Raw genomic sequence first — 57,671 nt, 5'->3', positions numbered from 1 at the left:
GTAATATTCCCTTCAATTCTCCTGCGCTACTAAACACAAAAACGAATTTGACCAGCTATGGTCTTGCAGACACACTGTCTTTTGCTGAGGATAAATATCAGCTGACTTTAGGACTGCGCCATCAACAGGTAGAAAGTAAACAAGCAGGTATGCTGGCATCAGCAAAGGATTACAACGAAAGTGCGACTACACCATCAATAGCGCTACTGGGTAAAGTAAACGATCAAGTTTCTTTGTATGCTAACTATATAGAAGGTTTGAGCCAAGGTTCTACTGCACCGATAGATGCAGAAAATGCTGGTGAAATGTTTGCCCCTTATAAAACCCAACAAAAAGAAGTTGGTGTAAAACTTGATCTTGGTGAGTTCTCACATACCCTAAGTGTTTATGAAATTGAGAAACCTAATAGCTATTTAGACCCTGTTAGCAATATCTTTTCTTATGCTGGCGAACAGCGTAACCGAGGTGTTGAATGGGGGTTTTTTGGCTCACCCATTGAAGATATACGCCTTATGGGCGGGGTTTCATATATTGATGCGAAGCTAACCAAGACGCTTGGTGGAGTTAATGAGGGTAATAGAGCTACAGGTGTCCCACAATGGCAGTCTAAGCTTGGTGTTGAATGGGATCTACCTTTTATTCAAGACTTGACATTGACAGCTAATGCAAACTCGATATCTAAGCAATATCTTGACGCAGGCAACTCACTGTCATTACCAGGTCGCACTGTATATGATTTAGGTGCACGTTATGCCACCTCTATTGATAAAAAGCCGCTGACATTAAGAACGAGTGTTGCTAACGTAACTAATAAAGCTTATTGGGCAAAGCCGCATTATACCAGTCTTGGCTTGGGTGAGCCGCGTACATTTATGCTGTCAGCCACAATGGATTTTTGATTTGAGTTAAGGCGTGTTTGTAATATCATTATAGATTAGTGAATTATAGTGCTAAAGATTTGCCGCACCCAAATAGGAAATTTATTAGCATATAATTCACTCTTCTGTGAGTTCAAGGCTCAAAAAGTAGATGAGACGTAGACTTAGCGATATCAATAATTACTCGTTATTCTACTGGCAAGTTGTTACCTAAAGCATAAATAGAATGGTGCCTATTGGAGTGCTTTTTATGGCACTTAAATTGCTAGCCACGTTAACCTTAGCATTGCTTGTGTTGGTAAATGAAGGAGTGAGCCACAGCTCCATAATCATGCTTAGCAGAACGAAAGTGACACCTACTGTACGCCCAGTATTTATCTCTCTTGCCGGCAAATTCATAAGACCGTATTGGACTAATATTAATGAAATGAGCAGTAGCATACTACCACGGCGAGCCACTTCTGGTAATTGTTGTTCTAAATCCATAGTACATCGACGTCGCCAGCAGCTTCCACCGCTCGTCCCAAGATCACAATCACCTTAGCTTGAGCATCCAGCTCATGACTACTACGCTAATCGTTGTCGAAATTAAGCAAACTAACAAAGCCACTGAAATAAAAATAGCAATGAGTTTGCCTTTTGAGAGGACGGCAATATAGTCAGTTCAATCTCATTTGGCGTTCTGGTACGTTTGGCATCTTCTATCGTACCAAGGCCATCATATGCTCTAAGAAGCCTTGTTCAGGCGCTTGGGTGATATGAATAATATATCAGTGTTGAGCCATATAGAAAGCTATTAATTGAATTATGGATACCGCTTAGATATCAAATCTTGAGTGACGCTGGAGTAGTATTTTTTCGGAAGCAATAGGGTTTTTAATATTGTAAATAATTATAGAAACAAAAATAATTATCATTTACAATATTGTTCACAAAGTTAGTACACACAGCATTATTAGCTAAATATAACTTTTACCACTCTTTGATCCTCCAATTAAGTGAAGTGAATATGAAACGCCACCATCAAGTTGCTCTATCCTTTCTTACCTTTTGTATCAGCCAGCAACTATATGCACAAAACAATGTCAGTGCTATGGACATCGCTTCAAATACGATGCTTTCAGAAGACTTAGCTGTCAACGCCGCCTCAAGTGAGTTACCAAACGCGACTTTAGATACCATTACGGTCACTGCTACAGCAAGGACAGGAACGGCTTTGGCACAAAAAATTAGTGAGATGCCCGCCGTCACACAGGTAATTACCGAAAATGAGCTACAAATGCAGGCGACAGGTAATCGTACTACTGGAGATATATTGGCTCAGCTGATTCCAAGTTTGGGGGCAAGTAGTGGCTCAACCAGTAACTATGGCACGACCATGCATGGCCGTCCCGTGCAGTTTTTGCTGAATGGTGTGCCATTGAGTGGCTCACGCAGCCTTTCACGCGAGCTAAACAGTATCGATCCTGCGCAGCTTGAGCGGGTAGAGGTGCTGTCTGGTGCGACCAGTATTTATGGGGCTGGCGCGGCTGGTGGTCTGATTAACCTCGTCACAAAATCTATGGTGGGTTATGGTCCTATTAGACAAACCAGAATCGGCGTCAGTAGCAGCCGTAATTTTGACTCAGATTCATTGGGCTATCATGTGGGGCAGACATTAGGCTATGGCGGTGAGCGAGTTTATGGTCGCCTAGATGTGGATTATGAAACGAAAGGCGGCAAGTTCGATAGTCATGATAATCGCATCAGCCCAGACGTCAATCAAACTGACCAACAAGATACCGAGTCGCTAAGTATTAATGGTAGCTTGGGTATAGAGCTCACTGACAGCCAACGTCTTGATTTGGCAGTGACTTACTATAATGATGAGCAGGATACTGACTATGGTCCAGATTATGGTAAAAATCTACAAGTATTATTAAAACCGAAAAAACTACCACCATCTTTAAAAGCGATTGACGGTGCTGACGTAGAAAACGAGCCTTATACGACTAAGACATCAGTCAACCTTAACTATAATAATGATGATATTGCAGGCTCAAATCTGAGCGTGACTGGGTACTATCGAGACGAAAAAGGCCGTTTTTATCCTTCTGGTAAAGTTTTCCCTGCACAAGCGGGCGAAGTCTGGGTGGCTAATGGCCTTACCGATGAGAGTACGCTAAAAGAATTACTGGGCGGGGCAGTCGTCGTCACTCAATCAGAAGCTAACATTGAGGTGATGGGTCTACGCGCCGCCATGCAAACGGATAGTAAAATTGCGGGTAAAAAGACGCTGTTTAGCTATGGTATGGATGTTGAGCGCGAAAAAAGCGAGCAAACTTATGAAGGTCAAGACTTAGATAAATTTAAGGCCAGTAACGGTCTAAGTGCTCAGCCAAGTGGTCTTAGCTATAATGGTGGACCAGATACCACCATTGATAAATGGGGCGCTTTTGTCAATGCCGATATAGACTTGACGGATAAGTGGCATACCAGTGCAGGCGTGCGCTATCAAAAATTGAAAGCAGAAACGGCTACTTTCACGCCCATTTATGAGCAATTGCTCGAAGAGTATTTTAATGATCCTCTCATCAACGGTGTCAGTAATGCTTACGGCATTGACTATCAGGCTGGTCAAGTGGAAAAGGGCAATACAGACCACGATAAAACCCTATTTAATATCGGTACCAGCTATCAATTAACCCCAAATGACCAAGTATTTGCCAATTTTTCACAAGGCTTTACGACTGCTGACATTCAGCGTGCGCTACGTGATGTACGGGCAGGCTTTGTCGTCAACTCAGACAATGTACAACCTATCGCAATCGACAATTACGAGTTGGGCTGGCAGGGCAAGCATGGCGATACAGCAGCACGATTGAGCGGTTTTTATAATAAATCAGATAAAACCGTGCGCTTTACCAATGACTATACGGTAGAAGTCGTCGATACTGATGAGCGCGTCTACGGAATAGAAGGTTCGCTCAGCCATGATATTGATGATCAATGGCAATTGGGTGGCAGTGTCGCCTATACTCGTGGTCAGTATGATAAAGATGGTGATTGGTTGGAGCTTGATGCCGTACGCTTGACACCCCTTAAAGGCACTGCATTTGCACAATACAACTTTGATGAAGGCAGCAATGTACGTCTACAAGCATTAGCAATTGGCGGTGATGATAAAGCCTTTAAGGATCAACAAAAAGATCCTGATTCTAGAGCATTACCAGTCACAGGTTATATGACACTTGATGTATTAGGACAAGTCAAAATGCCGGTAGGTCGAGTAAACTATGGGGTTTACAACTTACTCAATAAGGATTATCTAACGGTCTATCATCAAACAACCTATGGTGACTTGAATCGTCTACCTGCCTCGGGAACAACTTACGGATTGAGCTACACTGTGGATTACTAAAAATAATATCAGAAAACCTTTTACGCTAATTATTGGATAGCGTAAAAGGTTTTTACATTTTTCAAAATCAATGCCATTTCTTATAATAGTAAGCCTATAGCATTATCATATAGACTGTATTTAAACAGGCATTCAGTGACTAAGTTCATGAACTTCGAATATGATTAAAAATCTAATTTATCTATATCCTGATTCATAATAACTATCATTTATGTTAATCAACATTCTCCTAGCCGTTATTCGGTCTCAACTTTGTCTTTAAGTCTTTAAAAGACCTTTCAGTTAGTACACTGTCTATGAGTAAGGGTGTAGCAAAATACTGCTTCACTTTTTACCTCCTTGTTTAGTCTGTCTTGATTCTTCATAAACTTTTTATTTACTTCGTGAAGTCATTGTATTTCTCGCTTTTATTCTATTAATGTCTGAGACTGTGCTGATATGATATAGTCAGCGAAATACTAAACTGTTAGATATGATGCTCCCTTCGTTGTACTACTTGCATGATCTGCGGTTGCCGGTTTTTAATATGACTATTAAAAAAGATTTAATATATGGCTGCGAAAACCTTAAAAAACTATTTGGAAAAAATAGACGCTGGTGAAGCTATTAATCTTAGAGCTTTTCAGAAATTAATAGCGTCTATTTCATCCTTTGATGGATTTGCCGAGTCTGACCTACAATCGGTTAAAAAGGGTGCACATACTTACATCCTAAGTTATATCAACCCTGAAAAGTTGGCTTTTTTACACCATTATGCTGAGAGTCAAGGCGAAGATAGAGTCTCAGGAGCAATGCAAAATAATAGCCATGCATTTAAAGTAAATGGCTCACTACTCCTTATCCAAAAATACCAAAACCATCCTGACGTTCTGATATTCAAAGACGACGGTAGGATTCCTAAATATCAAACCAATAAGTCTGCGTTAATATTAGAAAACAGAGAGCTGTTTATTCATAGCGATAAAACATTTAAGTTTTTGAGCGAGCACTGCCAAATTACTGAAGATATGCGTAAAGACATTGACGTCATCTTTGGTGCAGGGACAGAGATTACTAATGGCTTACACCTTCCATTTTTAAGTCTTTATAACACCTTGTATTTATGTCTAGATCTTGACTTGGGCGGCATTAAAACGGCAACCTCATTGATTAATAACTTGCCATCAAGCATGGCGATTCACTTTGTCATTCCAAATGATGTCGAATCTCGCCTTAAGCAAGTTATTGATAAATGTTCACCTGAATATATGCAAAAGATATACAACCTTGATGAGAATATGTCTCAAGTACTGCTCCCCTGCATACGCATTATCAAAAAACACAATACTATCTTAGAACAAGAGGCATATTTGTATGGCTACTGATTTTAATACTCATCACCTGTCTGTTAATGAGCTTACGGCTCACAATATAAATGCCCCTACTATGGATCATAATGATAACAAATCGTTAGATAGTCCATTAATCGACAATGACTTAAATGACTTAGAAAGGGGTGTTGATGACTATTTGAATGATGACTTTAGACTCAACTATTCTCTTAATAAGATTGTTTTGGTTAACTCTGCGAGTCATGCTTACTCAGAGATACCCATCGATGAGCCTTTAGTACTGCTTGGTAAAAATAACCGCGGCAAAACCTCTAGTCTTGCCGCGACCAAACTTATTTTATATCCTGAAGTCAATTTTAATAACTGTGAAAGCAAATTCAACTTTACGAACAAAGCAAATGACCCCTACAGCAAGGAAGAGTCTTACAAACATTATTTCCCAATCAGTGAATCTTTTATCGCCGTAGAAGTAAAGAATCACGCTGGTTTATTTACGATGCTGCTATACCGTGTTGGAGATTATAAATACCATCGTTTGTTCTTCCCTGTGCCTTATGAAGAGATAAAGCCGTTCATATGGAATGAGCAGACCAATTACTTTGCTGATGAGTTAGGTATTAAAAGCCTGATAGAGGTACAGAAAAAACTGGGTGGATTACACCTCACCACCAAGCAAGAATTACAAAATGTGATGTACGGTAATAGAGGATCTAAGACCAGTCATTTTTGTGTGGTACCGATTAAAGACCAAAAAGAGGCGTCTATTCGCTCTTTTGTCAAAATTTATGAATTAGCGTTTGATGCTGGTAAGGATGAGAAAAAGAAACTGCCCAATGCTATTGCGACTATTATCGAGATGCAGCGGGGACGAGACAAAGAGAAGCTGAACGAAAATGTACATGACCTTAAGATAGAGCGCGCGCAGCTATTTGAAGAAAGTTTAAAGATTAAAAGCTTAACGGAGAATAAAGACGACTATGAATTTATTCAAAAGCAGTTTGATGCTCTACATCTGGATGCAAAACATGCGGTCTTAGAGTACACGGCATTTTTACGAGAATTTAAATTAAAGCAGCAGCAGTATGCTCAAGATAAAATCGCTATTGGTGCTAGAAAGGAAGACATTGAGAGAGAACGCAATCATGCCATAGAAGAAGTAAAGCAAGTTGCAAATGAGATTACTAGATTGGGTACACTGCACAAAGCATTAAAAGAGGAAGTAGCACAGCTGCAGCAACAGAAAATCAAAGCTGAGAAAATATTAGGTCAATTTTCTCACAAAAGCCCACAAGATATTATTGCTGAAATGACTATCCAACGTCATAGGTATGACGAAACTTTTAAAGCCATGCAAGCTAAAGAAAATACAGTTATTTTAATTCAGCAAAAGAATAAGCAGAAACAGGACTTAGAGGAAAAAATAAAATCCGCTCAAAACGGACTTGATAATCATGACTTGTTACTTGCCAATCAGTTACCCTCCCATAGCGCTCATATATCCAGTTTTTTAATGTCAGATTGAGTAGTCATTGCTTATTCTCCTGTTATTGGATTATAAGCAGTTACACAGTTGAGCTATGATGAAGAAACCGTAGAGATAAATTTGTTAAACTAAACGCAGCAACAAAGATTTATTATGGCTAAGGGAGTTATAGCCTACGATCGGTTTTCTACTTTAAAAAATCCGCTACGCAAATAAATAGAAAAATAAGGACTGCTTATCAATTGTTAGTATATATTCTCTCATCTATCTAGCTCAAAACTCACATCCACAATCAGCAGTAAATGCATCACATACTTCATCAGTGATGATGATGCACGGGTCGCTCCGTTATTAGCGGTGTTGATTATATCTTCTTCTTTAGGGCTAATTACCGATAATGAATAACCACTATAATAGTCGTTATCAGTAACGTTTTTTGATAACTGACGATAGTCAGCTTTAAACTCTTTCATTGTTTCTAGCTGTTTTGCTTCATTCATTATTTTCTGATACTTTAACTCCTCTTTTTTAGGTTTGATTGCGCGCTTCATTTGGTAAGCACTGATATTTATTCGCCAATATCTGGCAGGTAGTATTTTTATAGCGATATCTAAATAGTCGTAAAACATCTGTTTTTCATTAAATTTAAAACGAAGGTCGCTATGAGATGAGTTAGCTTTTTTGTAGAATATTGAAAGCATGCGTTGGACATGTTCTTTCGTTGACTGATCAAGATATAGCTTTTCTAATTTAATAAAGCTTTCCTGCACGAGTTGCTGCTCTTTAACAATGGTTGGCAGCGTTGGTGCTATTAATATATGTCCTGACTTTGGCTGTTTGTACTTAGATGTCAATTTGTAATCAGGCTTACCATTTTCATCAGCTGCTATAAGCAGCGCTCGATTGTATAGCTCAACTGCATCTTCATAAACAAAATGATGTTGGGCGGCTTCAGAAACGACTTTACCTGCTTCAATCTCACTCAAGAACTCTTCAATCTGCCAACGTGCATACTTACCAAAAATAGGAGAAACACTAACACTCTCCTCTTCTGTATTTGATGAAGAAAAATATTGCTTACTATTATCAATTTTTTTGATATTTAATAGACCTCTTGCAAAAGTCATAAACCAAGCTCGAAATTAACAACACTGGCGAATAGCTTCATTCTAAGATCATAACGCTGACGACGGTTGCGATACTTATGAGCCACGATTTTGAACAACTTGATTAAGCCTATTTTGTGCTCAACCATAATACGAAACTTAGCCAGATAGTGATTGGCTTGTTTGCAGAGCGCTAACAGCTGACCACCACGTGGCTTTTTAAAGGGGGTGAAGCTTTGTTCATGTAACTTTGCAATGCCCTGATAGCCACTATCGGCTAATAGTTTAGTGTCACAAGGAAGCCAGTCAGGACAAGTATCTTTATACAGCTTAAAATCGTGCACTGACCCTTTGGACGTTTGAATATCTAATATTAAGCCTGTTTTCCAGTGGACGATCACTTGCGCTTTTAAGGTGTGTTGTTTCTTCTTGCCGCTGTAGTACTCTCTTTGGTTTTTTTTGGACGCTCAATTGGGGTTTCAGTGGCATCGACGATGACGACTGTCCAATTAATATCGTCATCGACTCTACTAGGCAGCTTTTTAGGCAGTTCAAACTTGCCTGAATCAATAAGAACATCTTCTACTTTACGAATGATACGACTGGCAGACGACTCATGAATGCCAAAGTCCATACTGATGTGGTACAGCGTTCGATACTCACGCCAATAAGTAAGTGCTAGTAGTATTTGTTCTTCAAGACTAAGCACGCTTGGTCTACCTGATTTAGTCTTTTGTGCTTCACATTGCTGCATAGCATCCAGCATTTCATGGAAGGTCGCTTTATGAATGCCTGTATAGCGTTTAAAGCCTGCATCATTTTTTTTAAGTAGTTTATCTATGTTTGGCATGGTTCCTAGCCAGTTGTGGATGTGTTTCTTATATTAAATCTCTTTGCTACTTTTGCAAGAGGTCTATTAGGCAGTATTAATGAGGATTTTTTAAATATTACCGCTAATAGCCCATTGACGGAGGAAGCGCTACGTCAAATTAGTGATTTTACGGCGCTGTTTACGGTTGATGATGCTAATCATTTGTCCTTTTTATCGTTCACTTTACCTAATACATTTTATCACCCTTATGATGCTGATAAACAGCGCTCCCAGTTTGAAAAAACTATTACACAAGATAAGAAAGAAGCGTCTACATTGAGCCAAGAGATTGGAGAGTTAAACAGCGCACTGTCTCAGTTTGATACAGACATAGGTAAAAAGATTGCTGAGGGGAAAAAACAAGCCCTTAAGGAGCAGATAGTAGAGCTTGATGCCAAGATTACGCTACTTGAAGGGTTATCTTTGATCAAAAGTCAGATAGAGGATAAAACACAGCAAATAAGCCAAAAAGAAAAGGCGCTGGCAGAGGCTCAAGACCTGCGAGCCATTAAAGATCAATCTAAAGCATCAACAGACAGTAAGTACAATCAAATCGTAGAGCAGTTCGATGACATTATTAGCTTCGGTAAAGAGGCTGAAAGCATTACAAGTCTGCTGGCAGGTGTGAGAAAATCGCAGGGATTGCCTTATCTAGCGGAAGACGACCCTGAGATAACATCATATTTAGAAAATAATGATATTGAGATTAATTTAAATGAGGCATCTACAATCGCCAATAGCATAGGCGGGCTAAGTGAGCGTATTAATAGGCTTGTCAGCAAAGTGTCAGATTTTACAGAAGTTGTTTTGGTAGAGGGCATTAATCCGCACCAGCGTATTGAAGGTATCAATAGTCTGGGAGAGGTAATTCAGCAATACAAAAACTCCTTTGATACGCTTGAATTTCAAAAAAGCAATTATCATGACAAAATAAAAACCCATAATAGTGTGATTGATAACTTATTAAAAGAAATTACAGATTCGGCTGGATTACTACGTACGACGATTAGCTCCCTCAATAAAAAATTGAATGAGCATAAGATATCTAACTTACATCAAGTCTCTCTTAAGCTTAACTTAGCACCTGATTTTGCCAATTTGGAACGTACCTATGCTAAACACAATGCCAATCAAACCAGTCTTTTAGATGAGCGCTTTTATGAATCACTTATTAACTATGTTGAAAAGACTAGCCATTCAAACAGTCAACGTTTAAAAATGCGTAATTTGATTGATAGTATTGACTACGAGTATACGCAGGCGACGGGTGAAATCGAACAAAAGTCACAATCAGGCGGTACGACCAGTACCATTACCGCCTTAATTGCCACATTGCTGTTTAGTGAAGCTTTCCAAAAAGGCAGTAGCTTACGCATGCCTATTATTGTGGATGAAGTGGGCACCATTGACAAAGATAATATCAAGACCATTGTTGAACAGGTAAGCAATGCTGGATTCACTATTATATGCGCCAATCCGGGCTTGCATGCAGACACCCTACGCTATATCCCTAATTACATTCGAGTTGATAAAAGCTTGCTCGATGGCAAGCCCAAATCTCGTGATTGTATCTTCCATATTATGCCGAGCCAAATCAACCGTCAGGGGAGGGTTGTGCATGGTCATTAATCGAGAAGCGATATTAGCAGGTATATTAAAGCATAAATCCCATTTTTTTAGATTCGTTGATGTGATTAATGCCAACGAGACAGCGTTACAGTTTCCTATGACAGCGTATCTGAAATTTTACGAACAAGTTATTTATCAAGATGATGACTATGCCTTAAAAGATATCTTAAGTGTCGAGGCATTATTGCAGGCGAATGTATTCGTTAATATTGATGGTTTAACCAATATGGTAACGCTATCAAAAGACATTTATAACATCTTAGTATGGCTGGATATTTCTCGCAAAAAACAATTAGATTCTCAACCTTTTGAATCGCATCGACAAGACGTCGTTCGACTGGCAAATGAGTTGACGACTTTGCCCATTGAGGGTATTAACTTTAAAGAGACTTATGCTTTTTTCTATGAAAAACTTAGCGACATTCAAGTAGATATCTCTGAAAATATGCGAGTCCTAGATTACCGTGTCGATGAAATTGCAGATATGTATAAAAGCCGTGAAATGGGCTCATTAGAGACGGGTTTAGATGAGTTATTTCATAGAGCGCAGCATGTATATCATCGTAACATCACGCCTTGCCTTGAGTTTATTAACCCAAGCCTTGAATTAAAAGGGACTAAAAATCTATCAGAAACCTTAAAAGATCTTGAGCATTATTTTGAAGAAATAGGGGAAGTAGACAAGGCGAGAACACTACAGTTTCGCGTTGGCGCTATCTTCTGTTATTACAAAGACATCAGAGCCATTGCCAGTCGTTTAAACGCTTATTTGGTGAATTTAGCACAAGAAAGAGAGTTCTTTTTGAGTATGGAGCGCGCTTTTGGGGTGTTGGTTGAATCGCTAGTGCCTTTAAGGCATGGACGCCATCAGAATAAATACTTAAATGCGGACAGCGAGGTATTCAAGCTTGCCACAACCTTTGATGGTTTAGAAGATCATAAAAAAAAGTACGAGAAACGTTTTAACTATTCACCAAGTAGGGGACTGGATCATTTTAATAATTATTATGAGATGATGCTCAGACGTCCGTTGAAGCAAAAGCTGGATAATCCCTTACGTGCGTTACCACTAGAGATTGACATTGAAGAGGAACGCTGCGAACAAATATTGAGTATAACGTTATATGAGATAGCAGTGGATAATATGATTGAGAATGTACAACGCTATGTGTGGCAGAAGCTACAGGAGTTATTGCCTAATGCAGGCATAATAGATTTTTTGTATGCGCTCGAATACTTTTTAAGTGCACTGGATGACGCATGTGTGTCTCAGCGCCGCAACGATCGTGATAGGATTGATGATGGTGTTTATTATCTTGATTATATCATTTGGGATTATGCAGAAGCCTCACTTTAAACATCCTAACGTTACTTCAAATAGACAGGTAGCACGCTATTATGGCAAATTACACATTAAGCAAAGAGATATATAGCCATTTAATGAATGGAAAGATGCTCAATAAACATCTCCTTGATAATGCAGGTGATGACACCGTTAATCCATTATTTATTGAGATAATAGACAATAAAGATGAATACGTTAAACAGTATAAAATGAGCGGTTATCATCTGGTTATTGCACCAATAAATGATCCTGAGTATATTTGCATCGTTGCTACAGGCACGCTAGATGGCACAAAAACTGAACTAGCAATGAAAGCGATGACTATGTTGCTTGTTATTGGTCAATATATTAATCACCATAAATTTAAACTCAGTAAATTAACCAATGCAAAAAGTGGTGGCTTGACTGAAGATGATTTTTTGAAAATGGCAGACATGCCTCATGTTAAAGAGATATTGGAGAAGTCCAAACTCATCACAAAAGGTGAGCGGACGTTACAAGACGTGGTTATGAAACTATTGGTTCATCGAGATATTATGATTGAAGTACCTAGCAAAAAAGCTTATATATTAACCAACCCAGGCCATTCTTTTTATCAGGAGATTCAGCGTAAGTTTGACACTGAGTCTGAGCTAGCAAATGAAGAAGATAATACGACAATAGATACGCAAGCAAGTTAATATTCAGAACAGCAATGTGTTATGACTTGATTACCTAACTTGCCAATGTAGCTAATATGATAATTATATTTGGCTCATCAATCAGTTTTTATTGCCCATAAAAAACTCTTCACTATCTCTTTAATTTTAAGACCGCTTTATTAGTTTTTTTATATACATCAAAAACAGGCTTATTACTTAGTAGTAGTAAGCCTGTTTTTGATGTAATGAGTCTCGTAAATGTGCAACGAGCAGTTTTAACTTTTGATCCGGTTGTCTGGCCTTAGGATAAACCGCATATAGCCCCAGCTTCTTGCTGGTAAAACATTGTAAAATCTGCGTGAGTGTATTTTTCTGTATCTCCTCATAGATCAACACTTGTGGTAAAAAAGCGATACCTAAATCGCTAAGCGCGGCTTGTTTAATTGCACTCAGATGATTGCTATGAAACCGACCAGGGACAGATATTAATTGCTCTTTGCCGTCTATATATAGCGGCCATGTACTGTTAGCCGTATTATCAAACTTATAAACCAAGCACTCATGATTTTGTAACTGTTCAGGAGTTTGAGGCGCACCATGTTGCTCTAAATAGGCTGGAGTCGCGCATATAATCCACTGGCTATCTATAAGGCGCCTTGCAATGAGTGAAGAATCTTCAAGCACAGCGGTCCTTAGTGCCAAATCAAATCCTTCCTCTATCAAGTCAACCAATCGATTGGTAATTTGTAACTCTACTGATACTTCAGGGTGTTGTTTACAGAATTCGGCAATAGATTCGCTAAATATGAAATTCGCAGAGACCACAGGCATGGTTATACGTATATGACCTTTCATATCTTCGCCGTAACCCGTGACAGCATTTTCAGCTTCTTGAAAGGCGGATTTAGCAATTTTAGCTTTGTTATAAAGCGCCCTGCCTGCATCGGTTAAGCTCAACTTTCTAGTGGTTCTATAAAGCAGTTGTATATTTAAGTTCTCTTCTAATCTCGCAATGCGCTTGCTCACTACCGAGTTCGTCAATGATAATTTTTCAGCGACTCTAGAGAATGACCCTTCTTCGACAACTTGAACGAATAAAATCATGTCGTCAGCTTTGGTCACACTTGTTCTCCAATTTTAGTAATGTGTTTCTAATTATAGCAAAAAAGGAAAATAACATTGTCCATTGATGCAATATATCAATGAATTAACAAGGCGTAGACTATTTCAGGGCATTTTTAACATTGGGACATAAACTGTCGCAAGTCGTGCTCGGCTTTGTCTACAAGACAGCTTTAGTAAATAAGCAGTCCCTATTTGTGAATATTTAATACAACTTAGTCATCATAGATTCGTCAAAATAAAGGCTTCGATGACTTAGTTCAAGGAAGATCACACAATCAAAAGGATGTAATTTTGAATCAAACAATATATGGGCTTTTGGCATTACTGCCAATCGTTCTCTGTGGTATTTTTCTGATAGGTTTGCAATGGTCAGCTAAAAAAACAATGCCTATCATTTTAGTGGTTACCGCTGCGCTTGCCATTTTTATATGGGATATGACGCTTAACCGAGTGTCATCATCTATTATTCAGGGTTTGGTCATTACGGTTTCGGTATTGTGGATAGTCTTTGGTGCTATTTTTTTGTTGAATACATTAAAACATACTGGTGCAATCGCCGTTATCCGTGCTGGGTTTACTAATGTATCGCCAGATAGGCGTGTGCAAGCCATTATTATTGCATGGTGCTTTGGTTGCTTTCTTGAGGGCGCCTCTGGTTTTGGTACAGCTGCCGCTATTGCAGCGCCTTTGCTGGTGGCAGTAGGATTTCCGGCGCTGGGTGCGGTGTTGATGGGAATGATGATACAAAGTACACCTGTATCATTTGGTGCGGTCGGTACGCCTATTGTGATAGGGGTAAATGATGGGTTAGATAAAGCTGCCATTAGTGCTCAACTGGCACAACAAGGAGTACAGTGGGGCGAATTTTTACAACTGATTACCAGTCAAGTCGCCATTATTCACGGTGTCATTGGTACGTTTATGCCACTTTTTATGGTGATGATGCTCACTCGCTTCTTTGGTAAAAACAAAAGCTGGCGGGAAGGCTTTGCGATTTGGCCGTTTGCAATTTTTGCAGGCTTGGCATTTACAATCCCTTATATGATAACCGGTGTTTTTTTAGGGCCAGAGTTTCCGTCACTGGTCGGTGGCTTGGTCAGTATTACTGTCGTTGTTAATGCTGCTAAAAGAGGGTTTTTGGTACCAAAAACCACATGGGATTTTGAACCGCAAAAAAACTGGCCGAGTGAATGGCTTGGTAAGTTAGTGGTCAGTAAAGAAGATATTACGCTAACCTTGAGTGATAAGAAGATGTCCACCCTTATGGCGTGGTTCCCTTATTTATTGGTTGCCCTTTTACTGGTGTTTTCAAGAGTATTTACAGGCTTTCAGTCTTTACTTAACAGTGTAGCAGTAGACCTAACCTCGATTTTAGGTGAGACAGATATCAGTGCCAGTTTTAGTCCTTTATACTTACCGGGCGGCTTGTTACTAATTAGTGCTTTGGTTGCCGCCGCTTTTCAAACTAGAAAGCCCGTCAGCGCACTAAACAGTGCCTTTAAAGAATCAGGTAAGACTGTGTTAGGGGCAGGTTTTGTACTTATCTTTACGATTCCAATGGTTAGAATTTTTATTAATTCAGGCATAAACTTATCAGATGTGGCGAGTATGCCAGTCGCCAGTGCAGAGTTGTTTTCAGGTACTTTTGGCAATGTTTTTCCATTGATTAGTGCAACCATTGGTGCTTTAGGTGCATTTATCGCAGGCTCTAATACCGTATCTAATATGATGTTCAGTCAATTCCAATATGAAGCCGCCATGAGCTTACATATTTCACCTTCTCTAATCATCGCAGCGCAAGCGGTTGGTGCCGCAGCCGGTAATATGGTTGCCATACATAACGTGGTGGCTGCATCAGCAACGGTGGGTTTACTTGGTATGGAGGGCGCCACACTTAGGCGTACTATTTTACCCACCATATACTATGTGTTGTTCTGTGGCATCATCGTCATGGCCGCCATTTATATTTTTGGTTTTCAAGGTCCCTTGGCATCATGAGTGACACACCATTACAAGATAAGGAGAGTCATATATCTTCGTCAAATCAAGCTTCTCAAGGCATGCTTAGTCCTGATCAGGTGTTAGATAAACTAACCAACTTGCTAGGCGCGAGTAATGTACAAGCTGATCCAGAGAAAAATGAGCACTATAGAATGGGGTGGCGCTCTGGTGGCGGCAGTGCCTTAGCGGTTTTGTTTCCGCAAACATTGCTGGACATTTGGCGTAGCCTAGAAGTGTGCGTTGAAGGCGACTGTATTATCATTATGCAAGCGGCAAAAACAGGCCTGACTGAAGGCTCAACACCAAGCGGTAATGACTACGATAGACCCGTTGTGGTGATTAATACGCTTGCCATAAACCAGTTGTATTTGGTGAATGATGGCGAGCAAGTGATTAGCTTGTCTGGGGCGACATTGCATCAGTTGCAAAGTCAGCTTAATGCTGTCAATAGAGCGCCTCACTCTGTCATCGGTTCCTCGACGTTAGGTGCGTCTATTATTGGTGGTATATCTAATAACTCTGGTGGAGCTCTGGTTAAAAGAGGGCCTGCTTACACCGAGCTTGCATTGTTTGCCCAAATAAATGAACACGGTCAACTGGTGCTAGTCAATCATCTAGACGTCAAGTTGGGTGATACTCCTGAAGAAATATTAACGAATTTGCAAAACGGTCATTTTGATAGAAGAGAATTACCTGACACTGGTAAGCTCGCATCTGACAGAGAGTACATCGCCCGAGTAAAAGATGTTGATGCAAGCACGCCCAGTCGCTTTAATGCGGACAAGCGCAGACTGTATGAAGCAAGCGGCTGTGCTGGCAAGCTTGCCGTATTTGCAGTACGTCTTGACACTTATCCAATAGCGGCAAAAGAGCAAACTTTCTACATAGGCACCAACAGTGTGAGTGAGCTTGCACAGCTCAGAAGACAGATACTATCCCGCTTCGACAATATCCCTGAAGTGGGCGAGTATATGCATCGTGATATATTTGATGTCTCCGCTAAATACGGTAAAGACACGTTCTTGAGTATCAAGCATCTCGGTACAAATGCTTTACCTAGACTGTTCTCTATCAAAGGCGCTATGGATGCAAAATTTCATAAGTGGTCATGGATGCCAAAGCATTTCACTGACAAAGTCATGCAGTTTATCGCTACTCTATTTCCAAAGCATTTGCCCAAGCGCATGATGGAGTACCGTAATCAATACGAGCATCACCTCATCATAAAAATGAGTGATGAAGGTATAGCAGAGGCTCAAGATTTTCTGAAGACGTTTTTTGATGCGTCGGACACAGGTAATTATTTTGAATGTAGTAAGGAAGAATCAGAAAGCGCGCTTTTAAATCGTTTTGCCGCAGCCGGTGCCGCATTACGCTATGAAGTTATACATGAAAAAGAGGTCGGTGAGATATTAGCGCTGGATATTGCCATACCACGTAACGAGCTAGAGTGGCTTGAAAAACTACCTGAAGTCATTGAAAAACACTTAGAAAAGAAGCTGTATTACGGACATTTCTTTTGCTATGTGTTTCATCAAGACTATATCTTGAAAAAGGGCAGTGATGCCAAGCTTGTTAAAAAGATGATGTTAGAGCTATTGAGCGCACGCGGAGCCAAATATCCTGCTGAGCATAATGTCGGTCATCTATACGAAGCAGAGCCTGATTTGCAGAATTTCTATAAAAGTCTAGACCCAACCAATAGCTTTAATCCCGGCATCGGTAAAATGTCGAAAACCAAACGTAACTGCTCGTGCTGTGTGTAATAGTGAGTGTGGGCTAAGCTTGCTGCTTCAAAAATAAGCCAATTGCATCCATCGTTTAGCACTAATCAATAGATAATTAGAAATTCAAAAATATTACATAGATATCTAACAGAATAAGGGCAAGCGTATGATTATTTCATCTCCAAACGACTACAGGGCTGCTGCCAAGCGCCGACTGCCACCATTTCTATTTCATTATATAGATGGCGGTGCTTATGAGGAATATACCTTAAAACATAATGTTGAAGATTTATCAAAAATTGCCCTTAGACAACGTGTACTGAATGATATGTCACAACTGAGCTTAGAGACGCAGTTATTTGATGAAACTCTGTCTATGCCTGTCGCGTTGTCACCCGTGGGTCTGACAGGTATGTATGCACGTCGCGGAGAAGTGCAGGCCGCTATTTCAGCCGATCAAAAAGGCATTCCGTTTACCATGTCGACAGTTTCGGTTTGTCCGATTGAGGAAGTAGTGCCTAAAATTAACCGTCCAATGTGGTTTCAGCTTTACGTATTAAAGGACCGAGGATTTATGAAAAATGCCTTGGAGCGTGCCAAAGCGGCGGGGTGTTCGACCTTGGTTTTTACGGTAGATATGCCAGTACCAGGGGCACGCTACCGAGATATGCACTCCGGTATGAGCGGTAAAAATGCCGCTATGCGCCGTTACTTCCAGTCTGTGACGCATCCGCAATGGGCATGGGATGTAGGACTAAATGGCCGTCCGCACGATCTGGGTAATATATCTACTTATTTAGGTAAGCCAACAGGATTGGAAGACTATATAGGCTGGCTAGGTAATAACTTTGACCCCTCTATTTCTTGGAAAGATTTAGATTGGATTCGCGAGTACTGGGATGGACCTATGGTCATCAAAGGTATTTTGGATCCAGAAGATGCCAAAGATGCGGTGCGTTTTGGAGCCGACGGCATAGTCGTATCGAATCATGGTGGGCGACAGCTGGACGGTGTTTTATCCAGTGCACGGGCGCTGCCTCCTATTGCCGATGCAGTTAAAGGAGAGATTAAAATCTTAGCCGACTCTGGCATACGCAATGGCTTAGATATTGTGCGTATGTTGGCTTTGGGCGCTGATATTTGCATGCTAGGGCGCGCCTTTATTTATGCTTTAGCAGCGGATGGCGGTGCAGGGGTAAGCAATTTGTTAGAACTGCTAGATAAAGAAATACGCGTCGCAATGACCTTGACTGGTGCCAAAACGATTGCTGATATTAATTCTGACTGTTTGGTGAAACTGGATAATTAAACCGAGGCTATAGAGTTTGTCAGTACACGAAGTGAGCTATTGCAAATAAGATACCGGAGATTAGAAGCCGTCGGCTTGGTCGTTGAACACAAGCGCGAGGTTGCAGAAATTCCAATATCTAGGCTACCAACAATCGAATGTTAGGGTGTTTTGGTTGTTATGTGATGACTGGGAATGAGATGCTATGCAAAGGGCTTATTGTGCATTGTGAATGCTAATAGGCATATTATTGTTGAGTGATATGATCAACGTAGAGTAAGTATTACGTTGAACCCCGGAGCTTATCTATATAATCAGCCCAATTTTGCATCATTAGCACTCTGGTATCAATTTCATCTAATCGGTTATAAGCGCCGCCATGCGTATCCTTTATTCGATGTCCTAATTGCAGCTCGGTCACGATATCTGAATAACGCAACTCAGGTTGCTCCATAAGTAAGGTTTTAGCTGATGCTCGAAAGCCATGAGCGCATTGCACATCTTTGTAGCCAAGCCTATGAAATATTTGTACTAGTGTTGCTTTGCTAATATAAGGATTGCTTGAGACACGTATCGATGCAAATACATGTTCTTTGTGACCTGTGATTGCTTGTATTTTTCGTAAGCGCTCAATTACTTGAGTGGCTAGTGGTACAACTAAATGAGATACCATGTCATCACGACCTTCGCCTTTAGTAGGAGAAAACTCCCATAGCTTATTATCCCAATCTATATCTTGCCAACGCATAGACCGCAAATCGATACTACGCACAAAGACATACGGTAGTAAATTCATCGCTTCTAATGTGGTTTTACTTGCACCTTTGAAATGGGACATATCGTTCAGGAGGGTAGCAAACTGATCAGGCTTGGTAATGGCTGGTAAGTGGTTGCCTGAACTGGCAGGTGCGAGCTCGCCACGTGTATCAATAGCTACATTTCTATCGCATAATCCTCTTGCGACAGCAAATGAGAAGACTTTTTCAGTATAAAGCCGAGTGCTGGCACCAACGAAGGTTGCTTGATTTTCATTGTTTTGAATCGCCTCACATACACTCAATATCATCTCGCTCGTGATATCATTCATTCTTAAGTCGCCAATTTCTTGGCACATGTATCCTAGACACAAATCCCAAAATTTAAGGGTTGAGTCACTAAACGCGCGCTTTCTAGATTTACTATGGTGACGACTTGACGTTTTGTGATCTCGCCACGCTTGTGTGATTTCAGAAAATGTGGCGTTCTTTAGATGAGCATACTTATTGACTTGCTCTTTTTTATGAATGGCTTTAGGGTCGGAGCCTTGTGCGACCATGCTAAGTATAGTTTCTGCTTTATACTTAGCTTCATATAGACTGATATCTTCGACCTTACCTAGCATCATTCTAGGGCGCTTACCATCGATATGGGGATGAGCGTACCGTAAGTAGTATTCCTTTTTACCATTTGGATAAATACGAATACTTAAACCCGCGATACCTGAGACACTGACCGAGTAATCTTTATCTCGGCATTCAAGTTTATTGATATCATTTAAATTATCGACAGCCATGATGTACATCCGTCAGCTTTATAAGCTAGGTAAATTGTGAATGTTAATCTATTATCTCTATACTTAGATTTAGAGCAATCTTTGCGCACGTTTTATAAATCCTGAGAAGCGTCTTCTGGGAAACGTAGATAGCTATTGGACACTAACATGGACACTGTTATTCATTAGTGAGTTTACAAAACCCTTTAAATGGAAGGTTGTAAAGTAGAATCATCCCCAAACTTCACTTGGGGATGATTGTAGTATAACGACTGAAGGAGGAGTAGGCTATGCGTTTATTGAGCTGTAGGTTATTATTACTGGTTATTTTGGTCAAATAATTGGAGTTAATATAAGATGGATGCTTTGCCTAGCATTTGATTGAGCATATTTTTGAAAAAAACCATGCTCCTGTACGTGCACAGAATATAAAAATTATGGGCATAGTACTGTTCTGTGCAAATTTGGCGGTTGTCAAATTAGTGCTTTAGATGAAATTATATTACGAATAGTGAGGGGTTTTTGATAACTTAAAACAAAAAGTATTACAGCTTAGTTGGTCATGATATTCGCCACTATAAGGTAGTTCCAAACCAGACTTGCAGACAGGCTAAGTAGGAGCATTGTAAGATCATACCTGCGCTATTAGAATTGATATGAAGTAACAGATATCAAAAAGATTTATGATTTTTGAGCTAAGCTAATAATCTATAGGTAGTGATATCTTTATATGCCTAACGTATTGCAAGAGCATTCGTACCAAAGAGCCAGATGATTAAGATGCTAACAATTGAAAAATGATAGCGAAATTGGCTATTGGGTGATGATTAGTAATTAGTAATTAGGAATTGGATAAAGTACTGATTAGATATTCTGGCAGATGTAGCCAGTATGATGGTGACACATAGAACAAAATCATCAAACAGTTTAGCTTTAAAGCTTCTATGAGTGATAAAGAAGATTTAGTTAAGGTTTACCATAGTGATGATTGCAATACATGTGAAACGGTTATTAACTAAGCTGACTAGTTGTTTATGATATAAACATAACCCCATGAATTTACTATCAGGTACTGCTTATTTAACATAATATACATTATGCGAAAACAAACCAATGGCTTTAGAAGTTAGGCTCATAGTTTTATACAGTGCCATTTATAAGCTCGCATGTATAAGCTCTCATGATTGTTTCTGTGATTTTTATTTAGGGTTTATAGCGTTTTATATTTAGATATTAATAAAAATAACACTCAACATTTACTAGCGACAGGTTTCTAGTAAATGCTTGCGCAAAGACTTGCCATCTTCATCTAAAATCACACCTGCCACTCGGCAATTAGCATCGTCATCGGTACCATTACATGACAACTCGTAATAAACATTGCTGCCATGTGCCAAAATCACTTGCACCAATCCTTCGTCAGTCATCGAAAACTGTTTGTCTTGTGCATAATCAGGATCTTGCGAATCCCACAATACATCATAATCAACATGACAAGATATTTGCTCTCTATCAAAATAATCCTGTTCAATCTGCATCGCGGCTTGTAGATCTGGGTCGGCATACTGTTGCAATACGACCGGATTATCCATGCCTTGATTGTTGACATCTTGCTGATACATGTTGCTAATGGTCGCTATTTTTATGGCTGCATAAGTCTGAGTTGACTCTGCTATCTCAGCTATAGCAGAATTGGTTGCTATTAGTCCCATAGCTAGCAGCGTCAGTGAATAATGTGTTGGCATAGCGTTCTCTACGAGCTTCAATGATATAAGTGTTATAAACCATTACATCATAACCATATTATGACTCTGCTGTATTATCGTATCATTCCGGTTTATCTACTAAAAACGATCTATTACTTAATAACTTTTTGCTTAGTAATCTTGTGAAACTTGCCCAATTATATTCACAGTAACGTATATTTCGATAACCACTGCGATAAGGATGCTTTATGACCCTATTATCTACTTTCAAAGACCGTTCATCTAAATTAACCGTTGGCGGCGCATTGGCTTTGGCGCTAGCAGCAACTGGCTGTCAATCTTCTGCTGAATCCAATATAGCCACTCCAAATCAATCTAACGGCCATTCATCAACGCCTGTTGTCTCCGATATCAGTCAGCAAACCCTTAAGCAGCAAGCCTTACGTATTCAGCGCGCGCTTGCAAATAAAGACTTCGCTCGCATCACCAATGATATTCATCCAACCCGTGGCGTCCGTTTTTCGATGTATGCCTATGTGCGTCCTGAGACAGATAAAGTCTTTAACCGTGAACAATTCGCCCAATATTTGCAACAGTCCAAAATTCGTTTTACTTGGGGTGAAAAAGACGGTACGGGCGATCTACTCGTCACGCCACTACCTACATATTTAGACACGTGGATTGATGCTAGCAAATTTAACAATGCCAGTATCAGTATTAATGAGTTCCAACACAGTGGGAATATGATTAATAACCTAAAGAAAATTTATCCCAATTCAGAGGTTGTCGAGTTTTATCATAAAGGCTCGGAGGAATACGCTGGTATGGATTGGCGCATCATGCGTTTAGTGTTTGAAGAGTATGAAGGTAAACGCTATTTGGTCGCTATTGTGAATGAGCAATGGACAACTTAAATAGTTTTTATCTAAAAAAACATAGACTTAAAGGAAAAATAAGCCAAAAAAAAGGCGGTGTCATAAAACCTATGCACTGCCCTTTTTTATTGCTTTTTCATGCCTATACATTCATTATCGAACATTAATAGTGACTATTAATGATTTTGATTAAAGTGGTGTTTGGCGAAAAAACTTCATCATTATGTCGTAAATATCAGGGTAAGCATCGATCAGCTTTTGCGGCGTCTCAAAAAACACCTCACTGAGTACCGCAAAAAACTCCGCAGGATTAGTCGCGCCATAACGATCAAGACCTGATTTATGATGGCTTTGAAAATCCTCAAAATCTCGTGTCATAATTTCAGTCCAGCGCGCAGGATTCATATCCACTTGTAGCGGTGGAAAGCCGTTGGCACGACCATTTAACATATCAAGTTTATGCACAAACTCATGAATGACGACATTATGACCGTCGCGCTCCCCTGAGTGTTTGGCATCCTTCCACGACAGAATAACGGGGCCGCGCAGCCATGCTTCGCCGCTACGGTGCTGACTGCCCTCATGGACAATGCCCAGCTCATCGACAGTGGTGGTTTCGCTCTTGTAGGAACTAGGATAAATAATAATGGCTGACCAGCCAGCATACCACTCAAGGCTAAGGTTTAAGATAGGCAAGCAAGCTTGCAAGGCGATGGATTGCCGCACCGTATCGCTAATCTCAAAACCTTGTGCGCCCGTGATTGACTTATCCGCCAAAAACAGCGTCGCCAGCTCAAACAAGCGTGTTAGCTCGTCCTCATTTAACCGATCAAGTATCACAATACGCTGAGCCGCTTGCAGCCAGTCAGCATGAGTAAACTCACTGTTGTCCAATATGCGCTGCTCGCGCCAGTCTTTTATGATGTCAAACATACACTTTATCCCTATTCTTCTTAGTATATAGGCCAGCCGTTCTACGTATATTATAGCGATAACCAGTAGCACGCCATGATAATTACTATATTAAAATGTATAAAAAACGCCGCTCATAAATACATTACTGAGCGGCGCAGACTGTCATCCATACATTATGTTTTAAAATTGATATTGTAAGCCTAACTGTACTGAGCTGTCTTTATCATCACGTGCAAAGGTGGTATCACCATTCAGATAAGCATAGACATTGTTATGAACCTTGTTACTCACACTCAGCTCAAACGTCTCGATTTGAACGTCATAGCGCTGTAACCACAAAAACGTCTGTGTATAGCGACTGATTATTTCAATCAGGCCGCGCCCTTCATTGGTATTCAACTCAGGGCTTTGAGCTGTCTTTCTGATAAGGTTTAACGCTTGCTGCAATTCACTGGAGTTTTTATCAAGGCGCTGTTGGTTAAGCGTATATCCTTTCACCAAGTACTCACGTAAGCGCTGGGTGGCCCAAATGCGGAACTGAGTGCCTTTTTTGGAGTTCACACGATAGCCCACAGAAATAATGGCATCTAGGTTGTAAAATCGAATATTACGGCGGACTTGTCGTTTACCCTCCTGACGAACTACCGAGGATTGCTCGGTAGTTGCTTCTGGGTCTAATTCACCTTCTTTATAGATGTTTTTTAGGTGCAAACCAATCGTGTCAGAGTCCTTTTCAAACAGTGTGGCTAATTGTGCTTGTGAGAGCCACAAAGTATCATGCTCTAAGCGAATCTCAATCCGAGTCTGTCCATCAGCACTTTCGTATATCTCTACTTTTACCGCATCATCATTAGACTTCTTGCATAAGTCATCGTCAGCCCTTGTAATTCCGTCAGTGGAAGTCAATGAACTGGTACTTTTGCAAGAGATCTATTCATAAAGAGCTCTCGTCGCGTAATAACACACTATAATCTAATAAAAATAACGATATCTTAAGCTATCTAACTTTTAAGTACATCGATGATAATTAGGACAACAAAAAACCCAAGCCAGTACATAATGACTGACTTGGGTTTGGTGTTTTGAATAGCATCATAACGATGTCTCGTTCAGTGTTGTTTAATCTACCTCATAACCTGGTACATGGAAAACTCACTGGACTGCACCTAGATAGTGCCCCTAGTGCATTAGCAGGACTGAAACAGTCTTCCTTGGGTAAAATGCAATGGCTTGACTCGTGGACGCAGCATCGTCCTTCACCGAAAACGGTGAAACGCTAAATCTCACAACGTCCCTATTCTGCCCCAGTCTCAAGCAAGCTGTCAATCAATCTTTATCCAATAGTGGTAACTATTAATATGTATGCGTCATTTAGTGTCGCACAGTTTTACTTGTTCATTTGCGCGTCATAAGATGTCGTGTTTCTATTTTTAATTAACAAAAGTTTTTGATATTTATTATCAAATAGGCTTTTATGTGCTTACAAAATATCATTCGCTGACTACATTATTATTAAGGCACACCGCTATGAGTCTGTCGTTCGAACAAATTCAGCATGCTTGGCAGGTACAAGATCCAAGCTTGGTCGAAAAGCTTTGTTTATTATCCCAGCAACCCGATCCGTTACCTGAATCACCTATATCAGAGGACGAGCTGACATTTGAGCGATTTCTACATAAGGTTCTGAGTTATTCGTTCCGAGAGCAGCCTCCTGAAGCACAGTTTGCAGAGCGTGTAGCGATAATGGCAGTCTTAGAGTCAAAAGTTATATCAGTATAGCGTTGAGGGCGAGCGCTTTATGGTGCTACAGACAGCGGGTAGCTTAGCGACGTCGCAGGCAGTGTTCAATAAACTACAAAACGACATTGACCAGCGTGCTGAGAGCAACCTCAATACGGTAGCGACGTTGTTTGATGCGGCGCAAATGGTTGGCGAATGTATGCGTGATATTATGAATCATGCAAAAGCAGTCGCTAATTCTAGTCGCGATGGGGCTTTTACTAGCTCATTTATGCTTGGTGGTCAAATTAAAGGACATCCGCCTGAGTTATACCTAATTTATCCTGAAGGCAATTGCATCAAAGCCACAGAAGATACGCCTTTCTTTCAGTTGGGCGAAAGCAAATACGGCAAACCTATTTTGGATCGTTCTGTCAGCTATAACACGGATGTAAGACACGCGGCACGTGCCTTGATGCTATCATTTGATTCCACGATTCACTCAAATCTATCAGTCGGTATGCCGATAGATTTTGTGCTTTATGAAAATTACAGTTTAATCTTACCCAAAGGTCACCGTATTGATGAGCGTGATGAATATTTTAATACCATCCGTCATCAATGGTCAGATGCGTTACGTCGCACGTTAGTTGAATTGCCTAAATGCCCTGATAATTATTGGGGATAGACCCTTCACCCTTAGACCCAATTTGAAGGCTGGTCGTCACATCAATAAAATCACACCAATAAAAACGGTGCGGTGCGACTGTCTTCTGATTGGGCCACGTCTTCTGGCGTACCTTGAGCGACAATTAACCCGCCCTCATCACCTGCCCCTGGCCCCATATCAATCATCCAGTCGCTATTACTGGCTACTTGCATATCATGCTCAACCATGATGACGGTGTTCCCTGCATCGACCAAACCGTTTAATTGCGTCATCAGCATGGATACATCAGCAGGATGTAAACCTGTGGTTGGCTCATCTAAGATATAGAGCGTATCGCCTCGTTGCGTGCGTTGTAGTTCAGTGGCAAGCTTGATGCGCTGTGCTTCACCCCCTGACAGCTCAGTGGCGGGCTGCCCCAAACGTAAGTAGCCAAGCCCCACTTGCAGCAATGCATCCAATGCGCGCAAGATAGGCGCTTCATCAACAAAGAACTCATGAGCCGCTTCAACGGTTAAATTTAATACTTCAGCAATGTTTTTATCTCGATACGTGATGGTAAGTGTTTCTTCGTCATAGCGTTGCCCATGACAGACCTGGCAAGGTGCATAGACACTTGGTAAAAATAGCAGCTCCACACTGACAAAACCCAAACCTTCACAATTTGGACAGCGGCCTTTTTTGGTGTTAAACGAGAAACGTCCAGCGTCATAGCCATGTGCTTTTGCTTGCTTAGTTGCGGCAAACAGCTTACGCACATCATCGAACAATCCTGTATAGGTTGCTAGGTTTGAGCGCGGTGTCCGCCCAATCGCCTTTTGATTGATATTAATAAGACGACGGACTTGCTCCATGCCAGCGACAATTTCACCACCAGTGACTGTCTCAAGCTCTTGCTCAAGCAAATCTGCCTCACCTACAGGCGCTTCAGTAACCGTCTTTTGCCCCAATACTTCACTGATAAGCTCTACCAATGCTTGGCTGACAAGACTCGACTTACCTGACCCTGAGACACCCGTGACACTAGTCATCACCCCAAGCGGAAACTCAACATCCAAGCCTGTTATATTATTGCGCTCGATATTTGCGAGTTTCAGCCACGCTGTCGGTTGCCTTGTGTCAGATTTTGACTGATGATTCGCCGTGTCGTTAGCAAAGAGATATTGACCCGTATGCGACTGCGCAACCTCACGTAGCCCTTCTACAGGCCCACTATAGACAATCTCTCCGCCATGCGTGCCAGCCTGTGGCCCGACATCTACCACCCAATCAGCATGCCCAATCACACTCACGTCGTGCTCAACCACAAACACCGAGTTACCAGACGCGATCAACTCATCTAGCGCCCCAAGTAGCGCCTGCGTGTCAGCAGGGTGCAGACCTGCTGATGGCTCATCAAGGACATAAACCACGCCAAACAGTTGCGAGCGAATCTGGGTCGCTAATCGCAATCGCTGTAGCTCACCAGGCGATAGCGTTGGTGTGGTACGCTCAAGCGACAGATAGCCCAGACCAAGCCTTGTTAGTGCCTCAATACGAGAGAGAATATCACTGGCAATACGCTGGGCAACGATGGCTTTTTCGCGGTTTGGTGTGTCATCTGCCACTTTGGTGTGTGCTGTTTTCTCAAGTTTGATGGCCATATCCGTCAATGTGAGCTGCGATAGCTCACCGATATCGAGTCCTGCAAATTTAACCGACAGTGATTCTTTCTTAAGTTTTTTGCCGTGACATTCTGGACACTCGGATATCTGCATAAATTGCGAGACGCGTTTCTTGGTGCGCGGGCTTTGAGTAGTGGCAAAAGAATGCAAAATAAAGTTTTTGGCACTGGTAAACGTACCCATATAGTTTGGCTTTTCCCCTTTCTCAATTGCCTCCCGTGTCTGTTCTATATCATACTCAGGATAAACAGGCACTGTTGGTGTCTCATCGGTAAACAAGATCCAGTCGCGGGTCTTCTTTGGCAGGGTGTGCCAAGACTTATCGATATCATAGCCTAGTGTGGTCAATATACGGCTCAGGTTTTGACCTTGCCATGCCGGTGGCCATGCCGCAATGGCACGCTCGCGAATGCTCTTGGTATTATCTGGTACCAGCAGATCCTCGGTGACCTCAAACACACGGCCGATACCTGAACACGTGGGACAGGCACCATCTGGCGTATTGGGCGAGAACGCATCGGCATACAGTATCTCTTGGCCGGCGGGATACTCTCCGGCTCGTGAGTACAGCATACGAAGACCATTAGATATGGTTGTTACACTACCGACGGACGAGCGTACTGACGGCGTACCCCGCTGCTGCTGTAAGGCAACTGCTGGCGGTAACCCTTCTATAGTATCGACATCGGGTTCATCAACCTGATCGATGAGCCTTCTGGCATAAGGCGATACTGAATCAAGATAGCGGCGCTGTGACTCGGCAAATAGCGTACCGAATGCCAGTGATGATTTTCCCGATCCAGATATACCCGTAAAGACCACTAAGGCATTGCGCGGTAAATCCACATCGACGTTCTTTAAATTATGAACGCGTGCGCCTCTGACTTGGATAATGTCTCGGTTATAGTGAGGATAGCCATGTTTCGCCGTGTCTGTCTGATTTGAAGTTTCTTCTAATGTTTTTGAATGGGCCATAGCGCTACTGTTCCTAACGAATTTGTGGTTATTTTTATAAATGGTGCAAATGTTAACACGTACTGATGTCAGGGCTTGGCAAGGCTTACGTATCAATATCATAGACAGACAAAACAATAACTTAAGTCACCCAATAATCAATAATAAAAAAACCCACATCAATGCGGGTTTTGTTTAGCAAGAAAAAATACTATTAGGATAAAGATCATTTAGAGATTAAGACACCACTAAGCGCATCAATTGGGTACTGATATAACCGCCAAATGTCCCTACTGCATAACCTAAAATACCCAAAAATACCCCAACAGGTGCAAGTGATGGATGAAAGGCCGTCGCGACAATTGGAGCTGATGACGCGCCACCAGTATTGGCATTGGAACCCACTGCCAAAAAGAAAAACGGCGCACGAATCATCCTAGCCACAGCAAAAATAATGACGACGTGAATACTCATCCATAAAAAGCCGATGAGCAATAGCCGCCACTGAGAGACGATACCCGCCAAATTGATCTGCATACCAATCGCTGCGATTAATACAAAGATAAATACCGTACCAATTTTGGATGCGCCCACATGATCAAGACGACGAATTTTGGTAAAAGAAAAGATAACACCTATCAAAGTAATAATCACCACCATCCAAAAGAATGAACTGGCAAAACTATATTGTACTGCCCATTTGTATGGGGCAAAAAAACCTGCAATTTGCCCACCAACAAAGTGTGCGACCCCTACCATGGCAAAGCACAAACCAAACATCACCATCAAGTCATTTAAAGTCGCTGGACGAGCATTATCACGCTCATAATTCTCAACTGCTTTAATCACTTTATCAATACTACTAGTATCCGCCCTCAATAGCCGATCTATCTTATCGCTATGCTTAGCCAATACCAAGATAGCCAATAACCATAATGAAGCGTTGGTGGTATCGACCAAAATCATCATGCCAAATAAATCATCACTGACGCCAAACAGCTCCTTCATCGCTGCTTGGTTGGCCGCGCCGCCTATCCAACTGCCCGCTACGGCAGAAAATCCTCGCCACAATGTATCATCGACAAACATTTCAGGCGATATCCACTTAGCGATACCTAAGCTAATGGGGCCACTGATGATGATAGCTATACTGGCAGCGAAAAACATTGCAATCGCCTTCCAACCTAAACCGAGTATCTTTGGTACGTCCATAGATAAGGTCATCAACAGCAAACTTGCTGGCAATAAATAAGTGGCGGTAAAGCCATAAATCTGTGAGCCAATACCGTCAGCGAAGATGCCTAAGCTATTCAGCGTCGCAGGTATAAAGCAACACAGTACAATACCGGGCAATACCGCATAAAAGCGCCGCCAGAATTTACCCGGTAATCCTTGGGTATAAAAAACCAAACCGATAATAGCCATAATGATGCCAAAGGCTAATGGCAAACTATCAATAGTTAAATGGGAAATGTTGGGCATCAACTGACTCCGCAGCACACGATGAATAAAAGCTTGTTAGTATAGACAAGGCAAAAAAGACACGCAAGCAACTCCCTATTATCCCCTACTCGATTTTAAGTATTTGTGTAGGTGCAAAGCAATCAATCATAAATACGAAGCTGAGCATATCAAGCAAGGTTTCAGTGAGGTTCAAGTCATAACTATTTGCAGATACTTTGACTGTCTTCGTCATTTTATATCGTTATTAATATCAAATCTGTAAACAAAAAAAGCCAGATAACAAGTATCTGGCTTTTTTAGTGCTATCTTTAGACGATTAATGAATCAATAATTTTAATCGCCAAATATAACCGTATTACGAGTTGTTACCACGGTTGCCGCCGTTTGGACGACCTTGGCCACGGCTGTCAGAACGACCAGCTGGACGACCTTGGCTGCCACTTGGACGACCACGACCAGTTGCAGCACGCTCACCACGTGGAACGCCAGTGCTATCGCCACGACTTGGACCACCAGTGCGCTTACCTTGATAAGGCTTGCCACCTGAACGCTCATTTGGTTTGCCTGACGTGTCACGTGGCTTACCTTGATAACCGCTGTCATTGCTAGCACGTTGACCAGTTGCAGCGCTACTGTCACTTGAGCGACCACGAGCGTTAGCAGGATTGCCTTGATAGCCACCGCTTGAGCGACCACGGCCTTGACCATTACCACCGCCGTTAGAGCGACCACGACCACGGCCACGACCATTACCTTTGTTTTCGCTAGGTACGTAAGTCTTCTTAGGTTCCATACCTTCGATGATGCATACTTCCATTTTGCGATCTAAATAACGGTTAATAGCGTTTAGCTGTGGACGATCATCCATGCTACATAGGCTGATAGCCACACCAGTACGACCAGCACGACCACAACGACCGATACGATGGACGTAATCTTCAGTCTGACGTGGAAGATCATAGTTAATAACGTGCGAGATAGCTGGAATATCTAGACCACGAGCCGCAACGTCAGTCGCTACTAGGATTTTAACTTTACCATTACGCAAGTCTTGAACGATACGGTTACGCTTGCTTTGCGGCAAATCACCATGTAGGAAGCTGGCTTTATGACCGGCTTCTTGTAGCTGTTTGGCCAGTTTTTCAGTGCTACGTTTGGTAGCAGCAAAGATAATGATCTGTTCCATATCTTGCTGGCAAACGATTTTGTCAAGTAAACGGTTCTTATGTTCGAAATCATCACAGTAGTACACTTTTTCTTCGATGTGTGCAGATTCTACTTTGATAGATACGCGCTCAGGGTTCTTAGTGAAGCTGGCAGCAATTTTACCTACTGGGCCATCCCAAGTTGCTGAACACATGATGGTTTGACGATCAGTAGGAGCAGCACGCAAGATGTCACTGATGTCATCAGCAAAACCCATGTCTAGCATGCGGTCAGCTTCGTCAAGTACCAATACTTCTAGGTTTGACAAGTCAACGCGGCCTGCATTGATATGGTCAAGTAGACGACCAGGGGTCGCAACGATAACTTGAACGCCTTTTTTCAGAGCAGTGATCTGACCATTGTATGGTGCGCCGCCAACTAGTGGCACACAGAACAAACCGCGCATGTCTTTAGAGTATGTACGTACGCTATCATGTACTTGCTGAGCAAGCTCACGCGTTGGCGTTAGGATAAGTGCTTTGGTTAGTTTGTCAAAGCTAGTAGCACGGCTCAGACGGTCAAGTACTGGGATAACGAATGCCGCAGTTTTACCACTACCCGTTTGCGCTGACAACAAAAGGTCACGACCTGCTAGAGCAAAAGGAATCGCTTGTGCTTGGATAGGCGTTGGGTTGGTATAACCACTGCGATCAAGTGCAGTTAGAATAGGCTTAGCGATGCCAAGATCAGTAAAAGTAACTTGGTTTTCGTCAACAGCGTCAGTAGTAGCCGCTTGATTATTAGTATCAGTATTTGGAGTGTCAGTGTTTTCGATGATGCCGTTTTCAGCGGCGATTGCAGATAAAATATCAGTCATGAGAATCCTTGGTAAGTATAAGTTGCTGTAAATTCAGCAAGCTTGATGCATACCACTGATAACCGTTCACCACGCTGCCTTTATTAAAGAATTATCGGACCACATGTAAGTGTCGATAATCAGAAGCCAAGCCAATAAAGCTTAGAGCCTCTACAATAAATGCGTTCGTGCTGTCTGACGTATTTTGGTGGTAGTGCCGAGTGTCTCATCCTTGTTTGATATAAGCGTATTATTGATGCTTTGTCCAAAGCAGATAATCGCGAATAACAACCAATTTAAACCATATTTATGGTTCGGTAGATAAGATATGAGTCAAAAATAACTGCTATTTTCATGACAGGTTATTTAAGTACACAAAATCATCGGCAACAATTACTTATGGTCATCCTAGACCCAAAATCGCAGGCGATGTTATCAATCTCATAATTCACGAAAGCCTAAGCTAACGTGGCGACGCAGTATAGCACAATAAAATATTATATGTAGCTATTTATTCAAATTATAGGTAAATAAAGCAAATTTGCTTATAAATATGCGCATTCAATAAGCTTGGCAATGCGGCTAACGCACCATATTAACTTCAGTGACATAGGTTGGCAGCTGCCAAGCACCGCCCGCTTCAATCATGCGACAAAGCCCTGTAGTGCTTTCATGACTTTTCTCAAACGCTTTGCCTGTCCATATCCAATCCGTCTTGCTTAAGCAGTCACCGATGCCGCGACCTCTTTGTATGGAAGTGATTTTGCCCTTATCGTAGCCAGTGGCGTTGGTGGTTACCAAGATTGGCTTATAAGGCTTACTGTCATTAATGACCCACATGCCTGCACCTGCATTATACGCACCCGTCCAGCAATCGTGTTGTGCTAATAATTGTGAGCCATTTAGTCGACTCACACGCCATGGTGATTTATCTGATAGATTGGGACAGTCACTATCTGCATCTTTCATGGTGCCTTTCATCAGCGCCGCTAGCTGCGACGATTTCATGACAAACTTTTTATTGTCGCTAGAGATGGCTTTCGGATTAGGCGTTACGAAGCGCAGTTTTGGTGCGGACTTGGGTGGCAATACAGTGCTATTTGGTTTGGCGGCACTATCAGTATTGATAAAGGCAGATGATGTCCCTACTCGACCTTGGGCTTCGTCTGCTTTTAGCATGACAGCACTAGCACCTTTATCAGAGAGCTGCCAGCGCGAGTTACGTAGCACCAGCTCAATTTTGCTTGATTTAGTCAGTGCCTCTAGTAGCGCTGTCACTTGTGTTGGGGTCAGCTCGGCATTTCCTGCTGCTGCTGAAAAAGGCTTGGTCTCACCATAGTCTCTACCATTGATAAACAATGATATACGATGACGATTGCCAAGTTGCATCAAGGCTTTAGACGAACTTTCTTTAGCACCGCCAAGCTTTACTTTGCCATCCACACCCGCATTTGCGCCTGCGCGGCGTATGAGCAATACCGATATAGGGAATTCACTATTATTTTCTGCTTGATAGCCTGCCAGCCGGCATGTACGGGTATTATCACAGACTACTTGCCAGTCTTGATTGGTAAATTCAACGCCATTGCTGGCCATAGTCACTGTGCTAAATAAAGCTGCGCTGATAGCAGCAAACATAGGTAATCGTATTTTATTTTTTATCATTAACAAGAGTATCTTTTTTATTTTTTTAGGATGCGTGGTTAAGTCGGGTTTGTCTTGCAATATTGAATGTTGATCAGCGTCTATCTGTTGACAGTTCTGAATGGCGCTGAGTGTCGTATTGGCAACTTTTAAACCGTTAGTCATTGCCTGTAGTGAGAAGTTGATCCGTTTACGGTTATCATTCTTCATAATCGTTATCCATCAATATAGTCAACCACATCTCAATTCAATCGGATACGCTGGCAGACTCACTCAGCCTACTTTGGGTAGCACTATCACTCGCCTTACTGGTATCCAAACGATGTTAAATCGATTAAAGCAGCAGTGTAAATCCCTGCTGATTAAGGTAATATCTGCTATCTTAACGCACTGATGTTTCTATCTGTTGTACTAATGTACCATTGTGTAAACAGGTGAGTGTATATCTATTTAAATATAACTATATATGAATACAGAATAGCAAGATGGCTAAAAAAATCAAGGCTGATAAGCACATCGCCTATCAGCCTGGTTATTTTTATAGAGGTATCTGCTATCGGTTGCTTTAGTCAATAGGCTTCAATGATAAGTCTACAGCACGCTTAACAGCTGGACGTTCAGCAATTGCCTGTGCCCAACGTTTCACATGCTTGTAGTCATCAACTTGCAGGAACTCGGCAGCGTCATAAAGCTTTCCAAGCACCAATTGTCCATACCATGCCCAAATAATCATATCCGCAATATTATAATCGACTTCGTTGTTGCCACACATATAAGTGCTGTCTTTTAGATGGGTATCCAACACATCGAGCTGGCGTTTGGTTTCCATGGTATAGCGGTTGATCGGGTACTCTAGCGGTTCAGGCGCATAAGCATAAAAATGTCCGAAGCCGCCACCTAAGAACGGCGCACTGCCCATCTGCCACATGACCCAAGACAAACACTCTGCCCGTGCTTTGCCAAGTGACAAAGGCATAAATTGGTCAAATTTTTCTGCCAGATACATCAAGATAGCACCAGACTCAAAGAGCGCTATCGGCTCGCCAGCTACATCAGCAGAATGATCAACCAAGGCTGGAATTTTTGAGTTAGGGTTTATGGCTACAAAGCCAGAACCAAACTGCTCTCCTTGAGAGATATCAATTTTATAGGCATCATATTCAGCACCTTTGACACCAATTTCGGCAAGCTCTTCTAACAGTATATTAACCTTGACGCCATTTGGCGTATTCAACGAGTACAGCTGTAATGGCGCATCGCCTACTGGCAGCGCTTTCTCATAGCGAGCACCCGCTGTTGGACGATTGATACTGGCAAACTTACCACCGTTTTCTTTGTCCTGCGTCCAAACCTTTGGCGGTACATATTTATCGTTTTGCCCATCGGTATGATTGCAAGCTTTGTTATTTTCCTGACTCATAATATATCCTCAGTTTATCTTTATCGTATTGTTGATGCTTCTAGTTGTATCGTCGGTAGTATAGTCAATCTCATCTCAATCATATGAGATTGACTATACTGCTTATTTATTGGCTTAAGTCGTTAGCGAGGGTTTACTATAACGATAACCAACCCTGATATTAAAGTCCTCTCTTGTAAGCAGTATTAATATTATTACCTCTAAACACAGAATTTTATAACCTCAACCGCCAGCCGTTACTTTGATTCCCTTTTATTATGATTGAGTCTTTCTTATACTACTCGGTTGGTATAGCGAATTAGTCGTCAATAGACTATTTTGTTCATTTTATGATGGGATATCTAATGAGATTTACATGGTAACGCTAACCCCGACACAAGATAAATACTTGCCCTATGTGCTAGCGGTGGCGCTATTTATGCAAATTTTGGATGCCACTATATTAAATACCTCATTACCGCAGATGGCACAGGCGCTGGGTGAGTCTCCATTAAAAATGCAGTGGGCGGTGATCAGTTATGCGCTAACTTTGGCCATATTTATTCCCATCAGTGGTTTTTTGGCGGATAAATACGGCACGCGCCGAGTATTTTTGGCAGCGATTATTATCTTTTGTATTGGCTCACTGCTATGTGCTGCGTCACCAACGTTGGATTTTTTGATTGGTTCACGGGTTATACAAGGTATTGGCGGGGCGATGATGACGCCTGTGGCTCGCTTAATTTTGGTCAAATCCTACCCACGCAATAAGCTGCTGACCGTCATGAATTTTGCGGTGATTCCTGCTTTGGTAGCACCACTAGTAGGGCCTGTCTTAGGTGGCTATATCGTACAATATACCAGTTGGCATTGGATATTTTTGATCAATATACCGATGGGCATTTTTGGTTTTATCATGGGTAAAAAACTGGTTCCCGCACTATTTGAGGATACCAAGCGGCTTGATTGGACAGGATTTTTATTGTTTGCGGCAGCGGCTTGTGGGTTTACGCTTGCTGTAGAGTTCGGCTCACAGACTGGTCGAGGATTTTATGGGTTGCTGCTGAGTTTGGTGGCCAGTTTATTGATAGGCGCTTATATCTGGCACGCCAAGCGTCGTCAAGCACCGTTGTTCCCCTTGAGTTTGTTTGACATTCGCACCTTTCGTATTGGCATCACTGGTAACCTATTCACGCGCTTAGGTATTAGCGCCGTACCGTTTTTGCTGCCGCTGTTGCTGCAAGTGGTGTTTGAATACTCACCTTCGCAGGCAGGTTGGCTCCTCGCGCCCATCGCGGTCGGTGCTATCGGGATTAAACCCTGGGTCAGTAAAATTATTCAGCGTCATACTTATCGCAAAGTGCTGGTCTTCAACACGTTTCTGATGGGCACGCTCATCATTGTGTTGGCACAGTTTACCGATGCCTCACAGTGGTTATGGTTTATCCCTATTTTGACCATAATGGGCGCTTGTAATTCTATGCAATTCAGCGCGATGAATACGATTACGATCGGTGATTTAGAAGGCGCTCAAACCAGTAGTGGCAATAGCTTGATGGCGGTCAATCAGCAGTTAGCGATTAGTTTCGGTATTGCTTTTGGGGCAGCGGTACTGACGCTGTTACGTGAACGCCTACAAATGGATACGCTGACAGCGTTTCAAACCACCTATTGGATACTTGGGATCTTAACCATTCTCTCGGGGCTGTACTTCTTACGACTTAAGCCCGAAGATGGGCGCGGCTTATACTGAGCCGCTGATATTTAGATGTTGAATAAAGAGTTTGAAAAAATATTGATTAAGCGTTGATTTTGTCAGCAGTGCAGATAGCACGCGTTGTCAAATATGAGACATAAAAATGCCAGCATGTGAGTGATTATAAACCACAAGACACGCTGGCATTTTTAGAGCATATTACGGCTCATTGCATCAACAATGAACCATTAAGGCGCGTCATCATCCATTTGTGATTGGATATAGCGCTCAACCCCAATGCTTTCGATCAAGTCTTCTTGAGTCTCTAACCAGTCTTGATACTCTTCATTACCATCTTTTAGCGTCACCAATAGCTGGCGTGACACATAGTCAGACTTTGTTTCACATAGAGTAATGGCATCGGTAATGATCTCGAATTTTTGTTTTTCTAGGCGCAAGTTGCATTCGATAATCTCTGGCACATCTTCACCGATGAACATCTTGCCGTAATCTTGCAAGTTTGGTAAACCGCCTAGCAATAAAATCCGGGCAATCAGCTCATCAGACCATTTCATCTCAGCGATGGATTGTTTATAGAAACTCTCATTGAGGGCTTCTAATCCCCAATGGCGCGCAATGCGCGCATGTAAAAAGTACTGGTTGATGGCAATCAATGACTGTCCGAGCACTTTATTTAAAGCGCGAATAACCTCTTTATCCCCTTTCATTATCTCTCTCCCTTTCATGCCGTTATTTATGCTAAATACTATGGTTATTGTTCATATCTTCGTGACATTAAACAAGATTGGGAGTGACTTCAGCCATTTGGCTTTGTAGATAATTGGGCAGACTGATCATCTCAATTAAGCGCAACTGTTGCTCAAGCCAATGCGCATGATCTTCTTCAGTGTCTTTTAGTTGTTCTACCAACATCTCACGCGTGACATAATCGCGCTCTGCTTCACAGAGAGCAATACCGTCTTTTAAGTGCTGTTGTACTTGATACTCTAGCTCAAGGTCAAGTTGCAGCATTTCAGGAACTGTCGCACCGATATTGATGGCATTGACCGTCATTTTCGGCGTGCCACTCAGCATTAGGATACGGCGAATAATAGCTTGGGCATGTAACGTCTCATCTGCCATCTCATGATGGATACGGTCGTACAATTTGCCATAATGCCACTCAGCATACATTTCTGAGTGAATAAAATACTGGTCACGGGCAGCAATCTCACCGCCTAACAAAAAATTCAAATAATCAATGACTTTTGGGCTACCTATCATAACCTATACTCCCCTATTTATATTTTACAGATCACCATACATTCATAATTACCCATATAAGGATAGTACTATTGGTAAACTGATCAGTAAAGATCAAAATCAACAAAACGTCTTACAACGTGAGACAGATATAGTAGCATATAGGCGCTATACAGCTTGTAATGTTATGAACTAAGAATAAGATGCTAATTGAGAATCATAATTAGCTAGCTTTAGTAATCACTGGTTTATCGCAACAATGGCTGCTAATGATGCTCAATATCATTGTAGTAGGTGTATGAGTAAAGTTATACGGACGCTCGCAACTTACCCTTTATGTATAATGACCAAAGGATAAGTGCGGAATATTGAATGTATGTGGTATCGAGGCGTACTAGTTATATTTGTGTAATGAGGTGATGAACAGCTGGGTAGTAAATCTCTGGTTTGATAACGTTTAAACAGCGTAAGCCAAGACATCGAGTCTAGCATGATGCTCATCTAGGTAATCGTTAACCATCGGTTCGCAGCAGCCACAGCAAGTAGCAACATCTAGGGTATCTTTTAGACCGTCAAGGGTATCGATACCTGAAGCAATGGCTGCTTTGATTTGCTTTTCTTTTACGTCATTACAGATGCATACGTACATGGTCTGGCTCCTCTGAATACCGCTATTCGGTAACTGCTTTTATTGCTCATAAATTTAGTGCATTGATGATAAAAATGATGAATACAGTGTTTTATTTGATATTCACAGTCATTGTTATGGCTTGATGTATAATAACGATAACTATTATCATTTGCAATAGCATTTGATATATTATTGGTATAAAAGTACAGTCATGAAAGTAGAGTTATATTGCACGCAGTTAATTGATGTAAGTGAATATAAGCGTGCGTGTAACCGAATATGATGAAAGGTAGTAAATTAACGACGAACTGTAATTTAGCCCATTTTTTAATCGATTTTGTAGATAACTGCTGTTATATTGAACCCCTATTAACAAAGCCCAATTGGAATTGTTCTATGTCTGATAATAATTTTACGATACGACCTATCGAGTTATTTAAAGTCTTATCTGACCCGACGCGCTTAAAAATATTTCAAATTCTATTTAACAAAGAATCGCGCTGTGTTGGCGAGTTGGTAGAAATACTAGATCAACCACAGCCAACGATATCGCGTCATTTGAACCATTTAAAGAAACTCGGTATTTTAAGCTGTGTTCGCGACGGTACGTGGATGTGGTATGAAGTCGCTGACGACTTGCCAGAATGGTGCCAAGAGATTTTGGATATTACTTATAAACAAATATCTAGCAAAGATATCGATATGTCCAAGCCTGCTGAGATATGATGACTATCTAGCATTATTGCTATCAACATTTGATCTCAATAACGCTAGATACCAAATGAAATTGAGACCTGCTTTAACCCATAAAAAAAGACCTATTTATTGTAGGTCTTTTTTTATGGGTGATAATAGAAGAACTGCACCAAATTTTACTATGCCAAATCTAAAAAATCACTAATAAACGCATTGGCTGGTTGGTGTATCAGCTCCTCCGATGTGCCTACCTGCTCTACCCGCCCTTGATTCATGACCACGATCTCATCTGAGACGGCGCGGGCTTCTTCTTGATCGTGAGTGACCATGATACTGGTAATACCAAGCTCATGGTGGATGTTCTTTAACCACGTGCGCAGCTCTTTACGTACCTTGGCATCGAGTGCACCAAAAGGCTCATCGAGCAACAATAATTTTGGCTTCACTGCTAAGGCGCGTGCCAGCGCAATCCGCTGACGCTGACCGCCTGATAATTGATGCGGATAAGCATTGGCAACTTGTGGTAACTGCACCAAGTCTAATAGCTCAGCAACGCGCTTATTGATATCTGCCTTACTTGGCCGCTCATTCTTTGGTAACAAGGTCAGTCCAAAGGCGACATTATCGGCGATATTTTTATGACGAAACAATGCGTAATGCTGAAACATAAAGCCAATATGGCGCTTTTGTACTGGCGTATTGGTCACATCCATCTCATCAAACAATATCTGCCCTGAATCAGCATATTCTAAGCCGGCGATAATGCGTAACAACGTCGTTTTGCCACAGCCTGATGGTCCCAGTAAAGTGGTCAGCTTGCCAGTCGGCACGGTGATATTGATATTATCTAAGGCGGTAAACTGACCGAATTTTTTATTAACGTTGCGAATCTCGATGCTCATAATGGGTTCTCTTATTATATCTTTGGTATGGTGGCAGATTTTTTGGTTACCGCATTTACATTATTAAATTAAATCTAATGCCAGCCCTTTCAGACCAAGTGTAGATAGTATTACTTATCCGAAATTTCAGCGGTTGTTGCATCAGTAGTATTGGTAGCCTTCGTAGCGTTGGCACTTACCAGTAATTCAGGCACACTTGCCAGCCGTTCGGACTTGGCAAATTTGCGCTCTTGTAGCTTAGTCATGACTTGTTGAATAAGCAACGTCACGAGCGCCAGCGCGGCAAGTAGGCTTGACAAGGCAAAAGCGGCGGTAAAGTTATAATCATTGTAAGCAATCTCAACCAGTAGTGGCATGGTGTTGGTCTCGCCACGAATATGACCAGATACCACACTCACCGCCCCAAACTCACCCATTGCCCGCGCATTGGTCAAAATCAAACCATAAAGTAGTGCCCATTTGATATTGGGTAATGTCACATGCCAAAACGTCTGCCAACCAGTTGCGCCCAAGGTCAATGCCGCTTGCTCTTCAGAGTCGCCTTGCGTCTGCATCAGCGGTATCAGCTCACGTGCTACAAAAGGGAAAGTAACAAACAGCGTTGCCAATACAATACCTGGAACCGCATAAATAACTTGGAATCCCATGCTTTCAAGCCAGCCGCCAATGGTGGAATTGAGTCCGAATAGTAAAACAAACATCAGACCTGCAACGACGGGTGATACTGAAAATGGCAGATCAAGCAAGGTGGTGACCAGCTGCTTACCTTTAAACTGATAGCGCGTCACTAACCATGCAATTGCGATACCCATCACCATATTAATCGGCAAGACGATAGCCGCGGTAATTAACGTCAGCTTAATGGCTTGCAGGGCTTCTGGGTCAACCAACGAGGCAATATACAACTGCCAGCCACCTTTAAAGGCTTCATAGAACACAGCCAGCAAGGGAATGACCAACATGATGACCATAAATAGCACTGCGATGACGATAAAGGTAAGGCGTATCCATGGCGTATCTTTAGTCGCTGCATTGCTCTGGTAGTCATAGCTATTAGATATTTGCATTAGCGAGCTCCTACACGGCGCGACAGTTTCCACTGCACAATGTTAATGGTCAATAAGATCACAAATGAGATCAGTAGCATAAATAATGCAACCGCAGAAGCCCCTTGAACATCAAACTGCTCTAGTTTACTAATAATAATGAGCGGTAAAATCTCTGATTGCATGGGGATATTGCCAGCGATAAAGATAACCGAACCGTACTCGCCAGTGGCACGAGCAAACATCATGCCTGCACCCATGAGTAAAGCGGGCAAAAGCTCTGGCAAAATTACTTTGCGAAACGTCGTAAAACGATTGGCGCCCAATACCGCGGCTGCCTCTTCAAATTCGACCGATAGCTCAGCGAGTACAGGCTGTACCGCACGGACAATAAAGGGGAAACTGACCACAACCAAGGCGAGCCAAATACCTATAGGTGTAAAGGCGACCTGAATGCCAAATTTATCAAACCACTGACCAATCAAACCATTAGGGGCATAAAGGGTCGCAAGCGAAATGCCCGTGACCGCCGTTGGTAATGCAAATGGTAAATCAACTAGCGCATTAATCAACGACTTACCCCAGAACTCGTAGCGTACGAGTACCCAAGCGACCAATGTGCCAAACACCATGTTGGTCAGCATCGCCAAAAATGACATCCATAAGCTTAGCTTGATAGCAGCAGTGACTTGCGGCTGACTAATCGTCTCCCAGAATCCAGTCCAACCCATCTGAGTCGTGGTGTAGGCCATCATGGCAAACGGTAATACCACCAGTAGCGACAAGCTAAAGACCGTGATACCCATGCTCAGGCCGAACCCTGGCAGCACATTGCGTTGGCGCAAACGTGTTAACCACCCTTTTTTTGCAGGGGCTTCGCTGGCAGGAGATGTTTTTGCACTCATAATGATGTCCTATTGCCTAACCAATCGTACTTAGCGATGATTACTATTTATTGTTATTGCTTCACGTGGGTTTTCACTATTGATACTTAAAAAGAGCACTTAACAGAAAGCATTTAACGATGATGTCGTCCATAAAACCATGCTATCAGGTAGTTATTAGTGTGCTTACGGTATAAAGGACATAGCGTATATGACCATGTCCTTTATAAGGTTCTGCATGACTAACGGTGTGACTGACTGCATTTGCTAGCGCAGTAGCTTCTCTTATGCACTTAGCAAGTGATTACTGCGGTGCGTTAATGGCTAGCTGGTCGAATACACCGCCATCGCTGAAGTAGGTACCCATGATTTCATCCCACGTGCCAAAGGCATCATTTGGACGGAAGGTTTCGATTGGTGGTAATTTATCACCATTTTTATCAAGGACGCTTTTGACGCTAGGACGCAAGTATAGATTGGCTGCTAGCTGCTGGGCAGGCTCGCTCCATAAGTAGTCAAGATAAGCTTTTGCGGCATCCGTTGTGCCTTTTTTATCTGTCACTGACTTGACAATCGCAACAGGGCTTTCTGATTTAATAGAGTATTTAGGATAAACGATATCTACTTTACCCGCACCGAAATCAGTGGCGGCAAGGTTGGCTTCATTTTCAAAAGTCACTAGGACATCACCAATACCACGTTGAACGAAAGTGGTGGTCGCGGCGCGCCCGCCATTTTCATAAACTTTGACGTTTTTAAGCATGTCTTTCACGTAGTTTTTGGCACTGGCCTCGTTTTTATCAAAAGCATGTAAGCCATAACCATAAGCGCCCAAGAACGCATAACGACCATTACCCGTCACTTTTGGATTGGCCATGACGATCTCAACGCCTTCTTTGGTCAAATCTTCCCAGTCATTGATGCCTTTTGGATTGTCTTTACGGACTAAGAATACGATGGTACTGGTAAAAGGCACGGCATTGTCTGGGAATTTACTTTCCCAATCTGATTCAACCAAACCTTTTTTCTCAAGCAGCTCAATATCAGAGCCTTGGTTCATGGTAGCGACATCTGCTTGCAGACCATTGGCAACCGACAGCGCTTGTTTGCTTGAGCCACCATGTGACTGCTTGATTAGAATATTGCTGTTTGGATTTTCAGCTTTATAATGCTCAACGAATAATGGGTTGTAGTCTTTATAAAAGTCACGTGCCACATCATATGAGACGTTCAGTAGCTCAATATTTTGACCTTCTGTGGCAGCGGTGCCATCTGCATTAGCAGTCGTTTCTGTCTCGCTATTGCTACAGCCAGCCAGCCCTAAGGTTAATGCAACGCCTGCAATGCTCAAGACGTGACGTTTTTTACTTTTTTGTTGATAGTGCAAAGCGTATGTCATAAATTCCTCAAAGGTATCTGTTAAGTAATGCAAGTATGCTAACAGTGCCATCTTATTATGTTTAATGATGAATATGCGTATGTTATTGCCAAAATGGAATAACAAAGGGATAAACACAAGGTTATCAATTACTTAAATAGTATCGTTAACACATAAGGCTGACACCCTACTAACTACCCGCTCTGGCTCATACAAATTGAGCACTTTGAGCATGTATCAGGTCATTGACGATCTCTTGATAAAGGCTCCCTACTTCACTCTTGCCAGCTGATCAAAACGCCCACCATCGACAAAGAAAGTGTCCATAATCTGCTCCCAAGAACCAAATACTGCTACTGGCTCAAAAGTCTCAATATCAGGCAAGGTTGCTTTGTGAGCTGCCAGCACTTGTGGGTTACTTGGACGCATATACATCTCTGCCATGAGCTCTTGTGCTGGGGTGTCCCATAAGCCTTTTAGGTAAGCATTCGCCGCTGCCGTCTTGCCGCCCTTGTCAGTGACGGCTGTTACGACCGCCACTGGGTTGGCAATCACAATAGAATAACTGGGATAAACGATATTGACCTGTCCTTTGGCAAATTGCTGGGCAGTCAAATGTGCTTCGTTTTCGGTCGTGATCAACACATCACCTAGACCACGCTGAGTAAAGCTGGTCGTCGCAGCGCGCGCCCCATTGTCATAAGTGACCACATTTGCCAGCAGCTTTTTGATAAAGTCATTGGTTTTTACAGGGTTTTCATTACTGTTTTCTTTGAATTGGTGCAAACCATAACCGTAGGCACCTAAGAAGGCATAACGCGCCGTGCCACTGGTTTTCGGGTTCGGGATGACCACATCGATATCATTACGGGCCAAATCTGACCAGTCTTTGATATTTTTTGGATTACCAGCGCGGACCAGTAGCACCATGGTGCTGGTGTACGGTACGGCATTATTTGGTAGTGCTTGCTGCCAGTCAGCAGCGACCAAGCCTTTTTCAACCAATAAATTCATGTCAGTTTCTTGGTTGAAAGTAACCACATCAGCCTGTAAACCATTGGCAACAGATAGCGCTTGCTTACTAGACCCACCATGCGATTGGTTAACCTTTACCTCGCTGTCTGGATGGGTTCTGAGATACTCGGTACTAAACAACTCGTTATAGTCTCTATAAAAATCGCGAGACACATCATAAGAGACATTGAGTAGATTGACATCTTGCGTCTCGCCACTGGCATTATTTGCCGCGTCATCTTGCGTCGCTTCGGTTGGACTGCAGCCTGTCATTATCATCGCTGCTGCGAGCATGCCGCTGGTGGCAAGTACACGCGCTTTTACAGGCTTATTATTAGTTGATTGAATGCTAGCAATGCTAATTTGTTGGAATTTTTTTTGCATGATGCTCTCGATAAAAGTATTAGAAGCGTTTGTCAAAATCTTGACCATCATCACAGAGCCTACAATTTTTTGAGTTCGGTTGTCGGGATGATGCAAGCTATGCTAGCAGCATAAATAGCAAACGCTTAGTGACGAATTAGCTTATCGACTAGTGAAGTTGGCATAAGTGATAAGAGCAATCGTTTTGCATTCGTTTTGCATTATTAAGAACAAAATGGGTTGAGTAGTTGCTGACAGGTTTATTAAGTAGACTATGACTTGGGTAGGCTGTACCATTATTTGTACGTCATAAAGCTTATTGTATCAATAATCCTTTTATCATCTCGCTACTATGCAAACCTTACCCTCCTACTTGACCAAAGGCCCTTATATGAATACTTCATACCGTCAATTTCGTTCTATTGTAGGGCTAATAATTATGACCGCTACCCTAGCTGCTTTAACAGGCTGTAATAGTATGTCGCCTACGGTGAATAGTGATAGCCACAGCACTGTTAAAATAGTCACTAGTGAAACACTAGCCATGCCAGTGAGTAACAACAATATTCTTGGAGACAAGGTTTCAGCGGATTACGCTACTGCCGACTACGACAAACGAGCACAAGGCTATGATTGGGTTGGCGTGATGGTACGAGCAGATGGTGATCGACAGATTGACATTAAAGTTCGCTCACGCAGCGATATCAAAAAACCTACTGGTCATTTCGATGGTAAGGCGACATTAATGGGCCAAGATACTGCTCACGGTACGATTTTTCAGGCAAAAGTAAATGACAGCACTGCTTTTTTCCAGTTTAAGGGCGACACCCTCATCATCGACAGCCCAGATAAATATGCACTGAACTATTTTTGCTCAGGTGGAGGCTCGCTTGCGGGAGAATATAAAAAGCTGGCAGCAGGTTTAGATATTTAAGAGACAGCGCTAGTATGCGTTAAGTTGTTTTCCATTTTAAAAATAGTGATAAAAACAAAAAGGTGCCAGACTATAAGTCTGACACCTTTTTTACGACTGGCTTAGTACAAGTTTTTTATACTGATGATCAGTTTTTATACGGCAGATGCACCCGTTAATTTAACCTCAGCACGCTCTTCTTTTGCGATGCCAGCATAGTAGTCACGCAAAATCTGTAATACTTCTGGGCGACTAAAGTTATCTGGTACATCTTCATCTTCCGATAGTGCTTTACGCAGCTTAGTACCTGACACTTTAACGTGTTCAGAGGCGTCATGCGGGCAAGTCTTGTCAGAGGCCATCGCATTACAAGCATTACACCAGAACGTCCAGCCAATTTTGAGCGGCTGAGTGATAAGGTCATCTTTACCAACGTGCTCAAAAATCGTTTGCGCATCAAACGCACCGTAGTAATCGCCGACACCCGCATGGTCACGACCAACAATCAGATGGCTACAGCCATAGTTTTGGCGGAATAACGCATGTAATAAGGCTTCACGTGGACCAGCATAGCGCATATCTAATGGATAACCTGCTTGAATCACCGTGTCTTGCTTGAAGTAATTATCAATCAAGGTTTTGATGGCTTCTTGACGGACTTCTGCTGGGATGTCGCCAGGTTTCAATGCGCCTAATAATGAATGAATCAGTACACCATCGCAGATCTCAATTGCGATTTTGGCCAGATATTCATGTGAGCGGTGCATCGGGTTACGCGTTTGGAAAGCCGCCACAGTCTTCCAGTTTTTCTCTTCAAAGATTTGACGTGTTTGCGCGGGCGTTTTATAGATACCAGGATAACGCGTTGGGAACTCGCCTTCGCTCAGTACTTCTACGCTACCTGCAATATTGACCTCATCTTGATCCAACACTTGCTGGACGCCTGGATGCTCTGGATCTGTGGTGGTAAATACTTGCTGACACTCGTGTTCTTTATCAATGGTATAGGTCTCTTCTACTGTTAAGATGCCCATAACTTCGCCATCTTGTGCGACCAATGCCACTTTGTCGCCTTGACTCAAATTATCCGCAGTTTCTTTTGGCGCAGACAAAGTGATAGGAATTGGCCAAAACAAGCCAGCGTTTTCACCGCTTTGCAGACGCATGTTGTCTACCACGCCCTGCCAGTCCGCTTGATTCATAAAACCATTTAACGGAGTAAAACCACCAATACCGAACATGATTAAATCACCACGCTCACGTGAGCTTAGAGTGATGGTCGGCAATGTGCTGGCAAGCTCTAATGCTTGATCACGTGCTGCACCGTTTAATAATAGTGGCTTAAGCTCTGCACTACCATGTGGTGGAACCAGCTTTGATTTGAATTGTGATTGGGTTTGGCTTTGAGTTTGAGACATATAGTTATTAAAACCTCTTATAAAAAGAATGGTTGGAAGAGATGAGCAAAAATGCAAAAGCGATTAAATGTACAAAACTGAGAAGAAAGCCGTCGCTAGATAATAAGTAGCGTACTAGCGACTGGGCATTAAATTTGATACGCATAGGCTACCTAACTTTCGTTATGAAAATTTATGCTGTGTTTGGATATGGATATGTCTGAAAGGAATTTATGTTTCTGGGTACAAGCTTATATGATGTATAGCTGAATTATTTACATTGCGAACGGCAATAAAACCTATTACACACGCAAATCATTTTCGTCGCTGATTTTAAGATTAAAAACAAAACTGAGATTACGTCATGTATCAATATAATTACGCTGACCAGACTTTGGTAGAGGAACGAGTTGCCCAATTTCGCGACCAAACCGAGCGGTTTTTGGCAGGTGAGCTGCCAGAAGAGCAGTTTTTGCCGCTGCGATTACAAAACGGCCTTTATATTCAGCGTTATGCACCGATGTTGCGTATCGCTATTCCTTACGGGCTACTTGCCAGCTACCAATTGCGAAAATTGGCTGAGATTGCCCGTAAATATGATAGAGGTTATGGACACTTCACTACCCGTACCAATATTCAGCTGAATTGGCCAAAGCTAGAAGACGTGCCAGATATTTTGGCAGAGCTGGCATCAGTACAGATGCACTCGATCCAAACCTCGGGCAACTGTATTCGTAACACAACCACCGATCCATATGCTGGTATTCATAAAGAAGAAATCGCTGATCCACGTCCCTATTGTGAGATTATCCGTCAGTGGTCAACCTTTCATCCTGAGTTTGCCTTTTTACCGCGTAAATTTAAAATTGCAGTCATCGGTACCGAAGCGGATCGCGCTGCGACACAAGTACATGATGTGGGTCTGCACGTCGTTACCAATGACGCAGGCGAGCTTGGCTTTGAAGTGATCGTTGGTGGTGGCCTCGGGCGTACGCCTATTATTGGTAAAACGATTCGCAAGTTCTTACCGCGCGAGCATTTACTCAGCTATCTCGATGCCGTTTTGCGCGTTTATAACTTGCATGGTCGCCGTGATAACAAGTACAAAGCCCGTATTAAAATTTTGGTTGATAGCTTAGGTGGCGATCAGTTTGGCAAATTGGTGGAGGCTGAGTGGGAAGCACATACTAAAGATGGCCCGCTTACCTTGACTGAAGAGAATTTTGACACCGCTGCTAGCTACTTTAGCATGCCTGATTATCAGTCATTTGATGCGCTCGCAGTACAATCAGAGTTGCAAGCACAATTGGCAGACAATAAAGATTTCGCTGATTGGTATAAGCAAAACACCGTGGCACATAAGGTGGACGGTTACCGTGCGGTAGTGATCTCTTTAAAAGCCGGACTGGTGGACGGTCGTTATGTGCCATCAGGTGACTTGAGTGATGCGCAAATGGATGCGCTTGCCGATTTGTCTGATCGTTATAGCTTTGGTGAATTGCGCGGTACGTATCAGCAAAATCTGGTATTCGCTGATGTGCAAACCAATGAGCTTTATGAATTGTGGCAGCAGCTAGCAGAATTGCATTTAGCGCGCGCCAATATCAACACCTTAACTGACATGATTGTCTGCCCAGGTTGGGACTACTGCTCGCTTGCCAATGCAACGACGCATAACATCGCTGAACAAATCGAAAAGCAGTTTGATGATTTAGATTACTTGTATGATCTTGGTGATATTCGCCTAAACATGTCAGGCTGCATGAATGCTTGCGCCCATCATCACACAGGTGATATCGGCATCTTGGGTGTGGACAAAAAAGGCGAGCACTGGTATCAGATTAGCCTTGGCGGTAACTCTAGTAATGACGCCAAATTGGGCAAAATCTTAGGAAAAGCGGTGCCAGCGGATGATGTGGCCAGCACGCTACAAACCATTTTAGATGTGTATCTCGATATACGCGGCACTAACGAACAAGATGTTGAGGGTTTTGGTGACGTGATTGACCGCGTTGGTATCGCCCCCTTTAAGGAGAAGGTCTATGGCTAATCATCATGTGCTTGATAGCCATGGCGCAGACATCAGTGGCGAAGATACTTGGCAAGCGCTAGCGACAGCGCAGCTGCCTGACGGTATCGCGTTATCAAACCTGACCTTACTTGAGCTGTTACACAAACAAGAAAAAGTTGATGTACTTGTCCCACTAGCAGATTTATTAAATGCTGATGGCAAACTGGCAAACGGTTTGCTCGCGCAAGTATTGGATATCCTCAAGCAGCACAGCAGCCGATTGGGTGTGTGGATCACATCCAACACCGATGCTGATGATCTGCCTGATGTAAAAGAATTTTTATTGACGCAAGACTTGATCGTCATTCATGTCCCAAGTTTTGTAGACGGTCGCGGTTTTAGTTTTGCACAGACCCTGCGTCAGCTTGGTTATGAAGGTGATATTCGCATGGCAGGCGCGTTTGGTCGTGATCAAATCGCTTATTTGCTGCGCGCTGGTGCTACTAGCTTTGTACTCAATGAGCATGATGCTAAACCTGATATTAGCCAAGCCTTCACTGCCCTAGCCAGTAGCTATGATGGTCGAGACGCTTCAGCATTACCGATGTTCTCAAAAAACTGATTTTATTATTCACTATCAAATCGCTATTTTTATATTAACAATTATTAAGGAATGTATTATGAGCCAATTACACCCAAACCTAGATATCGACCAAGCAAACCAAGATTTGCAAGGTAAATCACCTGAGCAAATCGTTGAGTGGGCATTGACGCAAGCCAAAAACCCAATCATCACCACCAACTTCCGTCCTTATGAGTCAGCGATCTTGCATTTGGTTGCCAAGCAGCGCCCTGACATCACCGTATTATGGGTAGATTCAGGCTATAACACCGATGCGACCTATCAGTTTGCCAACAAATTGATTCGTGATCTTGATCTCAACGTCGTGACGTATATTCCAAAACAAACCGCTGCCCATCGTGACGCCACCATGAATGGCATCCCAGGCATTGACAACCCGCAACATGGCGAGTTCACTGAACAAGTGAAACTTGAGCCATTCCGCCGCGCGCTAGATGAGCTAAAGCCTGACGTGTGGTTCAATGCCATTCGTAAAGATCAAACGGAATTCCGTCAAGGTCTTGATGTACTTAGCCTATCAAAAGATGGCGTGTTAAAAGTAGCACCATTGTTTGAAAACACTGACGCCGATTTAGATGTTTATCTCGAAGAGCATAACTTGCCGAATGAATTTGATTACTTTGATCCGACGAAAGTAGAAGAAAGCCGTGAGTGTGGTTTGCATACGCAGTTGTAATTTTAGCAGCAATCCATAAAGTAAAAGCCCTCTTATGATTTAAGAGGGCTTTTTTTATTTTCATATTCGATTCAATATTCAGTCCCACAAAATTTGAATCTATAATCCAAGCGCTAGCGCTACTGCCAAAACAATGAGAACACACGCAAGTATCAAAATTATCGAGCTAACTGCCAACCGCCTTTCTCATCCCTTTTACCCATGACTGCCAAAACCAACACTAGACTTAACATCAGTAATAAGTACCAAGAGCCCAGCTTACCCCAACCTACCATATGCCATACATTCGCTTGTGACGGATAACGCCAAATATTGGTAAAAGTAGCAATATTTTCTGCCAACCAAACCAAAAAAGCGAGGAACAACAGTAATGGTAAAAATGGACATTGATATTGCTTGGTATCACGCAATTGAAGATTATTTTTGTGATGGATTTGAAAAAACACTCTGGTTTTCCAAAATAAAACTACTGAAGCGATGAACAATATATTGCGAATATCAGGGACAAAAAACTTAGTGAAGAAGTTGGCATAAGAAAAAATAACCAATACACTCACCCATAGTAAACGTGGCAAGTCGGTAAAAGAGGCATTAAACAATCTTAAGCCACGCGCTAAAAAACTACCTACGGCCGAATACATAAAACCGGCAAAAAGTGGCACAGTGGCAATTCTAAAAATTGCTGGTTCAGGATAGTACCAAGAACCAATTTTGGGATGGGTTAAAAACAGCTCCATTGCCATGGCCATGATATGAAAAATAGCAATGACCCATACCTCACGCGGTGTCTCTAACTTGAAATAAACCAAAAAGACTTGAATAATTAAAGCGTATCCCAACAAGAGATCGTAGCGATAGATGCCAAGAACCGACCAGCTTATTTGATGAGTCAGTACAAAAGCCAATAATAAAAGGATGCCAAACAAAGCAGACGCTAAACTTAGCACGGCGCCACGCGGAATAATGTTCAACACCTTAGATTAGCACTACAATCATATTGACTACCGTTTATTGCTTTAACAGCTCGCTTAATACGCTATGGTGAACCATGACATACATCCTCCTCTTCCTCACAATAGCTTATTATATAAAGTATTCATTAGAGGCCGCCAAACTATAGCAAATACTCCGCTTAATAGACAATTTTCTATTATTTTTGAATATCTCTATCTGTATAAAGAAGTCAGCATTTGAATAATTAACGTTTCTTGAACGTTTTATTGTCTAACATTGCGGTATTCTATGGCTTGCCTCAGTGGCTGCTCGGCATTAAACCGACGCTATAAAGCCGCATCATGGACAAAGTTACTCATCCTTTTTTATTTCCTTATAGGCACTCGCGCTCATCAATATGGATATTTATTATGTCTTTTATAAAAAAAATCGATTCACTCTATGAAAAACTGCACGATAAGCTACCAGCGGTAGGCAAGACCGCCTCTTTTTTAACTGGTACGAGTGTTCTTACTGCCAATAGTGCGATGGTGGGTCTGCCCATCTGGACTTTGGGAGCGGCAAAAGTATTGACAGGAGCAAAAGCTGCGGATGATGCGCTGATTGCGATTACCAAATACTGGATTAATAGTAATAACGCCGTCATTGATCATGCCCTACCTCATAAAGACTGGCGCATTAACCTGCCTGACGACCTGAGCGAAGACAAGCAGTATCTATTGGTAAGCAACCATCAATCGTGGGTTGACACCAGCATTGTGCAATATATCAGCCAAGATACGCTGCCTCTGACACGGTTTTTTACCAAGTTTAATCTGATTTATATTCCTGTTATCGGTCAAGCCTTTTATTTCTTAGACTTTCCGATGATGAAGCGCTTTTCTGCCAAAGCGATGGCCAAGAATCCAGAGCTTAAAAAACAAAACCTGCTTGAGGCTAAGCGTGCTTGTCGTCAATTAAAGGACAAACCTTTCGCGCTATTAAACTATTTGGAAGGGACGCGCTTTACTAAAGAAAAACATGACCAACAAAAATCCCCTTATCAGCATTTGTTAAAACCACGGGCTGGCGGTTTGTCATTAGCAATTAATGCGTTAGGCACTGAGTTGGATTCTATCTTAGACGTGACCATTGTCTACCCAGACGGCGCGCCTGACTATGATGATTTATGGAAAGGCAATATTCGCCGTTTGGGCGTCGATGTGACTCGCTTAAAGATACCAGACGAATTATTTGCTGCCATCATGGACGGCGGCTATGACCGTGATGAAACCACCAAAAAAATGATGTTTGACTGGTTAGAGGATATCTGGCAACAAAAAGATGCCCGTATGACTAAGATGCTGAGTGAGTTTGAATAGGTTTTGGCATCCGGTTAAAGATGTTTGATATTCTTACGCCTATCACGTAAATCAAATGCCTTACGTGATAGGTCAAGTTCATCACAAGATCAGACTTTAGCTTAGCTCCAAATTTTTCTGTAAATAAATAGTTATAAGAGCTAAATCAATGCAGTCGCTGTCCTCGTTTATCGATATAGTAGCCTTCGCCATCTTTATAAACATAAGCTTTGCCGTCAAGGAAGGAGTCAACTTGATCATAATCAAAGGGAATGACTGTCTGTCCTGCTTTATTTAGATAACCACCTTTACCATTTTTATGAACTGCAACCAGACCTTCAGAGAACTTGTCACTCAAATTATAAATTAAAGGAATGACGATATTGCCTTTTTTATCAATAAATCCCATTTTATATCTTTCGACTGTACCGACCTCGTACGTTGTTTTATAAGCATTATTAACCAATGCTAAGCCGTCAGAAAACTTACCAGCGGAATCATAAGAAAAGTCAATAATTCCTTCACCTAGTTTATTGATATATCCGTATTTTTTGTGAAGCTTGACTGGCGCTAGACCTTCTTGAAAGCTACTGGCGTAATCATATTGTAAAGAAATAATTTGCTCACCCTTATTGTTAAAGAAACCCCACTTGTCATCTTTAGCAACAGCAACCAAACCTTCTATTAAATAATTTACATTATCGTATTCTATCGGTATGACTAGCTTGCCTTTATCATTCATAAAGCCCCACTTATCATCCTTTTGTACGCTAACCAATCCCTCTGAAAACCCACCTACTTCATCATATATTATAGGAATAACGACTTTATTTTTTTTATTGACGTAACCCCATTTCCCACCTTTACTGACGGCTATTAGATTAAATTCAAAGCTGGGACTCACTTCATCATATTCTATGGGGATTATTTGTTCATTCATTTTGTTAATTAAGCCCCACTTACCATTCAGGCTGACTCGCGATAATCCTTTAAAAAAAGCATTGGCATCGTCATACTTAACTGGAATAACTATCTTATTATTCTTATCAATAAAACCATATTTATCATCTTGCTCTATTCTTGCCATCCCTTCATAAAAATCATTATCGCTCTCATAAACCATTTCCTTTGTATCGTCTTTCTCTAATTTAGACTCTAAATTGGTTGCGGCTTGACCATTTAGCATCAAACCAAAGGATAATCCAAATATAGCAAAAGAATATGTTATTGGTTTTCTGCGATTATTGTTCAGAATCATGGTTCTTATCTTCACTATTTAAATTTCAAGACTGAAATTATGTCTTATATTGACTAAGATTGCACATTCTAATCTATTCCCTTTTACACCAAAAACCCTCACCAACATGACAAAAACGAATATGCTAATGCCAATTCGCTACGTGAGCGTATGCCTGTGATACATCATAATAGCGACATACCTTACATTGAATGAATTACAGGTAATCCTATGAACACCTTTCCATTATTTTTTAAATTAGAAGGTCGCAAAGTACTTATCGTCGGCGGCGGCGATGTGGCGCTACGTAAAGCGGATTTGCTCAGCCGTGCTGGCGCGTGTATTATTGTCCTTGCACCAAGCATTAGCCACGAAATACAAGCCTTGTTAAGTGATAGCAAGCACGAATTGATTTATAAAAACTATAATAAAACCTATATGACAGACTCGCGCGTCATTATTGCTGCCACTGACGATGAGACACTTAACCATCAAATACATGCTGATGCCACTGAGCTAAACATTCCAGTTAATGTAGTCGATACGCCCCATTTGTGCGATTTTATCTTCCCCGCGATTGTTGATCGCAATCCAATCGTGATTGGCATATCGTCAAACGGCAAAGCGCCAGTGCTGGCACGTCTATTGCGAGCACGCCTCGAAACCTTGATTCCGCAAGGTTATGGTAAATTGGCCAAGCTGGCTGGCGAGTTTCGAAGTGAAGTCAAAGCCAAAATTCCAACATTGACGGGACGTCGACAGTTTTGGGAGCGTGCCTTTGAGGGTCAAGTCAGTCAGCTGATGTTTGCCGGTAATGAAAAGGAAGCAGCTGCGCAATTAAAGTTAGATCTAGATAGCACCACTGCGGCAATCACTGCAAAAAATACCGCAGATGATAATGCGCTTAGCACTGTTGCGGAATCCGCTTCAACCTCTGCTCCCGTGATATCAGATGCGCCAATAGAAACAGAAAACGCTATAGGCGAAGTCTATATCGTTGGTGCAGGCCCAGGTGACCCAGAGCTGCTCACTTTTAAAGCGCTGCGTTTGATGCAACAAGCGGATATCGTCTACTATGATGCGCTCGTCTCACCACAAGTATTAGACCTATGCCGCCGTGATGCTGATAAAGTGTTTGTTGGCAAAAAACGTAGCAATCATGCTGTGGCGCAATTGGGCATCAATGAGTTGTTGGTCAATAGCGCAAAAGAAGGTCGCCGTGTGGTGCGTCTAAAAGGTGGTGATCCTTTCATCTTTGGTCGTGGCGGCGAAGAAATTGAGAGTTTGCGTGCGCACAGTATCCCTTATCAAGTCGTACCTGGTATTACCGCTGCCAATGCCGCTGCCAGTTATGCTGGCATTCCATTGACTCACCGTGACCATTCGCAGTCGGTACGTTTTGTCACTGGATTTTTAAAGGCTGGCGCACCCAATAGCAATTTTAAGAGCTTTTTGAATACGGATGAAACAGTCGTCTTTTATATGGGGTTGCATTCGCTGGCGCGTTTGACGACAGGCTTGATTGATGCAGGGCGCAGTAGCGACACCCCAATCGCCATTGTCTCCAATGCTAGCATGCCCAATCAGCAAGTATTAACGGGAACGCTTGCTGACATCGTTGAGTTGCAAGAAAAAAATCAGCTACCCACGCCAGCCTTGCTCATCATGGGAGATGTGGTCGCGCTTCATCATGATTTGGCTTGGTATAACCTACAAAATCAGCAGAAAAATAAAAATAGTGACACTACAGCTAATAACTGGTTACGTGGTGGTACAGCGGCTACCCCAAAAACTGACCATACTAGCCAGCAAGCCCATGCCTTATCTATGGTAGCCAACTTAGCAACGGCTGATGATGGGTTGGAGCAGTTAGTGATTGGTTAAATCAAGGCTTTTAACTCGCACAAAAAAACCTACCCTTAATTGCTGGTAGGTTTTTGTATTTAACGGGTACTTTCTGATAACTTATACTATAAGCATCTTTCTCTAGTAGAAGCTATCTATAGCTCGATAAAATCTACAATATGCTGTAGCCATTGATCATAGTTATAGTTTTCTAATACATGAGCACTCGCATAACGCATCATCTCTATCTGCTGTTTGGTATACCCTTTAGATAACTGTGCAAATAACTCATCCGCGTGTTCACGACTCTCAATCACTTCACACATACCCTCAAAGCGTGTACTTACTGATACGCTAGGATTACTCACAGCCAAACGTCCACATGCCATAATCTCAATTAAACGACGAGAGAACATACTTGGTGAGTCCGTCACGGTATTGACGTTCAGACAGTGTGAGTACTGACGGTATACATCACCCGTCTTATTATAATGAACATTGGGGAATACTGTGGTGTTAGGTAAATCGGGATAGCGATACACCTCAGGGTTGCGATCTGAGTTGCGATCTATGATATCCAAGCCATAGGGGGATGCAGCGCTGAATGCCATATCCTGCCATTGTTGCCTAGCATTGTGGATATGCTTACTATAACTGCCGATAAATAGGCTCTTACGGTAACGCGGTGATGATGTGGCAGGATAATGGAACTTAGGCTGTACTGCAAAGGGTAACACCCCTACTTTTACTTTATCACCCAATATCGCTTGGTAGCGCTCAACACAGTTTGAGTCAACGGTCAGTATATATTTGAATAAACTGGCAGAGTCTATAAAACGGTTAAAGTGAGCCCCGTCTTCTTTATTCCAAAATACAGCAGGCACGTTATATTTGTCTGCCAGCTCCAACAGTTTACGCAGCTCGATATTATTGCGCTCAGGATAGTCAGGATAGTTGGCGATCTTGTAGCGCCATGCATCCTTATACCCTCGCCATACAGATTCGACTAATATAAAGTCTGGTTTGAATATCTTAAATAACTGAAACCAGTTTTTATTTTTAATTTGAAAAATTTTTACAGAACTTTCGTCCAATGCCAAAGAGGTTAGCTCGTCGCTTATTAAAGCTATTCTAGGTTCTTTAGAGGTATTGAATAGATATCTCATTTTTTACACCTACTAAATAGAATAGCTAATACTATAGCAACTATATCGTTTTTTTATGTATAAAAACAATATAGTCTTAGTTAATCAGTAGAAATTTAACATTTGAAAATCAAAAAAAATACTTTATATTCAGTATTAAAAAGTATTTATCTATAATTTCAGCTGTCGATGGATATTTTCTCTGAATTAAACTTTCTAATATTTCCTTGCTCTATATCTCTAATGAAAGCTTTAATATAAAAAACTCCGTT

47 protein-coding genes and 1 pseudogene (1 of these 48 running past the window's edge) are annotated in these 57,671 nt (G+C 41.9%); 22 read left to right on the top strand and 26 right to left on the bottom strand.

The genetic code is table 11. The annotated features are described in order from the left end of the window. Positions 1-899 carry the 3' end of a TonB-dependent receptor gene (locus tag INT03_RS02320; RefSeq protein WP_226951665.1) on the top strand. Its footprint begins 1,417 nt before the window's first position, so only the last 899 of its 2,316 coding nucleotides appear in the window; its start codon lies off the left edge, out of view; the stop codon is at positions 897-899. A 189-nt stretch (positions 900-1,088) separates the two neighbouring features. Here the strand turns inward: INT03_RS02320 and INT03_RS02315 are convergent, their stop codons facing one another. Next, a complete protein-coding gene (locus INT03_RS02315) occupies positions 1,089-1,364 on the bottom strand; it encodes a hypothetical protein (protein WP_193007407.1) in 276 nt (91 codons plus the stop codon). A gap of 523 nt (positions 1,365-1,887) precedes the next feature. Between INT03_RS02315 and INT03_RS02310 the strand changes: the two genes are divergently transcribed. The 3 genes from INT03_RS02310 (at position 1,888) to INT03_RS02300 (ending at position 7,131) form a co-directional block, all read left to right on the top strand. After that, entirely contained in the window at positions 1,888-4,278 is a 2,391-nt protein-coding gene (locus INT03_RS02310; RefSeq protein WP_193007406.1) for a TonB-dependent receptor, read from the top strand. A 551-nt stretch (positions 4,279-4,829) separates the two neighbouring features. Beyond that, positions 4,830-5,642 (top strand): hypothetical protein, encoded by an 813-nt coding sequence (locus INT03_RS02305; protein ID WP_193007405.1) that lies wholly within the window; start codon positions 4,830-4,832, stop codon positions 5,640-5,642. Continuing rightward, positions 5,632-7,131, top strand: coding sequence for a hypothetical protein (locus INT03_RS02300; RefSeq protein WP_193007404.1), 1,500 nt, complete (start codon positions 5,632-5,634; stop codon positions 7,129-7,131). Before INT03_RS02305 ends, INT03_RS02300 begins: the two co-directional genes overlap by 11 nt. A 221-nt stretch (positions 7,132-7,352) precedes the next feature. Here the strand turns inward: INT03_RS02300 and INT03_RS02295 are convergent, their stop codons facing one another. The 3 genes from INT03_RS02295 to INT03_RS02285 are packed head-to-tail and all read right to left on the bottom strand — an operon-like array spanning position 7,353 to position 9,048. Continuing rightward, positions 7,353-8,219: a hypothetical protein gene (locus INT03_RS02295; RefSeq protein WP_193007403.1), complete on the bottom strand. Its 867-nt coding sequence runs from the start codon at positions 8,217-8,219 to the stop codon at positions 7,353-7,355. Next, entirely contained in the window at positions 8,216-8,599 is a 384-nt protein-coding gene (locus INT03_RS02290; protein ID WP_244656536.1) for a transposase family protein, read from the bottom strand. The genes INT03_RS02295 and INT03_RS02290 overlap by 4 nt, the downstream gene beginning before the upstream one ends. Positions 8,600-8,607: 8 nt before the next feature. Beyond that, a complete protein-coding gene (locus INT03_RS02285) occupies positions 8,608-9,048 on the bottom strand; it encodes a transposase family protein (RefSeq protein ID WP_193007402.1) in 441 nt (146 codons plus the stop codon). A 15-nt stretch (positions 9,049-9,063) separates the two neighbouring features. Here INT03_RS02285 and INT03_RS02280 point away from each other — a divergent pair, with 15 nt between their 5' ends. Genes INT03_RS02280 through INT03_RS02270 form a run of 3 tightly spaced genes read left to right on the top strand, consistent with a single transcriptional unit; the run spans position 9,064 to position 12,723 of the window. Beyond that, entirely contained in the window at positions 9,064-10,698 is a 1,635-nt protein-coding gene (locus INT03_RS02280; RefSeq protein WP_193007401.1) for a hypothetical protein, read from the top strand. After that, the gene (locus INT03_RS02275) at positions 10,688-12,055 is read left to right on the top strand and encodes a hypothetical protein (protein ID WP_193007400.1); all 1,368 of its coding nucleotides are present in this window, start codon (positions 10,688-10,690) and stop codon (positions 12,053-12,055) included. Before INT03_RS02280 ends, INT03_RS02275 begins: the two co-directional genes overlap by 11 nt. 41 nt (positions 12,056-12,096) lie before the next feature. After that, the gene (locus INT03_RS02270; RefSeq protein ID WP_193007399.1) at positions 12,097-12,723 is read left to right on the top strand and encodes a condensin complex protein MksE; all 627 of its coding nucleotides are present in this window, start codon (positions 12,097-12,099) and stop codon (positions 12,721-12,723) included. Positions 12,724-12,900: 177 nt separating this feature from the next. Here INT03_RS02270 and INT03_RS02265 read toward each other — a convergent pair whose 3' ends face one another. After that, positions 12,901-13,806, bottom strand: coding sequence for a LysR family transcriptional regulator (locus INT03_RS02265; protein ID WP_201501268.1), 906 nt, complete (start codon positions 13,804-13,806; stop codon positions 12,901-12,903). Between the two features lie 294 nt (positions 13,807-14,100). Here INT03_RS02265 and INT03_RS02260 point away from each other — a divergent pair, with 294 nt between their 5' ends. From INT03_RS02260 to lldD, 3 genes are all read left to right on the top strand, one after another. Next, complete coding sequence (locus INT03_RS02260; protein ID WP_193007398.1) at positions 14,101-15,807, top strand: L-lactate permease; 1,707 nt, start codon at positions 14,101-14,103, stop codon at positions 15,805-15,807. A 62-nt stretch (positions 15,808-15,869) separates the two neighbouring features. After that, the gene (dld, locus tag INT03_RS02255; protein ID WP_193007466.1) at positions 15,870-17,576 is read left to right on the top strand and encodes a D-lactate dehydrogenase; all 1,707 of its coding nucleotides are present in this window, start codon (positions 15,870-15,872) and stop codon (positions 17,574-17,576) included. Between the two features lie 127 nt (positions 17,577-17,703). After that, positions 17,704-18,846, top strand: a complete 1,143-nt coding sequence (lldD, locus tag INT03_RS02250) for an FMN-dependent L-lactate dehydrogenase LldD (RefSeq protein WP_193007397.1) — start codon at positions 17,704-17,706, stop codon at positions 18,844-18,846. Between the two features lie 262 nt (positions 18,847-19,108). On the opposite strand, the gene INT03_RS02245 is transcribed toward lldD, so the two are convergent. Further along, positions 19,109-20,377, bottom strand: a complete 1,269-nt coding sequence (locus tag INT03_RS02245; RefSeq protein WP_193007396.1) for a tyrosine-type recombinase/integrase — start codon at positions 20,375-20,377, stop codon at positions 19,109-19,111. Positions 20,378-21,615: 1,238 nt separating this feature from the next. Then, positions 21,616-22,101: a hypothetical protein gene (locus INT03_RS02240; protein WP_193007395.1), complete on the bottom strand. Its 486-nt coding sequence runs from the start codon at positions 22,099-22,101 to the stop codon at positions 21,616-21,618. A gap of 209 nt (positions 22,102-22,310) precedes the next feature. Between INT03_RS02240 and INT03_RS02235 the strand changes: the two genes are divergently transcribed. After that, positions 22,311-22,976 (top strand): hypothetical protein, encoded by a 666-nt coding sequence (locus tag INT03_RS02235; protein WP_193007394.1) that lies wholly within the window; start codon positions 22,311-22,313, stop codon positions 22,974-22,976. A gap of 150 nt (positions 22,977-23,126) precedes the next feature. On the opposite strand, the gene INT03_RS02230 is transcribed toward INT03_RS02235, so the two are convergent. Then, positions 23,127-23,870: a zinc-dependent peptidase gene (locus tag INT03_RS02230; protein WP_193007393.1), complete on the bottom strand. Its 744-nt coding sequence runs from the start codon at positions 23,868-23,870 to the stop codon at positions 23,127-23,129. Positions 23,871-24,032: 162 nt separating this feature from the next. Then, positions 24,033-24,758 carry a virulence RhuM family protein gene (locus INT03_RS02225; RefSeq protein ID WP_226950165.1) on the bottom strand — a complete coding sequence of 242 codons (726 nt, stop codon included), beginning with the start codon at positions 24,756-24,758 and terminating at the stop codon, positions 24,033-24,035. A 194-nt stretch (positions 24,759-24,952) separates the two neighbouring features. Between INT03_RS02225 and INT03_RS02220 the strand changes: the two genes are divergently transcribed. From INT03_RS02220 to INT03_RS02210, 3 genes are all read left to right on the top strand, one after another. Next, complete coding sequence (locus INT03_RS02220; RefSeq protein WP_193007392.1) at positions 24,953-25,132, top strand: hypothetical protein; 180 nt, start codon at positions 24,953-24,955, stop codon at positions 25,130-25,132. Between the two features lie 247 nt (positions 25,133-25,379). Further along, entirely contained in the window at positions 25,380-25,631 is a 252-nt protein-coding gene (locus tag INT03_RS02215) for a hypothetical protein (protein ID WP_193007391.1), read from the top strand. 19 nt (positions 25,632-25,650) lie between these two features. After that, the gene (locus tag INT03_RS02210) at positions 25,651-26,259 is read left to right on the top strand and encodes a peptidase (RefSeq protein WP_193007390.1); all 609 of its coding nucleotides are present in this window, start codon (positions 25,651-25,653) and stop codon (positions 26,257-26,259) included. Between the two features lie 50 nt (positions 26,260-26,309). Here INT03_RS02210 and uvrA read toward each other — a convergent pair whose 3' ends face one another. From uvrA to yghU, 5 genes are all read right to left on the bottom strand, one after another. Next, positions 26,310-28,877, bottom strand: a complete 2,568-nt coding sequence (uvrA, locus tag INT03_RS02205) for an excinuclease ABC subunit UvrA (RefSeq protein ID WP_193007389.1) — start codon at positions 28,875-28,877, stop codon at positions 26,310-26,312. Between the two features lie 216 nt (positions 28,878-29,093). Beyond that, positions 29,094-30,338: a DUF819 domain-containing protein gene (locus INT03_RS02200; protein WP_193007388.1), complete on the bottom strand. Its 1,245-nt coding sequence runs from the start codon at positions 30,336-30,338 to the stop codon at positions 29,094-29,096. 337 nt (positions 30,339-30,675) lie between these two features. Beyond that, positions 30,676-32,343, bottom strand: coding sequence for a DEAD/DEAH box helicase (locus tag INT03_RS02195; RefSeq protein WP_193007387.1), 1,668 nt, complete (start codon positions 32,341-32,343; stop codon positions 30,676-30,678). 561 nt (positions 32,344-32,904) lie between these two features. After that, complete coding sequence (locus INT03_RS02190) at positions 32,905-34,176, bottom strand: DUF1176 domain-containing protein (RefSeq protein WP_226914328.1); 1,272 nt, start codon at positions 34,174-34,176, stop codon at positions 32,905-32,907. A gap of 355 nt (positions 34,177-34,531) precedes the next feature. After that, positions 34,532-35,386, bottom strand: a complete 855-nt coding sequence (yghU, locus tag INT03_RS02185) for a glutathione-dependent disulfide-bond oxidoreductase (RefSeq protein WP_193007386.1) — start codon at positions 35,384-35,386, stop codon at positions 34,532-34,534. 355 nt (positions 35,387-35,741) lie between these two features. On the opposite strand from yghU, the gene INT03_RS02180 reads away from it, so the two are divergent. Further along, on the top strand, positions 35,742-37,118 hold the full coding sequence (locus INT03_RS02180) for a DHA2 family efflux MFS transporter permease subunit (RefSeq protein WP_087814241.1): 1,377 nt from the start codon (positions 35,742-35,744) through the stop codon (positions 37,116-37,118). A 191-nt stretch (positions 37,119-37,309) separates the two neighbouring features. On the opposite strand, the gene bfr (INT03_RS02175) is transcribed toward INT03_RS02180, so the two are convergent. From bfr (INT03_RS02175) to INT03_RS02165, 3 genes are all read right to left on the bottom strand, one after another. Next, the gene (bfr, locus tag INT03_RS02175; RefSeq protein WP_045447317.1) at positions 37,310-37,789 is read right to left on the bottom strand and encodes a bacterioferritin; all 480 of its coding nucleotides are present in this window, start codon (positions 37,787-37,789) and stop codon (positions 37,310-37,312) included. 67 nt (positions 37,790-37,856) lie between these two features. Next, entirely contained in the window at positions 37,857-38,345 is a 489-nt protein-coding gene (gene bfr / locus INT03_RS02170; RefSeq protein ID WP_193007385.1) for a bacterioferritin, read from the bottom strand. 436 nt (positions 38,346-38,781) lie between these two features. Continuing rightward, a complete protein-coding gene (locus tag INT03_RS02165) occupies positions 38,782-38,973 on the bottom strand; it encodes a bacterioferritin-associated ferredoxin (RefSeq protein ID WP_045447323.1) in 192 nt (63 codons plus the stop codon). Positions 38,974-39,351: 378 nt separating this feature from the next. Here INT03_RS02165 and INT03_RS02160 point away from each other — a divergent pair, with 378 nt between their 5' ends. Next, positions 39,352-39,681 (top strand): ArsR/SmtB family transcription factor, encoded by a 330-nt coding sequence (locus INT03_RS02160; protein ID WP_045456178.1) that lies wholly within the window; start codon positions 39,352-39,354, stop codon positions 39,679-39,681. 152 nt (positions 39,682-39,833) lie between these two features. On the opposite strand, the pseudogene INT03_RS02155 reads toward INT03_RS02160, so the two are convergent. The 5 genes and pseudogenes from INT03_RS02155 to INT03_RS02135 form a co-directional block, all read right to left on the bottom strand. Continuing rightward, positions 39,834-40,553 (bottom strand): annotated as a pseudogene (locus tag INT03_RS02155) (sulfate/molybdate ABC transporter ATP-binding protein); the annotation flags it as partial. Between the two features lie 110 nt (positions 40,554-40,663). Beyond that, positions 40,664-41,620 carry a sulfate ABC transporter permease subunit CysW gene (gene cysW, locus INT03_RS02150; protein ID WP_045456181.1) on the bottom strand — a complete coding sequence of 319 codons (957 nt, stop codon included), beginning with the start codon at positions 41,618-41,620 and terminating at the stop codon, positions 40,664-40,666. Further along, the gene (gene cysT / locus INT03_RS02145; protein WP_193007384.1) at positions 41,620-42,504 is read right to left on the bottom strand and encodes a sulfate ABC transporter permease subunit CysT; all 885 of its coding nucleotides are present in this window, start codon (positions 42,502-42,504) and stop codon (positions 41,620-41,622) included. The genes cysW and cysT overlap by 1 nt, the downstream gene beginning before the upstream one ends. A gap of 283 nt (positions 42,505-42,787) precedes the next feature. Beyond that, positions 42,788-43,882, bottom strand: coding sequence for a sulfate ABC transporter substrate-binding protein (locus INT03_RS02140; RefSeq protein ID WP_193007383.1), 1,095 nt, complete (start codon positions 43,880-43,882; stop codon positions 42,788-42,790). 249 nt (positions 43,883-44,131) lie between these two features. Further along, complete coding sequence (locus INT03_RS02135) at positions 44,132-45,259, bottom strand: sulfate ABC transporter substrate-binding protein (RefSeq protein ID WP_193007382.1); 1,128 nt, start codon at positions 45,257-45,259, stop codon at positions 44,132-44,134. Between the two features lie 418 nt (positions 45,260-45,677). Here INT03_RS02135 and INT03_RS02130 point away from each other — a divergent pair, with 418 nt between their 5' ends. Continuing rightward, positions 45,678-46,172, top strand: coding sequence for a hypothetical protein (locus tag INT03_RS02130; protein ID WP_226950167.1), 495 nt, complete (start codon positions 45,678-45,680; stop codon positions 46,170-46,172). A 134-nt stretch (positions 46,173-46,306) separates the two neighbouring features. Here INT03_RS02130 and sat read toward each other — a convergent pair whose 3' ends face one another. Next, on the bottom strand, positions 46,307-47,569 hold the full coding sequence (gene sat, locus INT03_RS02125; protein ID WP_193007380.1) for a sulfate adenylyltransferase: 1,263 nt from the start codon (positions 47,567-47,569) through the stop codon (positions 46,307-46,309). A 343-nt stretch (positions 47,570-47,912) separates the two neighbouring features. On the opposite strand from sat, the gene INT03_RS02120 reads away from it, so the two are divergent. Genes INT03_RS02120 through INT03_RS02110 form a run of 3 tightly spaced genes read left to right on the top strand, consistent with a single transcriptional unit; the run spans position 47,913 to position 50,878 of the window. Next, complete coding sequence (locus INT03_RS02120; protein WP_193007379.1) at positions 47,913-49,598, top strand: nitrite/sulfite reductase; 1,686 nt, start codon at positions 47,913-47,915, stop codon at positions 49,596-49,598. Continuing rightward, positions 49,591-50,181 (top strand): DUF934 domain-containing protein, encoded by a 591-nt coding sequence (locus INT03_RS02115; protein ID WP_193007378.1) that lies wholly within the window; start codon positions 49,591-49,593, stop codon positions 50,179-50,181. Before INT03_RS02120 ends, INT03_RS02115 begins: the two co-directional genes overlap by 8 nt. A gap of 58 nt (positions 50,182-50,239) precedes the next feature. Next, positions 50,240-50,878 carry a phosphoadenosine phosphosulfate reductase family protein gene (locus INT03_RS02110; RefSeq protein WP_193007377.1) on the top strand — a complete coding sequence of 213 codons (639 nt, stop codon included), beginning with the start codon at positions 50,240-50,242 and terminating at the stop codon, positions 50,876-50,878. 158 nt (positions 50,879-51,036) lie between these two features. Here the strand turns inward: INT03_RS02110 and INT03_RS02105 are convergent, their stop codons facing one another. Continuing rightward, a complete protein-coding gene (locus INT03_RS02105) occupies positions 51,037-51,852 on the bottom strand; it encodes a DUF817 family protein (RefSeq protein ID WP_193007376.1) in 816 nt (271 codons plus the stop codon). Positions 51,853-52,242: 390 nt separating this feature from the next. On the opposite strand from INT03_RS02105, the gene INT03_RS02100 reads away from it, so the two are divergent. Then, positions 52,243-53,193, top strand: coding sequence for an acetyltransferase (locus INT03_RS02100; protein WP_193007375.1), 951 nt, complete (start codon positions 52,243-52,245; stop codon positions 53,191-53,193). A 145-nt stretch (positions 53,194-53,338) separates the two neighbouring features. On the opposite strand, the gene INT03_RS02095 is transcribed toward INT03_RS02100, so the two are convergent. Beyond that, positions 53,339-54,430, bottom strand: a complete 1,092-nt coding sequence (locus INT03_RS02095; RefSeq protein WP_193007374.1) for a WG repeat-containing protein — start codon at positions 54,428-54,430, stop codon at positions 53,339-53,341. A gap of 210 nt (positions 54,431-54,640) precedes the next feature. On the opposite strand from INT03_RS02095, the gene cysG reads away from it, so the two are divergent. After that, positions 54,641-56,293, top strand: a complete 1,653-nt coding sequence (gene cysG / locus INT03_RS02090) for a siroheme synthase CysG (protein WP_193007373.1) — start codon at positions 54,641-54,643, stop codon at positions 56,291-56,293. Positions 56,294-56,409: 116 nt separating this feature from the next. On the opposite strand, the gene INT03_RS02085 is transcribed toward cysG, so the two are convergent. Next, positions 56,410-57,420: a glycosyltransferase gene (locus INT03_RS02085; protein WP_193007372.1), complete on the bottom strand. Its 1,011-nt coding sequence runs from the start codon at positions 57,418-57,420 to the stop codon at positions 56,410-56,412. Positions 57,421-57,671 lie beyond the last annotated feature (251 nt).

The sequence above is a fragment of the Psychrobacter sp. PG1 genome, assembly GCF_014897815.1.
Classification (GTDB): Bacteria; Pseudomonadota; Gammaproteobacteria; order Pseudomonadales; family Moraxellaceae; genus Psychrobacter.
Note: the sequence above shows the minus strand (reverse complement) of the source record. Positions and strands in the feature narration are given on the sequence as shown.

Bases quoted from the DNA above. Each gene is read 5' to 3' on its own strand.
- lldD (WP_193007397.1), top strand. From the start codon at position 17,704: ATGATTATTTCATCTCCAAACGACTACAGGGCTGCTGCCAAGCGCCGA.
- INT03_RS02195 (WP_193007387.1), bottom strand. From the start codon at position 32,343: ATGACTGATATTTTATCTGCAATCGCCGCTGAAAACGGCATCATCGAA.
- yghU (WP_193007386.1), bottom strand. From the start codon at position 35,386: ATGAGTCAGGAAAATAACAAAGCTTGCAATCATACCGATGGGCAAAAC.
- INT03_RS02235 (WP_193007394.1), top strand. From the start codon at position 22,311: ATGACCCTATTATCTACTTTCAAAGACCGTTCATCTAAATTAACCGTT.
- INT03_RS02230 (WP_193007393.1), bottom strand. From the start codon at position 23,870: ATGTTTGACATCATAAAAGACTGGCGCGAGCAGCGCATATTGGACAAC.
- INT03_RS02245 (WP_193007396.1), bottom strand. From the start codon at position 20,377: ATGGCTGTCGATAATTTAAATGATATCAATAAACTTGAATGCCGAGAT.
- INT03_RS02085 (WP_193007372.1), bottom strand. From the start codon at position 57,420: ATGAGATATCTATTCAATACCTCTAAAGAACCTAGAATAGCTTTAATA.
- INT03_RS02215 (WP_193007391.1), top strand. From the start codon at position 25,380: ATGAGTCTGTCGTTCGAACAAATTCAGCATGCTTGGCAGGTACAAGAT.
- dld (WP_193007466.1), top strand. From the start codon at position 15,870: ATGCTTAGTCCTGATCAGGTGTTAGATAAACTAACCAACTTGCTAGGC.
- INT03_RS02270 (WP_193007399.1), top strand. From the start codon at position 12,097: ATGGCAAATTACACATTAAGCAAAGAGATATATAGCCATTTAATGAAT.
- cysG (WP_193007373.1), top strand. From the start codon at position 54,641: ATGAACACCTTTCCATTATTTTTTAAATTAGAAGGTCGCAAAGTACTT.
- INT03_RS02295 (WP_193007403.1), bottom strand. From the start codon at position 8,219: ATGACTTTTGCAAGAGGTCTATTAAATATCAAAAAAATTGATAATAGT.
- INT03_RS02115 (WP_193007378.1), top strand. From the start codon at position 49,591: ATGGCTAATCATCATGTGCTTGATAGCCATGGCGCAGACATCAGTGGC.
- INT03_RS02285 (WP_193007402.1), bottom strand. From the start codon at position 9,048: ATGCCAAACATAGATAAACTACTTAAAAAAAATGATGCAGGCTTTAAA.
- INT03_RS02160 (WP_045456178.1), top strand. From the start codon at position 39,352: ATGTCTGATAATAATTTTACGATACGACCTATCGAGTTATTTAAAGTC.
- INT03_RS02210 (WP_193007390.1), top strand. From the start codon at position 25,651: ATGGTGCTACAGACAGCGGGTAGCTTAGCGACGTCGCAGGCAGTGTTC.
- INT03_RS02310 (WP_193007406.1), top strand. From the start codon at position 1,888: ATGAAACGCCACCATCAAGTTGCTCTATCCTTTCTTACCTTTTGTATC.
- sat (WP_193007380.1), bottom strand. From the start codon at position 47,569: ATGTCTCAAACTCAAAGCCAAACCCAATCACAATTCAAATCAAAGCTG.
- INT03_RS02120 (WP_193007379.1), top strand. From the start codon at position 47,913: ATGTATCAATATAATTACGCTGACCAGACTTTGGTAGAGGAACGAGTT.
- INT03_RS02100 (WP_193007375.1), top strand. From the start codon at position 52,243: ATGTCTTTTATAAAAAAAATCGATTCACTCTATGAAAAACTGCACGAT.
- INT03_RS02305 (WP_193007405.1), top strand. From the start codon at position 4,830: ATGGCTGCGAAAACCTTAAAAAACTATTTGGAAAAAATAGACGCTGGT.
- cysW (WP_045456181.1), bottom strand. From the start codon at position 41,620: ATGCAAATATCTAATAGCTATGACTACCAGAGCAATGCAGCGACTAAA.
- INT03_RS02200 (WP_193007388.1), bottom strand. From the start codon at position 30,338: ATGCCCAACATTTCCCATTTAACTATTGATAGTTTGCCATTAGCCTTT.
- INT03_RS02275 (WP_193007400.1), top strand. From the start codon at position 10,688: ATGGTCATTAATCGAGAAGCGATATTAGCAGGTATATTAAAGCATAAA.
- INT03_RS02110 (WP_193007377.1), top strand. From the start codon at position 50,240: ATGAGCCAATTACACCCAAACCTAGATATCGACCAAGCAAACCAAGAT.
- bfr (WP_193007385.1), bottom strand. From the start codon at position 38,345: ATGATAGGTAGCCCAAAAGTCATTGATTATTTGAATTTTTTGTTAGGC.
- bfr (WP_045447317.1), bottom strand. From the start codon at position 37,789: ATGAAAGGGGATAAAGAGGTTATTCGCGCTTTAAATAAAGTGCTCGGA.
- INT03_RS02240 (WP_193007395.1), bottom strand. From the start codon at position 22,101: ATGCCAACACATTATTCACTGACGCTGCTAGCTATGGGACTAATAGCA.
- INT03_RS02140 (WP_193007383.1), bottom strand. From the start codon at position 43,882: ATGACATACGCTTTGCACTATCAACAAAAAAGTAAAAAACGTCACGTC.
- INT03_RS02095 (WP_193007374.1), bottom strand. From the start codon at position 54,430: ATGATTCTGAACAATAATCGCAGAAAACCAATAACATATTCTTTTGCT.
- cysT (WP_193007384.1), bottom strand. From the start codon at position 42,504: ATGAGTGCAAAAACATCTCCTGCCAGCGAAGCCCCTGCAAAAAAAGGG.
- uvrA (WP_193007389.1), bottom strand. From the start codon at position 28,877: ATGGCCCATTCAAAAACATTAGAAGAAACTTCAAATCAGACAGACACG.
- INT03_RS02300 (WP_193007404.1), top strand. From the start codon at position 5,632: ATGGCTACTGATTTTAATACTCATCACCTGTCTGTTAATGAGCTTACG.
- INT03_RS02190 (WP_226914328.1), bottom strand. From the start codon at position 34,176: ATGAAGAATGATAACCGTAAACGGATCAACTTCTCACTACAGGCAATG.
- INT03_RS02180 (WP_087814241.1), top strand. From the start codon at position 35,742: ATGGTAACGCTAACCCCGACACAAGATAAATACTTGCCCTATGTGCTA.
- INT03_RS02315 (WP_193007407.1), bottom strand. From the start codon at position 1,364: ATGGATTTAGAACAACAATTACCAGAAGTGGCTCGCCGTGGTAGTATG.
- INT03_RS02135 (WP_193007382.1), bottom strand. From the start codon at position 45,259: ATGCAAAAAAAATTCCAACAAATTAGCATTGCTAGCATTCAATCAACT.
- INT03_RS02130 (WP_226950167.1), top strand. From the start codon at position 45,678: ATGACCGCTACCCTAGCTGCTTTAACAGGCTGTAATAGTATGTCGCCT.
- INT03_RS02165 (WP_045447323.1), bottom strand. From the start codon at position 38,973: ATGTACGTATGCATCTGTAATGACGTAAAAGAAAAGCAAATCAAAGCA.
- INT03_RS02220 (WP_193007392.1), top strand. From the start codon at position 24,953: ATGTCTCGTTCAGTGTTGTTTAATCTACCTCATAACCTGGTACATGGA.